The sequence below is a fragment of the Leptotrichia sp. oral taxon 221 genome, assembly GCF_018128245.1.
In the GTDB taxonomy this organism is placed as follows: domain Bacteria; phylum Fusobacteriota; class Fusobacteriia; order Fusobacteriales; family Leptotrichiaceae; genus JABCPH02.
Genome location: NZ_CP072378.1, coordinates 461,371 through 519,041, shown reverse-complemented (window position 1 = coordinate 519,041; position 57,671 = coordinate 461,371). Strand labels below are relative to the sequence as shown.

The 57,671-nt window shown below is 29.5% G+C and carries 52 protein-coding genes, 6 tRNA genes and 1 pseudogene (2 of these 59 only partly in view); 8 read left to right on the top strand and 51 right to left on the bottom strand.

The window, feature by feature from the left end; all coding sequences use genetic code 11:
- The 4 genes from J4863_RS02380 to sufC all read right to left on the bottom strand — a co-directional run.
- On the bottom strand, window positions 1-855 hold the 5' portion of the coding sequence (locus J4863_RS02380; RefSeq protein WP_211618880.1) for a SufS family cysteine desulfurase. Its footprint begins 363 nt before the window's first position; the window shows 855 of its 1,218 coding nt (coding positions 1-855); the start codon lies at window positions 853-855; its stop codon lies beyond the left edge, outside the window.
- A 317-nt stretch (window positions 856-1,172) separates the two neighbouring features.
- Complete coding sequence (sufD, locus tag J4863_RS02375; RefSeq protein WP_249111550.1) at window positions 1,173-2,339, bottom strand: Fe-S cluster assembly protein SufD; 1,167 nt, start codon at window positions 2,337-2,339, stop codon at window positions 1,173-1,175.
- On the bottom strand, window positions 2,332-3,744 hold the full coding sequence (sufB, locus tag J4863_RS02370) for a Fe-S cluster assembly protein SufB (protein WP_211618879.1): 1,413 nt from the start codon (window positions 3,742-3,744) through the stop codon (window positions 2,332-2,334). Before sufB ends, sufD begins: the two co-directional genes overlap by 8 nt.
- Before the next feature lie 32 nt (window positions 3,745-3,776).
- Complete coding sequence (sufC, locus tag J4863_RS02365) at window positions 3,777-4,523, bottom strand: Fe-S cluster assembly ATPase SufC (RefSeq protein WP_211618878.1); 747 nt, start codon at window positions 4,521-4,523, stop codon at window positions 3,777-3,779.
- Between the two features lie 459 nt (window positions 4,524-4,982).
- On the opposite strand from sufC, the gene metF reads away from it, so the two are divergent.
- Window positions 4,983-5,849: a methylenetetrahydrofolate reductase [NAD(P)H] gene (metF, locus tag J4863_RS02360; RefSeq protein WP_211618877.1), complete on the top strand. Its 867-nt coding sequence runs from the start codon at window positions 4,983-4,985 to the stop codon at window positions 5,847-5,849.
- Window positions 5,850-6,303: 454 nt separating this feature from the next.
- On the opposite strand, the gene J4863_RS02355 is transcribed toward metF, so the two are convergent.
- From J4863_RS02355 to J4863_RS02325, 7 genes are all read right to left on the bottom strand, one after another.
- Window positions 6,304-7,764, bottom strand: coding sequence for a UDP-N-acetylmuramoyl-L-alanyl-D-glutamate--2,6-diaminopimelate ligase (locus J4863_RS02355; protein ID WP_211618876.1), 1,461 nt, complete (start codon window positions 7,762-7,764; stop codon window positions 6,304-6,306).
- Window positions 7,765-7,936: 172 nt separating this feature from the next.
- Window positions 7,937-8,254: a thioredoxin family protein gene (locus tag J4863_RS02350; RefSeq protein ID WP_211618875.1), complete on the bottom strand. Its 318-nt coding sequence runs from the start codon at window positions 8,252-8,254 to the stop codon at window positions 7,937-7,939.
- Between the two features lie 137 nt (window positions 8,255-8,391).
- Window positions 8,392-8,467, bottom strand: a tRNA-Phe gene (locus tag J4863_RS02345).
- 4 nt (window positions 8,468-8,471) lie between these two features.
- Window positions 8,472-8,548, bottom strand: a tRNA-Asp gene (locus tag J4863_RS02340).
- A 7-nt stretch (window positions 8,549-8,555) separates the two neighbouring features.
- A tRNA-Val gene (locus J4863_RS02335) sits at window positions 8,556-8,631 on the bottom strand.
- Window positions 8,632-8,904: 273 nt separating this feature from the next.
- Entirely contained in the window at window positions 8,905-11,412 is a 2,508-nt protein-coding gene (locus J4863_RS02330) for a DegV family protein (protein WP_211618874.1), read from the bottom strand.
- A 23-nt stretch (window positions 11,413-11,435) separates the two neighbouring features.
- Window positions 11,436-11,930, bottom strand: coding sequence for an HAD family hydrolase (locus tag J4863_RS02325; protein ID WP_211618873.1), 495 nt, complete (start codon window positions 11,928-11,930; stop codon window positions 11,436-11,438).
- A gap of 288 nt (window positions 11,931-12,218) precedes the next feature.
- On the opposite strand from J4863_RS02325, the gene J4863_RS02320 reads away from it, so the two are divergent.
- Complete coding sequence (locus tag J4863_RS02320; protein ID WP_211618872.1) at window positions 12,219-13,442, top strand: S1C family serine protease; 1,224 nt, start codon at window positions 12,219-12,221, stop codon at window positions 13,440-13,442.
- Between the two features lie 236 nt (window positions 13,443-13,678).
- On the opposite strand, the gene tpx is transcribed toward J4863_RS02320, so the two are convergent.
- The 9 genes from tpx to pncB form a co-directional block, all read right to left on the bottom strand.
- Window positions 13,679-14,194, bottom strand: a complete 516-nt coding sequence (tpx, locus tag J4863_RS02315; protein ID WP_211618871.1) for a thiol peroxidase — start codon at window positions 14,192-14,194, stop codon at window positions 13,679-13,681.
- 111 nt (window positions 14,195-14,305) lie between these two features.
- Window positions 14,306-15,754, bottom strand: a complete 1,449-nt coding sequence (locus J4863_RS02310; RefSeq protein ID WP_211618870.1) for a TrkH family potassium uptake protein — start codon at window positions 15,752-15,754, stop codon at window positions 14,306-14,308.
- A 25-nt stretch (window positions 15,755-15,779) separates the two neighbouring features.
- Window positions 15,780-17,132 (bottom strand): Trk system potassium transporter TrkA, encoded by a 1,353-nt coding sequence (trkA, locus tag J4863_RS02305; RefSeq protein ID WP_211618869.1) that lies wholly within the window; start codon window positions 17,130-17,132, stop codon window positions 15,780-15,782.
- A 121-nt stretch (window positions 17,133-17,253) separates the two neighbouring features.
- The gene (locus tag J4863_RS02300; RefSeq protein WP_211618868.1) at window positions 17,254-18,147 is read right to left on the bottom strand and encodes a M48 family metallopeptidase; all 894 of its coding nucleotides are present in this window, start codon (window positions 18,145-18,147) and stop codon (window positions 17,254-17,256) included.
- 113 nt (window positions 18,148-18,260) lie between these two features.
- Window positions 18,261-19,235: a porphobilinogen synthase gene (gene hemB, locus J4863_RS02295; protein ID WP_211618867.1), complete on the bottom strand. Its 975-nt coding sequence runs from the start codon at window positions 19,233-19,235 to the stop codon at window positions 18,261-18,263.
- Window positions 19,236-19,258: 23 nt separating this feature from the next.
- Window positions 19,259-19,735 (bottom strand): bifunctional precorrin-2 dehydrogenase/sirohydrochlorin ferrochelatase, encoded by a 477-nt coding sequence (locus J4863_RS02290; RefSeq protein ID WP_211618866.1) that lies wholly within the window; start codon window positions 19,733-19,735, stop codon window positions 19,259-19,261.
- A gap of 68 nt (window positions 19,736-19,803) precedes the next feature.
- Window positions 19,804-20,433: a histidine phosphatase family protein gene (locus tag J4863_RS02285; protein WP_211618865.1), complete on the bottom strand. Its 630-nt coding sequence runs from the start codon at window positions 20,431-20,433 to the stop codon at window positions 19,804-19,806.
- A gap of 132 nt (window positions 20,434-20,565) precedes the next feature.
- On the bottom strand, window positions 20,566-21,324 hold the full coding sequence (cobS, locus tag J4863_RS02280) for an adenosylcobinamide-GDP ribazoletransferase (protein ID WP_211618864.1): 759 nt from the start codon (window positions 21,322-21,324) through the stop codon (window positions 20,566-20,568).
- A 23-nt stretch (window positions 21,325-21,347) separates the two neighbouring features.
- The gene (gene pncB / locus J4863_RS02275; RefSeq protein ID WP_211618863.1) at window positions 21,348-22,805 is read right to left on the bottom strand and encodes a nicotinate phosphoribosyltransferase; all 1,458 of its coding nucleotides are present in this window, start codon (window positions 22,803-22,805) and stop codon (window positions 21,348-21,350) included.
- A 270-nt stretch (window positions 22,806-23,075) separates the two neighbouring features.
- On the opposite strand from pncB, the gene J4863_RS02270 reads away from it, so the two are divergent.
- Window positions 23,076-23,564 (top strand): Dps family protein, encoded by a 489-nt coding sequence (locus J4863_RS02270; protein ID WP_211618862.1) that lies wholly within the window; start codon window positions 23,076-23,078, stop codon window positions 23,562-23,564.
- Between the two features lie 88 nt (window positions 23,565-23,652).
- Here J4863_RS02270 and fni read toward each other — a convergent pair whose 3' ends face one another.
- The 11 genes from fni to J4863_RS02215 form a co-directional block, all read right to left on the bottom strand.
- Window positions 23,653-24,669: a type 2 isopentenyl-diphosphate Delta-isomerase gene (gene fni, locus J4863_RS02265; protein WP_249111549.1), complete on the bottom strand. Its 1,017-nt coding sequence runs from the start codon at window positions 24,667-24,669 to the stop codon at window positions 23,653-23,655.
- A 34-nt stretch (window positions 24,670-24,703) separates the two neighbouring features.
- The gene (locus J4863_RS02260) at window positions 24,704-25,825 is read right to left on the bottom strand and encodes a phosphomevalonate kinase (protein WP_211618861.1); all 1,122 of its coding nucleotides are present in this window, start codon (window positions 25,823-25,825) and stop codon (window positions 24,704-24,706) included.
- 116 nt (window positions 25,826-25,941) lie between these two features.
- The gene (gene mvaD / locus J4863_RS02255; protein WP_249111548.1) at window positions 25,942-26,916 is read right to left on the bottom strand and encodes a diphosphomevalonate decarboxylase; all 975 of its coding nucleotides are present in this window, start codon (window positions 26,914-26,916) and stop codon (window positions 25,942-25,944) included.
- Window positions 26,898-27,797 carry a mevalonate kinase gene (mvk, locus tag J4863_RS02250; RefSeq protein WP_211618860.1) on the bottom strand — a complete coding sequence of 300 codons (900 nt, stop codon included), beginning with the start codon at window positions 27,795-27,797 and terminating at the stop codon, window positions 26,898-26,900. The genes mvaD and mvk overlap by 19 nt, the downstream gene beginning before the upstream one ends.
- Before the next feature lie 101 nt (window positions 27,798-27,898).
- Complete coding sequence (gene tyrS, locus J4863_RS02245) at window positions 27,899-29,122, bottom strand: tyrosine--tRNA ligase (RefSeq protein ID WP_010128246.1); 1,224 nt, start codon at window positions 29,120-29,122, stop codon at window positions 27,899-27,901.
- Between the two features lie 35 nt (window positions 29,123-29,157).
- Window positions 29,158-30,084: a phosphatidate cytidylyltransferase gene (locus J4863_RS02240; protein ID WP_211618859.1), complete on the bottom strand. Its 927-nt coding sequence runs from the start codon at window positions 30,082-30,084 to the stop codon at window positions 29,158-29,160.
- Entirely contained in the window at window positions 30,074-30,829 is a 756-nt protein-coding gene (uppS, locus tag J4863_RS02235; RefSeq protein WP_211618858.1) for a polyprenyl diphosphate synthase, read from the bottom strand. The genes J4863_RS02240 and uppS overlap by 11 nt, the downstream gene beginning before the upstream one ends.
- Before the next feature lie 48 nt (window positions 30,830-30,877).
- The gene (locus J4863_RS02230) at window positions 30,878-31,525 is read right to left on the bottom strand and encodes an aspartate/glutamate racemase family protein (protein ID WP_211618857.1); all 648 of its coding nucleotides are present in this window, start codon (window positions 31,523-31,525) and stop codon (window positions 30,878-30,880) included.
- Window positions 31,526-31,728: 203 nt separating this feature from the next.
- Window positions 31,729-31,890 (bottom strand): FeoB-associated Cys-rich membrane protein, encoded by a 162-nt coding sequence (locus J4863_RS02225; protein WP_211618856.1) that lies wholly within the window; start codon window positions 31,888-31,890, stop codon window positions 31,729-31,731.
- 44 nt (window positions 31,891-31,934) lie between these two features.
- Window positions 31,935-34,130, bottom strand: coding sequence for a ferrous iron transport protein B (gene feoB / locus J4863_RS02220; protein ID WP_211618855.1), 2,196 nt, complete (start codon window positions 34,128-34,130; stop codon window positions 31,935-31,937).
- Window positions 34,130-34,372 carry a FeoA family protein gene (locus tag J4863_RS02215; RefSeq protein ID WP_249111547.1) on the bottom strand — a complete coding sequence of 81 codons (243 nt, stop codon included), beginning with the start codon at window positions 34,370-34,372 and terminating at the stop codon, window positions 34,130-34,132. The genes feoB and J4863_RS02215 overlap by 1 nt, the downstream gene beginning before the upstream one ends.
- Window positions 34,373-34,901: 529 nt before the next feature.
- On the opposite strand from J4863_RS02215, the gene nadR reads away from it, so the two are divergent.
- The gene (gene nadR, locus J4863_RS02210) at window positions 34,902-35,996 is read left to right on the top strand and encodes a multifunctional transcriptional regulator/nicotinamide-nucleotide adenylyltransferase/ribosylnicotinamide kinase NadR (RefSeq protein WP_211618854.1); all 1,095 of its coding nucleotides are present in this window, start codon (window positions 34,902-34,904) and stop codon (window positions 35,994-35,996) included.
- Window positions 35,997-36,072: 76 nt separating this feature from the next.
- Here nadR and J4863_RS02205 read toward each other — a convergent pair whose 3' ends face one another.
- The 5 genes from J4863_RS02205 to J4863_RS02185 form a co-directional block, all read right to left on the bottom strand.
- Complete coding sequence (locus J4863_RS02205; protein ID WP_211618853.1) at window positions 36,073-36,510, bottom strand: hypothetical protein; 438 nt, start codon at window positions 36,508-36,510, stop codon at window positions 36,073-36,075.
- Window positions 36,511-36,718: 208 nt separating this feature from the next.
- Window positions 36,719-36,795: transfer RNA gene (locus J4863_RS02200), tRNA-Arg, on the bottom strand.
- Window positions 36,796-36,849: 54 nt separating this feature from the next.
- Window positions 36,850-36,943 (bottom strand) — tRNA-Ser (locus J4863_RS02195).
- Between the two features lie 19 nt (window positions 36,944-36,962).
- A tRNA-Ser gene (locus J4863_RS02190) sits at window positions 36,963-37,049 on the bottom strand.
- A 191-nt stretch (window positions 37,050-37,240) separates the two neighbouring features.
- Window positions 37,241-39,340: a glutamine synthetase III gene (locus J4863_RS02185; protein ID WP_211618852.1), complete on the bottom strand. Its 2,100-nt coding sequence runs from the start codon at window positions 39,338-39,340 to the stop codon at window positions 37,241-37,243.
- Window positions 39,341-39,631: 291 nt separating this feature from the next.
- Between J4863_RS02185 and gltB the strand changes: the two genes are divergently transcribed.
- From gltB to J4863_RS02170, 3 genes are all read left to right on the top strand, one after another.
- Window positions 39,632-44,140, top strand: a complete 4,509-nt coding sequence (gene gltB, locus J4863_RS02180) for a glutamate synthase large subunit (RefSeq protein WP_211618851.1) — start codon at window positions 39,632-39,634, stop codon at window positions 44,138-44,140.
- 2 nt (window positions 44,141-44,142) lie between these two features.
- Complete coding sequence (locus tag J4863_RS02175; protein ID WP_211618850.1) at window positions 44,143-45,594, top strand: glutamate synthase subunit beta; 1,452 nt, start codon at window positions 44,143-44,145, stop codon at window positions 45,592-45,594.
- 172 nt (window positions 45,595-45,766) lie between these two features.
- Window positions 45,767-46,042 (top strand): transposase, encoded by a 276-nt coding sequence (locus J4863_RS02170; protein ID WP_371815585.1) that lies wholly within the window; start codon window positions 45,767-45,769, stop codon window positions 46,040-46,042.
- Between the two features lie 82 nt (window positions 46,043-46,124).
- Here J4863_RS02170 and J4863_RS02165 read toward each other — a convergent pair whose 3' ends face one another.
- The 14 genes and pseudogenes from J4863_RS02165 to J4863_RS02100 all read right to left on the bottom strand — a co-directional run bounded on the left by J4863_RS02165 (window position 46,125) and on the right by J4863_RS02100 (window position 56,300).
- Window positions 46,125-46,562, bottom strand: coding sequence for a hypothetical protein (locus tag J4863_RS02165; RefSeq protein ID WP_211618848.1), 438 nt, complete (start codon window positions 46,560-46,562; stop codon window positions 46,125-46,127).
- Window positions 46,562-47,011, bottom strand: a complete 450-nt coding sequence (locus J4863_RS02160) for a hypothetical protein (RefSeq protein ID WP_211618847.1) — start codon at window positions 47,009-47,011, stop codon at window positions 46,562-46,564. The genes J4863_RS02165 and J4863_RS02160 overlap by 1 nt, the downstream gene beginning before the upstream one ends.
- 291 nt (window positions 47,012-47,302) lie before the next feature.
- A complete protein-coding gene (locus tag J4863_RS02155; RefSeq protein ID WP_211618846.1) occupies window positions 47,303-47,581 on the bottom strand; it encodes a hypothetical protein in 279 nt (92 codons plus the stop codon).
- Window positions 47,578-47,772: a hypothetical protein gene (locus J4863_RS02150; RefSeq protein WP_211618845.1), complete on the bottom strand. Its 195-nt coding sequence runs from the start codon at window positions 47,770-47,772 to the stop codon at window positions 47,578-47,580. Before J4863_RS02150 ends, J4863_RS02155 begins: the two co-directional genes overlap by 4 nt.
- A 73-nt stretch (window positions 47,773-47,845) precedes the next feature.
- Window positions 47,846-48,319, bottom strand: coding sequence for an IS3 family transposase (locus J4863_RS02145; protein WP_249111581.1), 474 nt, complete (start codon window positions 48,317-48,319; stop codon window positions 47,846-47,848).
- A 25-nt stretch (window positions 48,320-48,344) separates the two neighbouring features.
- Window positions 48,345-48,491 carry a transposase gene (locus tag J4863_RS02140; RefSeq protein WP_211618844.1) on the bottom strand — a complete coding sequence of 49 codons (147 nt, stop codon included), beginning with the start codon at window positions 48,489-48,491 and terminating at the stop codon, window positions 48,345-48,347.
- 110 nt (window positions 48,492-48,601) lie between these two features.
- Window positions 48,602-49,366 carry a DeoR/GlpR family DNA-binding transcription regulator gene (locus tag J4863_RS02135; RefSeq protein ID WP_211618843.1) on the bottom strand — a complete coding sequence of 255 codons (765 nt, stop codon included), beginning with the start codon at window positions 49,364-49,366 and terminating at the stop codon, window positions 48,602-48,604.
- Entirely contained in the window at window positions 49,344-50,159 is an 816-nt protein-coding gene (locus J4863_RS02130) for a transketolase (RefSeq protein ID WP_211618842.1), read from the bottom strand. The genes J4863_RS02135 and J4863_RS02130 overlap by 23 nt, the downstream gene beginning before the upstream one ends.
- 163 nt (window positions 50,160-50,322) lie before the next feature.
- A pseudogene (locus J4863_RS02125) lies at window positions 50,323-50,721 on the bottom strand (transaldolase family protein).
- 121 nt (window positions 50,722-50,842) lie between these two features.
- Complete coding sequence (gene deoC, locus J4863_RS02120) at window positions 50,843-51,556, bottom strand: deoxyribose-phosphate aldolase (RefSeq protein ID WP_249111545.1); 714 nt, start codon at window positions 51,554-51,556, stop codon at window positions 50,843-50,845.
- A gap of 266 nt (window positions 51,557-51,822) precedes the next feature.
- Complete coding sequence (locus J4863_RS02115) at window positions 51,823-52,680, bottom strand: YitT family protein (RefSeq protein WP_211618840.1); 858 nt, start codon at window positions 52,678-52,680, stop codon at window positions 51,823-51,825.
- 328 nt (window positions 52,681-53,008) lie between these two features.
- Window positions 53,009-54,322, bottom strand: a complete 1,314-nt coding sequence (gene miaB, locus J4863_RS02110) for a tRNA (N6-isopentenyl adenosine(37)-C2)-methylthiotransferase MiaB (RefSeq protein WP_211618839.1) — start codon at window positions 54,320-54,322, stop codon at window positions 53,009-53,011.
- A gap of 32 nt (window positions 54,323-54,354) precedes the next feature.
- Window positions 54,355-55,326, bottom strand: coding sequence for a Gfo/Idh/MocA family protein (locus J4863_RS02105; RefSeq protein ID WP_211618838.1), 972 nt, complete (start codon window positions 55,324-55,326; stop codon window positions 54,355-54,357).
- Window positions 55,327-55,655: 329 nt separating this feature from the next.
- Window positions 55,656-56,300 (bottom strand): OmpA family protein, encoded by a 645-nt coding sequence (locus tag J4863_RS02100; RefSeq protein WP_211618837.1) that lies wholly within the window; start codon window positions 56,298-56,300, stop codon window positions 55,656-55,658.
- Window positions 56,301-56,517: 217 nt separating this feature from the next.
- On the opposite strand from J4863_RS02100, the gene J4863_RS02095 reads away from it, so the two are divergent.
- The gene (locus tag J4863_RS02095) at window positions 56,518-57,453 is read left to right on the top strand and encodes a tRNA-dihydrouridine synthase (protein WP_211618836.1); all 936 of its coding nucleotides are present in this window, start codon (window positions 56,518-56,520) and stop codon (window positions 57,451-57,453) included.
- A 176-nt stretch (window positions 57,454-57,629) separates the two neighbouring features.
- Here J4863_RS02095 and J4863_RS02090 read toward each other — a convergent pair whose 3' ends face one another.
- On the bottom strand, window positions 57,630-57,671 hold the end of the coding sequence (locus J4863_RS02090; protein WP_211618835.1) for an autotransporter-associated N-terminal domain-containing protein. The gene runs 7,062 nt beyond the window's last position; 42 of the gene's 7,104 nt are visible here — the last part of the coding sequence; its start codon lies off the right edge, out of view — the gene reads right to left on this strand; its stop codon occupies window positions 57,630-57,632.

The window sequence follows — 57,671 nt, the reverse complement described above, 5'->3', positions numbered from 1 at the left end:
TTCTAAAAAATTAATCGCCTCTTGAAGTCCAACTGCTCCACCAACATTTTGCGTTCCACCCTCAAATTTATTAGGCAACTGTGCGAATGTCGAATCTTGCTCTGTCACAAATTCTATCATATCTCCACCATACAAAAATGGCGACATTTTATTCAAAATCTCCTCTTTTCCATACATCACTCCAATTCCCATCGGTGCAAAAATTTTATGCCCTGAAAACACAAGAAAATCAGCATCAAGCTCTTGAACATCATGTTTGAAATGAAGTACTGATTGAGCCGCATCAACTACAACCAAAGCATTCCACTTATGTGCAATCTCAATAATTTCTTTTATAGGCTGAATAACTCCTGTCACATTCACAACTGCTGAAACCGCAACAATCTTCGTTTTATCTGACATCTTATACTTAAAATCATTCAAATCAAATTGATCATTATCATCCAAATAAACATATTTCAATTTCGCCTTTTTCTTCTTCGCAATGAACTGCCAAGGTACAATATTCGCATGATGGTTTGAAATTCCAAGAATAATTTCATCACCTTCATTTATATAGTCTAATCCATATGAATAAGCAATCAAATTAATCGATTCAGTCGTACTTTTTGTAAAAATAATTTCTTCAGTCTTTTTCGCATTTATAAATTTTTGCACAGTTTTTCTCGCATCAGTCAAAAGCTCTTCCGCTTTTATTGATAACGCATGTGAACCTCTCCCAGGATTCCCATTATCATTCTCATAATATTCAACCACTTTATCAAGCACTACTTTTGGCTTTTGAGCAGTAGCAGCTGTATCTAAATAATGACTCTCAATATTACTAAATATTGGAAATTTCTTTTTATAGTCCATATTTCCTTCCTTTCTTAAAATTATTTCTCTTCTCTTTTAATTTTTGTAAAATTTTTTTCAATTGCATTTTTTTATTTATTGTTTATAGTAAAACTGCTTTAAAACTATGACTATTTTACTCAACTATTAAATTTACACAATTTTAAATAGTTTTGAATACTTTGATTGATAATATTTCTATTTAAAATATCATTGTAATTTTTAAATTTATATTTTTAAAGAAAACTTTTATTATAAATTTACCCACTTGTACCATACTATCATAGCACTAAGTGGGTATCGTTTGCAAATCTTTTTTTCTTAAATCTTACTAATGTCTATATTCTACTTTCCAATTCTTCTAAAAGATGATTTCTAATAGCTTCATCATTGATATTTTCAAAAATCGGTCTAAATGATGATTCTACAATTAATTTTTTAGCTCTACCTTCTGAAAGCCCTCTACTCATCAAATAAAATAATTGTGCTTCATCTACTTTTCCTATCGAAGCATAATGTTCTCCAATTACATCGTCTTCTTTACAGAATAAAGTTGGAATTGCATGAACTCTTACATTTTTATCAAGCAAAATCGCAAATTCTCCCTCTCTTCCTTCAGATTTTGATGCACCTCTTTCAAAGTACATATTTCCTCTAAATACTTTCATAGCAGTATCTTTTACCGCTCCTTTTCCATGAATTTCTCCGATTGTTCTTCTACCTTTAAACACAACAGAATATTCTAAATCCAATTTTCTATCAGCATCTGCCAAATATCCTGGTAAAATATAAGTTTCTGCCGAATCTTCCAATAAATATGTTTTATGGCTAATTCCATTTATTTTTGCACCCAACTCAATGCTCGAATAAGTCACTTTTCCTTGACCCAATGTTTCAATTTTTGATGATTCAAAATTTGAACTATTAGTATTCAATGTTTGAATTTTCACCAAATTTACTTCTGAGTTTTGACCTGCAAATACTCTAATAACTCCATTACGGTAAGCTGCTTCCTCATCTCCTGAAGTATAAGTTAAAATAATTGTCACTTTCGCAAAATCTTCAACTTCAATTACATTGTAATCTACTAAAAAATTATTTTCTTTATTAGTCGTATAAGTGATATAAACAGGCTCTTTTACATCAGTTTTTCTATTTACTTTTACAAATTTCCCTTCATTGTAAAAAGCAAAATTTTGTAATTTGAAAAATTCTCCTAAACCATATTCATTTTCACTCTCTAATCTTTTCAAATCTTCCAAAGAATTTTTTATATCTTTTACTTCTAACCCTTGTTGTTTATCATTTCTCAATGTAGTATTATTAAAATCCTTATATTCTGCTGGTTCTTCATATTTATAGTCCACTCTTTTCCAAGCTGGTTTCTCAAGTGCAGAATATTTTTTAAAAATTTCTAATCTATATTCACTATTCTCAAGATTTTTTAAACTTGTTTCGTTTAACATCTTTTTTTCTCCTTCATCGTCGTTATCTTTCTTATCCAATTGTTCCTTCTAATTCCAATTCAATCAATTTATTCAATTCTACTGCATACTCAAGCGGTAATTCTTTTGAAATTGGCTCAACAAATCCTCTTACAATCATCGCTTTAGCCTCATCCTCACTGATTCCTCTTGACATCAAATAAAATATCGCTTCATCACTAATTCTTCCAATTTTTGCTTCATGTCCTATATCTACGCTATCATTTTTAATATCAATTATTGGTATAGTGTCTGATCTCGATTGATTATCCAACATTAATGACTCACATTCAACTGTTGATTTACAATTGTGTGCATTTTTTTCAACTTTAAGAAGTCCTCTATAAAATGCAGTTCCTCCATTTTTAGAAATTGATTTTGAATGAACTGTTGACGTAGTATACGGTGCAGCATGAATAATTTTACATCCTGTATCCAAAAATTGACCTGAAGCTGCAAAAGTAACTCCTGTAAACTCACATCTTGCACGTTCCCCATTTAAAATTGTCATTGGATAAAGCATCGATACCTTCGATCCAAATGAACCTGATACCCATTCCATAACTCCGCCTTCTTCTACAAGTGCTCTTTTCGTATTCAAATTATACATATTTCTCGACCAGTTTTCAATTGTAGAATATCTAAGTCTAGCACCTTTTCTCACGAATAATTCAACCGCTCCAGCATGTAATGCATTTTTTTGATATTTTGGTGCTGAACAACCTTCAATAAAGTGTAAATCTGCTCCTTCATCAACAATTATCAACGTATGCTCAAATTGTCCAGCTTCTGGTGCATTCAATCTAAAATACGATTGCAATGGCATACTTACTTTAACACCTTTCGGCACATAAATAAATGATCCTCCTGACCAAACAGCTCCATGTAATGCTGCAAATTTATGATCATTAACAGTTATCAATGACATAAAATATTCTTTTAAAATATCTTCATGTTCTTTTATTGCTGTTTCGATATCAGTATAAATTACTCCTTGCTCAGTCAATTCCTTATGAATGCTATGATAAACCACTTCTGAATCATATTGCGCTCCAACTCCTGCAAGCGATTGTTTTTCAGCCTCAGGAATTCCCAATCTATCAAAAGTATCTCTAATATAACTTGGCACATCATCCCAATTTTCATTCATCGGTTCTGAATCCGGCTCCAAGTAATGAACTATATCATTAACATCCAAATCAGATAAATCAGGTCCCCAACTTGTCATCGGTTTAGAATTATACACTTCCAACGCTTTCAATCTAAACTCCAACATCCATTCAGGTTCATTTTTTCTCTCTGAAATCTTTCTAATAATTTCAGGTGTTACTCCTTTTTGTGTTTTAAATCTCGGTTGAACATCGTCTTTTATATCGTAAACTCCTCTTTCGATGTCCTCAACATATGTCTTTTTTCTATCTTCCATTTATGTAAACCACCTTTATTTTTTTATCAGGATTATAATCCTAATTCCTCTTTCATTTTTCCATATCCATTTTGTTCTATTTCTTCAACTAATTCTTTTCTACCAGTTTTAACAATTTTTCCATTCATTAAAATATGAACAAAATCTGGTTTCAAGTAATCCAACACTTTGTCATAGTGAGTAATAATTAATAATGCTGTATCGTCAGTTTTTAATTTTTGTACACCTTCAAATACGATTTTTGTCGCATCTATATCCAATCCAGAATCTGTTTCATCTAAAATTGCTAATTTTGGTTCTAAAACTGCCATTTGTAAAATTTCATTTTTCTTTTTTTCTCCACCAGAAAATCCAACATTTAAATGTCTGTCAGCATATTCAGGATTAATATGTAATTTTTCCATTTTTTCAACTAATTCATTATGAAATTGCATAATATATTGTTTTTCTCCAGTCACAGCCTCTTTTGCTGTTCTTAAAAAGTCTTCCACTGTCAATCCTGGAATTTCTTCTGGATATTGGAATGACAAGAAAATCCCTCTTTTTGCTCTTTCATCCACTCCCAAATCATTAATTTTTTCTCCATCAAATATAATGTCTCCACCAATCAATTCATGCTTAGGATGACCTACTAAAATACTTGCTAATGTCGATTTCCCTGCACCATTTGGTCCCATAATAACATGAACCTCACCTTTATTTATCGTTAAATCTAATCCTTTTAAAATTTCTTTTCCTTCTACTTCTGATTTAACTCCCTTTAAATCTAATAAACTCATTTTTTTACCTCCAAAATTATTCAAACACTATTAATTTAAAATTTTTATTTTTTACTATATCTACTATTGTACATAAAAATTGTAATAAAGTCAATTATGAAAATATTATATCTTAAAATTATTTTATTCTCTAACTATTTTTATTAACAAATATCTTCTTTTATTATAGCATATATATTTTATATATGTATATAAAATTAATGAATTTTTCAAAAAGCATTTTATATAGTATAATTTATTATAGTAAATTTTTATAATTAAAAATAAGAATAATTAATATATCTTTGGGGAATATATATTTTATATCATCGTAAAAATTTATTATTATATATTTTTTGTGCTGTTTATGTATGAAAGGATGACCTGGTTTTCTTAATACTAGGTCTTTTTTATGCCTTTTATATTTCCCAATTTTTTCAAATAACAAATAAATTAAAATGAAAAGGAGAGCTGATAAAAATGAAAATAAAAAATATTTTTGAACAAAAAGAACGTGTTGTTTCTTTTGAAATTTTTCCACCAAATAAAAATTTCTCGGAAGAAAAATTAAAAGCTGTAACAGCTGAATTAGTTAATCTAAACCCTGATTTTATTAGTGTTACTTACGGTGCTGGTGGTAAAACTAAAGGTGGTACAATTGAAATGGCTTCATATATAAAAAATATTTTGAATACTGAAGTTTTAGCTCATCTTACTTGTGTCGGAAGTAAAAAAAGCGAAATTGAAAATTTCATGAAAGAAGTTAAAGAAAATAATATTCAAAATATTTTAGCTTTAAGAGGTGATGTACCAAAAGGTGAAACTGAAGAAATCTATGATAGAGGTGATTTTAAATACGCTTCTGAATTGATTCAAGAATTAAAATCAAATTCTGATATTTCAATCGGAGCTGCATTTTATCCTGAAACTCATTACCAAAATAATGATTTAGTTGACTTGTTTCATTTAAAAAATAAAGTTGAAAAAGGTGCTGATTTCTTAGTTTCTCAACTATTTTTTGATAACGAAAGATTTTTCTCATTCAGAGAACAAGCTGAAAAATTAGATATAAACGTTCCTTTAGTGGCAGGAATTATGCCAATAACAAATGCTGCACAAATTAAAAGAATTGTAGAATTGTCAAAATGTTCTGTTCCTAAAAAATTAGAACGTATTCTTGAAAAATATGGAGATAATCCTGAATCTATGCAAAAAGCTGGTGTCCTTTACGCAACTGACCAAATTATCGAATTATTTGCAAATGATGTAAAAGGTATCCACTTATACACAATGAATAAAGTTGAAGCTGCAAGAGATATTATGAATAATATTTTTTTTGCTAGATAAATATACTCAAAACTATTTAAAATTAAACTATTTAAAATTATGTAAATTTAAAAATTGAGTCAAATAGTCATAGTTTTTGAGTTTAGTTTTAAAGTAGTTTTACTATAAAATAATAATATAAAACTGGAACTAATTTATAAATTGAAAATAATCTTACTAAATATGAGAATTATAATTTGTGTAAACTAAATAAAGTATCTAGAATTTTTTGTAAACTAATAGATAAATCTAGTAAATTCAGTACTTTTTATTCTATTTACAACAAAAATTTTACACTCTCAAACAGGATGATAAAATTACTATCCTGTACCATATATTATATTTTGAGTTTACACAAAATTCTGGACACACTCTCTCACAATTTTATTATTCAGTATTTTTATTTCCTTTATAAACTGTCCCAGTTTTTTATTTTTCTAATTCAAATCCAAACTATCACTATATCAATAAAATTCTATTTACAATACTTCCTAGCCATTTCCCTATCATCAAAATGTTTCTTTTCTTTCCCAATTATTTGATAAGTCTCATGACCTTTTCCAGCAATTAATAAACTATCACCTTTTGATAAAACATTTTCAATCGCATATTTTATAGCTTCTTCTCTATCTTCAATAATCATATATTTATCTTTTGAAAAATTAATTTCTTTTAATCCTTCCTTAATTTGATTCAAAATATCAGTCGGATTTTCAGTTCGTGGATTATCTGATGTTAAAATTATAAAATCACTAAATTTAACAGCAGCTTTTGCCATTTTAGGTCTCTTATCGTGATCTCTATCTCCACCTGCTCCAAATACTGTAATTACTCTATTTTCCGTAATATCCTTCAACGTTTCCCCAACATTTAACAACCCGTCATCAGTATGAGCAAAGTCAACTACAATTCTAGCACCCAAATTATTTTTTATCGTTTCAAATCTCCCAGGAACAGACGACATATGTTTCAATTTCTCAACAATAAATTCAACATTAATTCCCAACGAGACAATCGAAGCCACACATCCTAACACATTATACAAGTTATACTCTCCAACCAAATTAATATCTAAAACTTCCTCTATTCCTTTTGCAACAATTTTAATTTTCATTCCATCATTTGTATACTCGATAATTTCTCCATAAAAATTAGCATTCTTATCTTTAATACTCACTGACAGATACTTGCTATTATCTTCATCATAAATAATTTTTCCATGCTCATCATCAATATTAACAACACCCAAAGCATCTTTTCTCAACATTTTAAAAATTTTCTTCTTCGCTCTAAAATAATTTTCCATTGTTTTATGAAAATCCAAATGATCCTGTGTTAAATTTGTAAATATTGCCGAATCAAATTCCAACATATCTACACGCCCAATTTCCAAAGCATGTGAACTAACTTCCATTATAAAATATTCTGCTCCTTTTTTCACACTTTCATCAATCAATTTTATTAATTCCAATGATTCCGGTGTCGTATTTACAGTTGGAAACTCTTCATCCAAAATCCTATTTCCAGTTGTCCCTATTCTAGAAGTTTTCTCTAAAATATTTTCTAAAATATAACTTGATGTTGTCTTACCATTTGTCCCTGTAATTCCAATAATTTTTATCTTATTTTGCGGATAATCATAATAATTTGAAGCAATAACTCCTAATTTTTTCCTTACATTTTCCACAAAAATAAACGTAACATTTTCATAATCTTTGTAATCCTCAACATTTACTTTCTTTTCCACAATAACCATTTTGGCACCACTGTCAATCGCCTTCTGAATAAAATTATGTCCATCTACAACACTCCCCATCATTGCAACAAACACAAAATTTTCTTTAATTTTTCGAGAATCAAACTCAATCCCCTCTATCTCAAATGTTTTTCCTCTATGCAATTCTTCATACGCGATATTTTCAAATATTTTATACATTTTATAAATCCTTTCTCCTTCAATCCTAAGACTATCTTTAAATTATTTAATATTTATCGTTTCAAACTTTTATTTTAATTAATTATTATTGTAAGTTTTCAAATCAATTCTTACTACTATTGTCATTGTATCACATATGAATTTACATTTCAATTTAATAGAGTCTTTTCTCCTAATATTTTTCTGATATTTGTCCAATTCTATATTCTAATTCCTCAAAATCAATAATTTTCGCTTGTCTGTGAAACTCTTTCCCCTCATAAAATAATATAACAACTGGTACAGCAAATAAACTCAACTGTCCTACTGCTTCAAGAACTTCAGACGCTTCCAAATTACAACTAACAAAATTATTCTCTTCTGATATTTTCTCAATTTTAGGCATATCCACATGACAAACACTACAATTTTTCATTGAAACATATAACATAAATTGTTTTTCTTCTTTTATTATTTTTTGTAATTCATCATAACTTTTAATTTTTTTCATAATTTTTCTCCATTTCAAAAATTTAATAATTTTTCCTTATAAATAAAAAAACATATATTATTTATGAATAACTCATAAAATAACTATATGCTAATTTTAAAAATTATAATTACTTTTTTTGATGTTTTAATTTTAAATGGTGCCCAGACGCGGAATCGAACCACGGACACAGGGATTTTCAGTCCCTTGCTCTACCGACTGAGCTATCTGGGCATAATGGCGGAAGTGACGAGACTCGAACTCGCGACATCTTGCGTGACAGGCAAGCACTCTAACCAACTGAGCTACACCTCCAAAAAAATGGTGGTCACAACTGGGCTCGAACCAGTGACCCCCTGCTTGTAAGGCAGGTGCTCTCCCAACTGAGCTATGCGACCATTTAATTTCTTACTACCCAATTAGTATATCATATTTTAAAAAAATTTGCAACACTTTTTTTATTTTTTTTGTTAAATTTTACTATAAATCTATAAAATATCGATTTTAACTGTAATCTTGCTTCATAATTTTAAATATTTCATTTTCAAAAATTTATTTAAATAACTTCACTCTGTTAATTTTTTCCATTAAAACTTATAATTTTTCAAAAAAATAGCACAAAACATCTTGTAATGACACTCAAAATATTTTGTGCTAATATATTTAAAAATTTAATTCAATCTTGGGAACATAAAAATTCCATAAACAGGACCTGCATGAGATCCAATTACAGCACCAACTTGTCTGTTTAAGATCAATGGATTTATTTTTGAATTATTTTCTAATTCTGAATAAATCTTTACGATGCTATCCAATTCGCTTGGATTTCCTCCCCAACCAGTTGCTACTATTAAACTTTGTTTTTTAGCTTCTTTTTCAACATATTTTTCAATGTATTTTTGTGCATTTCTTTCACCTAAAACTTTTTTCTCAACTGCAATTTCTCCTTGATTAATTGTCAACACAGGTTTTAAGTGTATTGCTCCAGCAATTGCTGAACCAGCTTTTCCAATTCTTCCACCTTTTTCCAAGTATTTTAAATCAGGCACTATCATTAATAATTTACCTTTTGTTCTAAAATTATTGATCCAGTTTAAAATTTGTCCAAATCCTTCTTTTTTAACAGCTTTTTGTGCAGCTCCTAATACTAAAACTCCTTGAAGTAGCGAAATACCCATGCTATCAACTAATTCAATATCATCTTCTCTATTTGTCAATGATTTTCCTACTTTTGCAGCTTGAATAGTTCCACTTAATTTAGAAGATGGATGTATCGAAATTATTTTTTTGTAACCTTTTTCAAATAATTTATTGTACACATTTAAGAAATCTTGTGGTGATGGTTGAGATGTTTTTATAACTAAATCATCTTTTAACATTGTTTGCCAAAATTCATTTTTAGTGATTTCTACTCCATCTTTATATAATTCACCTTTCAAATCAATTCTCAATGGAACAATTTTTATAGGTAATCCTTCTAAATCTTCTTTTTCCAAATCAGCTGTAGAGTCAGTAACTATCGCAATTTCAGGCATATTTTCATCTTTATTTTCAAGATAAATATAGTAATAATAATTATCTTGATTTCCATTGATGAATGTTGTTTTTACTTGTGATAACGCATTTTTTATTGTTTCTTTCGCTTTTTCATCTTTATCTAAACCTTCAACAATAGTGGCTACAACCGTATTTTCAGTCACTAATTCTGCCAACATATTTTCAACTAAATTATTTAACGATGAATTTGAATATTTTATTTTTCCATTTACTAAACCGATGAAATCATCTTTTTTAATGCTCAACTCATCTATTTTTGTATCTCTTACAGCTTTTGTAATTTCGATAGAATAATTTCTTTTTGAAGAACTTAGAATTTCTTCTATACCTTCTTCTTTATTTTTTAACACAAAATATCCGTCTAACATAGTTCTTGTTTCTTGAACAATTACATTTTTACCAGTTATTTTTTCAGCTGCTAATTTTGCTGTTGTAATAACATTTTTATTATTTGGTAATACAAAAATATTTTTTTTAGTTGCTTTATCAATAGCGTTCATTATTTCTTGAACACTTGGATTTTTACTTTGTCCACCTAAAATTACTACATCTGCACCTTTTTTCAAAAATTCATCTTTCAAATTTTCTGTATCAGCTAAAATAACGTAAGCATTTTTAGTTTTATTAACTTTATCGTTCACAAAAATTTTAGCTTCATCTTTTTCACTGAAAATTTGTAAATTATCATGTTGCAATTTCATATTTTCAACTTTCATTTTTTCAAGCGGTCCATATTCAAGTGCTATTTCAAAAGCCTTTCCAGGATGGTTTGTATGAATATGTGTTTTGAATTTTTTTGAAGTTTGTGCAAAAACTGCCGAATCTCCTAATTCTAATACTCTTCTTTTATATTCATCTGTATCAAAATCTCCATTTAAAATTATAAATTCTGTACAATATTGGTAAGTTATTTTATCTGGATCGTGATCAATATTTGCTATTGTTTTGTCAAATTCATTTTCTTTTACTTGTGATTTTTGCAATTCAACCAATAAATTCAACTCTGTTGTCACTTTGTAAAATCCTTCAAATAGGAAAAATATTCCTTTTCCTCCAGCATCTACAACCCCAGCTTCTTTCAATTTTGGTAATAATTCTGGTGTTTCTTCTACTGCTTTTTCTCCAGCAGTAACAAGTTCTTTTAAGAAAGCTACCAAATCATCCATCTTTTCAGCACATTCTACAGCTTTTTCAGAAATTTTTCTAATTACTGTAAGAATTGTCCCTTCGATTGGTTCACTAACTGCATTATAAGCTGTTTCTTTTGCACTTACTAATGCTTTGGCAACATCAGCAGGTAGTAATTTTGTTTTTTCTCCAATTCCTCTTAAAAATCCTGTTACTATTTGTGATAAAATTGTCCCAGAATTTCCTCTAGCTCCCATTAATACAGCTTCTTCTACTACATCAATTAATTTTTCCATTGATATTTTTTCGTCTGCATGTTTTTCTAATTCTGTTATCATTGAATTCATTGTCATTGACATATTGCTTCCTGTATCCCCATCTGGAACCGGATATACATTCAAATCATTCAATAACTCCTCATGTTTTATAACCCATTTTCCTCCACCAATAAGCATTATTTTTAATCTCTTGGCGTCTAAATATTTTATTGCCATTTTTCCTCCTAGTAACAAATATATTATTTTATATTATCAAAAAATTTTTCTAATTTCCCATCTTTTTTCATTATAAATTCTACAAAATCTCTTACTGCACCTTCTCCACCATTTTTGGTTGAAACAAAATCTGCTATTTTTAACACTTCCTCTGCTGCATCTTTGGGAGCACCTGATAATCCGACATTTTTCATTATTTTCAAATCATTATAATCATCACCAATGTACGCAATTTCTTCTGCACTCAATTTTTCTTTCTGCATTATTTCATTTAAAATAATCACCTTATCATCCACATTTTGGTACAAATACTTAATTTTCAATTCCTCAGCTCGATTTTTTACCAATTGCGAAACTTTCCCAGTAATTATCCCAAATTCAATACCAACCTTCTGTGCATTAACAATTGTGTAGCCATCTTTAACATTGAATTTCTTTATATCTTCACCATTATTTCCACGATAAATCCCACCATCAGTTAATGTCCCATCAACATCTAGCAAAACTAATTTTATCATATTCTCTCCTTAAAACCAAAACTTTATTTGGATATTTTAGATTTTTGTATTATTTTAATATAATTATATCATAATATATAATGATTATTCAAATTTATTTTTGTAAATTTCACTACAAAATTTTACTCAAATTTTTTATTCATTATTTATAAAAAATATTGTATAATAAAAAATAGAATGAAATTATTTTTATTTTGTCACAGAAAAGACATTTTTTTGTTTTATTATATTATGAAATAAAATAAATTGAAAAATAATTATTATATATCTTAAATTTGGAGGGAAAATATGAAAATAAATAAAAAAATTATTGCTATGAGTGCTTTATTTACTTTGGCTGTAAGTTGTTCTAATCCAGCTAATGATAGTGCTAATGCATCAAAAAATAATGATAATCAAAAAATGCAAGTTGAAGCTTCGCCAAAAGAATTGAAAAAATATACGCAAAATGCTACTGACATTCAAGGTGCATTTGTTCAAGTTCATAAAAATACGAAGGATTCGATTGTAAATATTAGAACAAAAAAAACTGTGAAAGTGAATACGTATAATCCACTAGAAGAATTGTTGTTTGGAACTTCAGGAAATCGGCAAGAAACTAGAGAATCTGGTTCTTTGGGATCTGGATTTGTTGTATCTGAAAATGGATATGTTGTTACAAATAATCACGTTATTGATGGTGCTGATGAAATTTTTGTAAAATTTTCTGATGGAAGAGAGTATAAAACGAAACTTGTAGGGACATCGCCTGAAGTTGATATTGCTGTATTAAAAATTCAATCGAATGAAAAATTCAAACCACTTGAATTTGCTGATTCTGATAATGTACAAATTGGTCAATGGTCGATTGCATTTGGAAATCCGATGGGATTGAATGACTCGATGACTGTTGGGGTAGTTAGTGCTGCAGGAAGAAGTTCTTTAGGAATTGAGCAAATCGAAAACTTCATTCAAACAGATGCTGCGATAAATCAAGGAAATAGTGGTGGACCATTAATTGATATTAACGGTAAAGTTATCGGTGTTAATACTGCAATTTTATCTCAAAGTGGTGGAAGTGTTGGACTTGGATTCGCAATTCCTTCTAATTTAGTTGTAGCTGTTAAAGATTCTTTGATTTCTACTGGTAAATTTGAAAAACCTTACCTTGGAGCTTATTTAGGAAACTTGGACTCTGAAATTGTAAAAGCATTAAAATTAAAATCTTCAAATGGAGTTCTTATTGCAAAAGTTACGCCAAATGGCCCTGCTGCTCAAGCTGGATTACAAGCAAATGATGTTATTACAGCTGTTAATGGAAAATCAATCATTTCTGGCGGTTCTTTCATAGGAGAACTTGCTGCTAAAAAAGCTGGAGATAAAGTTCAATTGACTATTGTTAGAAATGGAAAAGAAATGAATGTAACTGCTACTTTAGGAAAAACACCACAACAACAAATAATTCAACAACAACAGTTGCAACAGCAACAGCAAGAACAACAGCAACAAATTTATCCTAATTTTGGAAGATAAAATATGTGATGTTGTGAAAACTACTTTTTAAAATATATAGTAAAACTGCTTTAAAGCTAAACTCAAAAACTATGACTATTTTACTCAACTCTTAAATTCACATAATTTTTAATAGTTTTGAGTATAATAAACTTATAGAATATTTGAAAATAATTGTGTAAATAAAAAATGTGAATCTAAGCCAAAAATGGTTTTAAATTCACATTTTTTTATACATTTCTCATTTGAATTTTATTTTATACTAATTTTTTAACAACTTCTAAAGCTGCATCATAATTAGGTTCTTGTCCTACTTCTGGAACATACTCTACATATCTGATAATTCCTTCTTTATCTACAATAATTGTTCCTCTAGTCAATAATCTTAATTCTTTAATTACAAATCCATATTTTAATCCAAAATCTAAATCTCTGTGATCTGACGCTGTCAAGGCATTTTTGATACCTTTATCCGCACAATATCTTCCCAATGCAAATGGTAAATCAACAGAAATTGTCAATAATTGAACATCGTCACTAAAATTCGCTGCTTCTTGATTGAATCTCGCAAGTTGTAATGCACAAACACCTGTATCAACTGAAGGGAATACTGTGATTACAACTACTTTCCCAGCATAATCACTTAATTTTACTTCTCTTAAATCACTTGCCAACACTGTAAAATCTCTTGCTTTTTCTCCAACTTTTACTTCTTCTCCAACAATTGTTACTGGATTCCCTTTAAAAGTCACTTTATCTTTTATTTCTCTCATTATTAATTCCTCCTATATTTTCATATACAAACATCCTTCACTATTATTTTATTACATTTTTGTAACAATGTCAATCTTTATATTGAAATTTAAAAAAGGAATTTAAAAAATTTATTTCAATTTCCAAGTAGCTGGTGCAAATAATATTAACATAGGGAATATTTCCAATCTTCCTGCCAACATTCCAAAACTCAATACAACTTTTGAAACATTATTTAAATCAGCAAAACTATATGCAGGACCAACTTTTCCTAATCCAGGCCCAATATTATTAAATGTTGCTGCAACTGCACTGAAAGCTGTCATAAAATCTCCTAATGAAAATGATACAATTAACAACATTGTTGTAAATAAAATCATGTAAACTACGAAATATACAGCTACGTTTTTTTGCATTTTTGCACTAAGTGGTTTGTCTTCATATTTTACTGTTATCACTCTATTTGGACTTATCATTTGTCTAATTTCTGCAACATACATTTTTACCATCATTATAACTCTTGAAATTTTTAATCCTCCAGCTGTCGAACCAGCACACGCTCCAAAGAACATTATTAATAGCAAAATCACTTGTGAGAACAATGGCCATTTCCCAAAATCTGCTGTCGAATATCCAGTTGTCGTTATTATTGATGAAACTGTAAATAACACATCTCTTATACATTGCCAAATTGATTGATATTTTGAAGCAATATTCATTACGATTAACGCAATACTTACGAACACTATTAACAAATAGTATTTTAATTCCTCATTTTTTATAACATCTTTCACTTTTCCAATTAAAATAAAATAATAAATATTAAAGTTTACTCCGAACACTAACATTCCGATTGCTAAAACCATTTCGATATAAGCGCTGTGATATGGCAAAATACTTCCATTTCTTACACCAAAACCACCTGTCCCAGCTGTCCCAAATGCCAATAACGAAGACTCAAATAAATCAAGACCTCCAAACATTAACAAAACAATTACCACAATTGTCATTACGATATAAATGTAATAAAGTACTCTTGCCGTAGACGATAATTTTGATACTAGCTTACCAAATGTAGGCCCTGGAACTTCGGCTTTCATAATATGAACCGAACTTGAAGAATATTTTGGAAAAACTGCTAATGCTAAAACTAGCACTCCCATTCCCCCTACAAAGTGAGTAAAACTATGCCAAAACAAATTAGAATGACTCAATACATTCAAATCAGGAATTATACTCGAACCTGTAGTCGTGAATCCACTTACAACCTCAAAAAAAGCATCTATAAACGACGGTATTTCTTTTGTAATAACAAACGGTAATGCTCCAAAAATAGACATCAAAATCCACGACAACGATACTATTACAAAACCTTCTCTCCCTCGAATAAAATTATCTTTTGGAAGCCTTATAGAAAGAACATTTCCTAATATTAATAATAACGCTATTACCCCAAAATACGCTCCTTTATGAAGAAAATTTTCTTTGTAAATAAAAGAGATTATTAGTGGTAAAATCATTAAATACGCCTCTAAAATCATTATTTTTCCTGTTATAAAGGCTATCATTTTTTTATTCATTTTTTTCTCCTACGTTTTTCTAATTTTATATAATATCATCAAATACTTCTGTTGCTTTTTTGGTCGTTACTACCATGACTCTATCATTTTCTAAAATGACATCATTTCCACCTGGATAAATAATTTCATTTCCTCTAGAAATACAAGCTATCAAGTAATTTGATTTTATATTTAAGTCTCTCAAAGGAATATTCAACGCCTTACTATTACCATTTATTTCAAAAATAATAACCTCTACTTTATTATCACTCATTCTATAAAGCGTGTTCATCTTTGATCCTCTTGTATTAGACTTAGAACGAACTACTCTAACAATTATATCTGTAATAATTTTTTTAGGAACAACTGTTGAAGTTAAATTCTGATTTTCTAAAATTGGTAATAACAAGGTATTATTCATTTTCGTAATAACCTTAGCATCTGTAACTGTATCTGCAAACATTGATATTATAATATTTTCTTCATCTTTATCAGTCAAAGTTACAACCGAATCATAATTTTTAATTCCTTCGCTTAATAAAAATTCTTGATCTGTTTCTTTTCCAAGAATAACTTCTGCTTTTGGATATTTCTCACTTAATTTAACAGTTCGTTTTTCACTTTTTTCAACAACTTTTACTTGTACATTATTTTTAATTAATTTTTCTACCAAATAGTGTGAAAGCATTCCACCACCGATAATCATTGAAGAATTTATATAACGATTTCTATATCCTAATCTATTATAAAATTTAGAAACAGCCTCTATAGTTCCAATTACCGAAATAGAATCTCCCAATTCTAATTTTATTTCTCCATTTGGAATGAAAATTTTACTTCCTCTCTGAATAATACAAATTAAAACTCTTTCTTCTTGTTTAAATTCTATATCTTTTATTTTCACACCTAAAAGTTTACTTCCTTCATTGATTTTCAAAGTTATGATATTCGCTTTTCCCATGAAAAACTCTTCAACTCCTAAAGCATTTGGAAACTTCAATTTATTTACAATACTTCTAGCGGCTTCTTGCTCAGGATTCAACATTCTTGAAATTCCTAATTCATCTCTAACAAATTTCATATCTGTACTGTATTCAGGATTTCTAACTCTTGCCATTGTATATTTCACACCTAATTTTCTTGCAATAATACAAGAAATAATGTTTATTTCATCAGCCTCTGTTACTGCAATAAAAATATCAGCATGATCTGTATTCGCTTCCAATAAATTTTCATACGAAGCACCATTTCCAACCAATCCTGTAATATCATGATTTTCAACCAATCTATTCAGAACTTCCTCATTTTGCTCAATCAGTACAATGTCATGTCCTTCTTCAGACAATTCCTTACAAATTGCTTCTCCCACGACACCAGCACCTACTACAACTATTTGCATTTTTACCTCTTTTCTATTTTATTTATTAATTTTTAATTAATTATTTTTATAAAATTTAAAATCTTTTATGTCAAAAGTCACAATTTATCCATTCTAACATAAAAGATTTTTACTTTTTTATTTATTTTCTTCTTTTTTTACTTGTTGTTTTTGTTTTCCCTGTTGTTGGTACAGGAAGTTGTAATTTTCTTAAATTACTTTCGTAAACTTGTTTATTTGTTTTAAATTCTTCATTAACCTTCTGTAACATTTCCAATATTTGACTATCATTTCCTGGGTTAATTTGTTTCATAAATTCTCTCTTGGCAACAAAAGTATCTATTGCTTTTTGAGTTTGTTTAGCATTTACAAGTGTAACAATTAACAACGCATATGTGTTATTCAAATACACATTTTTATTTTGAACATATTCTGGAATTCCATTCAAATTTCCAGTTTCATAAATTGATGCTAATTTTTCCAAATAAGGTACTGCTTGTACGTATTGTCCTCTTTCAATCAAAATATTAGCACCTAAACTATATCCGTCTGGATATTCAGGTAAATTATTCACCATTTTAGCTACAGTATTTGCATACCCTTGAGCATTATTAGCACCTCTATACGCTATTAATAAATTTTGGTAAATTGATGTATTTTGATTAAAATATTTCAATGATTCTTCCAAAATGTTAGCTGCTTCTTGAAATTTTTTTTGATTAATATATAAAACTCCTAAATCATTGTATGCATATATATTTTTTTCATCTTCTTTTATTGCTTTTTTATAAAGTTTCTCTTTTTCTACCTCTTGTTTAGAATTTGTAGCTTTCTCATAACTTGAAATTGAAGATTTTTTAATTCCAGCATTTTGCATTTGTTGTTTCAAAACATCCATATATTGTTGATTTTGATTGCTTTGTGCATTTACTGTTGTACTTGTTTTGCTTGCTTTGGCTGGTTTTTTCGGTTGTGCTGCATTAACCGCTAAAGTTGTAGCCAAAAATAAAAAAACTGATAATATCTTTTTTTTCATAAATTCTTTCGCATAAAACTTTAATATCCTATGCTCTCCTTTCAAATTTTTTCTAACTTCCTTGCTACATTTTACCATATTTTCAAAAAATTATGTATCTTTTTTTGGATTTTTTAGTCTGATTCATTCAAATATTTTGCCACATCTTTTGCATAATAAGTAATAATTGCATTTGCTCCAGCTCTTTTGAAGGCATACATTTGTTCCATAACAATTGCTTTTTCATCAATCCATCCTTTCAAGGCGGCAGCTTTTGTCATCGAATATTCTCCGGAAACGCTGTAAGCTATCACTGGTACATTAAAATTGTTACTCACTTTTTGCATAACATCTAAATAAGACAAGGCTGGTTTTACAATTATAAAATCTGCTCCTTGCTTCAAATCTTCTCTAACTTCATCAATCGCATCTTTTGAATATCTAAAATCCATTTGATAAGTTTTCCTATTCCCAAATTTTGGCGCAGAATCTGCTGCATCTCTAAAAGGCCCATAAAATGCTGATGAATATTTAACCGCATAAGACATTAATGCCACGTTGTGAAAACCATTTTTTTCAAGAACTTGAGAAATTTTTTGAATTCTTCCATCCATCATATCAGATGGTGCAATTACATCTACTCCTGCTCTTGCATATGATAACGCTATTTTTCCTAAAACTTCCAACGTTTCATCATTTTTCACATAACCATTTTCATCTAAAATTCCACAATGCCCATGACTCGTGTATTCACAACAACAAACATCTCCAATAATCAAAAAATTCGGATAATTTTTCTTAATATATCGAATTGCATTTTGAATGACTCCATCTTCTTTGTAGCTTTCAGTTGCACATTCATCCTTATGCTTAGGTATCCCAAATAACAAAATTGAATTTATTCCCAATTCCACCAATGCATCTAATTCTTCGTCAATTCTATCCAACGAATATCTAAAAATTCCAGGCATTGATTCAATTTCATTCTTAATATTTTCTCCCTCTTCCAAAAAAATTGGATAAATCAAATCTTCCTTTGACACATAAACATCTTTCACTAAATTTCGCATAACCGCACTAGTTCTCAATTTTCTATGTCTTTTATACATTCTAATCACCTTTTCCAAAAAAATTATTTTCCTAAGTTTTCTACTTCATCCAAAACCTTTTGAACTCTACTTTTCATCGCTCTTGATCTTCTACAATTAACACCATTCGTAGAAACCGCTATTTGAAATTCATCATTTTTCACAATTCCACCAAACATCGCATTCATCTTTGTTTTAGATGAAACATTATTTACCAAAATATTTTTTCTAATACAAATTTCTGCTATCAATTCATTTAAATCAACATTATCAGTCGCTGCAACTACAAGCGCATAATTTTCAACTAATTTTTCAATTTTTTCACTATCAGCTTCTACATTTTCTAAAATAATTTTCACATTTTCACATTTTGAAATTTCTTCATTCTTAACTTCCTTCGAATAAACCGTTATTTTTGGACCATATTCCACTAATTTTTTAATTTTTTTGTGAGCTACTTTCCCAGCTCCTATAACTAACACTTCTCTTCCTTCTAAATCAATAAACACTGGAAAAAACATTCCTACCTCCTAATTTTTTCAATCCTATTTTTACTATATCCAATCTATAATTTTTATAAAATTCAAAACTACATCAAAACACGATTCACATATTCAAAGTATGCAAATCCATCAGAAGTAATGTGCAATTTCGATATCGACCCATTATCAATTTTAAATTTCCAATATCCATCCAACGAGTCAAACAAATAGTAACTCAATAAACTTTGAATCACACCCGCATGAGCCACAACTAAAATTTTTTCTCCTTTATTTTCCTCAGCAATTTTAGATAATTTATCTGACACCCGAAAATATAAGTCTTCAACACTTTCTGAACCATCAAATCTCAATTTCTTCCAATTATTTTTCAAATTTTCAACAAATCCTGGAAATTCTTCTTTAGCCTCTTCAAAAGTCTTCCCTTCCAAAACACCAAAATTCATTTCCCGTAAATCTTCAGTCAAAATTTTCTCAACTTCTGCATCAATTTCCAGCAATTTCATACTTTCTACACATCTCTTCAAATCACTCGAATAGACTTTCGATATATTCTTCTCCAATTTATGCAAAAGTTTTTTTGTATTTTTTAATTGACTAATCCCTGTTTCATTTAATTTCGGATCCAAATGACCGAAATACAACCTTTGTTTATTAAAATCCGTCTGTCCATGTCTCACGAAAATAATTTCCGTGCTTTTTTCGTATATTTCACTCATTCTCTTCCCTTTCTTCAAATTTTGAAATTTCTTTATTCAGATTTTCACTCTAATTTATTCTCGAAAATACCTTTTACTTTCAATATGTTATCACTATTCACTTTCAAAGTCAAAGAAAAAATTCTCTCATTTTTATTTCAATATAACACCTGCCATTAATACGACTAAATTCACCAATTCAAGCGAAGCTCCCATTGTATCACCAGTTATCCCATCAATTTTCTTTCTAACATTTCTTCTAAAAAACAAAATAAATAAGATTGCAACTACTGTAATAATTATGCCCTTTACACCTTTTATAAGCACTACTAAAATTGTCGCTAAAATTATTGAAAAAATCGCTTCTTTTAGTCCATTTTCATCAATTATTCCATTACTCATTCCTGTTTTTCGAGCATACTCTCCCAATCCAGCATTCATCGAAGTTGACAATCTTGCCAAAATCGGATAAATTATCAAATATCTTCCATCAATCGCCAAAATTTCCGAAATCAACAATATTTTCGCAATAAAATACAAAATCAACACAACAGCACCATTTGTCCCAACTCGTGAATCCTTCATTATTTCAAGCATTTTATCCTTTGTTGCATAACTAAATAACGCATCAAAAGTATCCGCCAACCCATCCAAATGAATAATCCCAACAACAAAAATTTCTACAAGAATTATTAACAAAGCCACTATCTGTCGCTGTAACGGTTCCATACCGACTAACTTACAAAAAATAATACTCGCACCAAACAATATCAAACCAACAATTAATCCTAACAATGGAAAAAATTTTATTGATTTTCCTAATTTCTTATTGCTATACTCTGTCTTTATAAATACTGGTATCCGTGTCATAAACTGTATTAAAATCAAAAATTGTTCTATTATTTTCCACATATTTTCCTAACAATCTAAAATTATTAGCTCTCCTCTCTAATTTTTTCTAAAATACTATTTTTAACATCCTCTAACTTCTCTGAAAATCTCACTATTTCCTGCTTTTTTCCACATATTTTCTCAGAGAAATATTCTCCTCTATTTTCCAACATATCCAAATATTTCAAATTGCTTTCATAATATTTTTTCGCCTCTTCCAACTCTAACAACTTGTAATTTCCCTCATTTTTGACTCCTTTTTCTATAAAATCTACTGTTATTCTATTTTTCTTAACTCCCTCAATCTCCGTATCTTCAAACAATTCCCTCTCTTCCTCCAAAATTACCAAATCTTCAAATTCTTTTTTATCTTTCTCTTTTTCAACTTTTTCCAACCGATAGATTTCCTTATCGCCAGGATACGACATTTTCTCCCTATCTCCAGAAATTTTCATAACATTTTCATCATTTATTTTCGACATTTTATACACTGTTGTTAACATTTTAGGTGGCATTGCAAAAATATCTCCCACTCCAAAACTATCGACCTCAGCACCATTTTCAAACAATTTCTCGATTTTCTTATCATCCAATCCACTTGTCAAAATAATATGTGCCTTTTCAAAACCATTTTCCTTCAAAATTTTTCTACACGCCTTCGAAGTTTCCGCTAAATCACCAGAATCAATTCTTATCCCATAAATTCCACCATAATTATCATCAATTCCATTATTCTTAAACGCTTTCACCGCATTTTTTATTCCAATTTTCAACGTATCATACGTATCAATTAACATAATCAACGATCGTTTTTTTTCTTTGTGAACTTTTATAAACGATTCAAATGCCTCGTATTCAGAATTTCTAGTCACTCCAAAACTCTGAATGTACGAATGTGTCATTGTTCCAATGCTTTTTAAATTGTAATAATATTCTCCCATTAAATTTGAATGAACTACATTTCCAGTAACATACGTTGCTTTCACAGCCGACATTGCCGCCTCAAATCCTTGTATTCTCCGTGTTCCAAAAAATACAACTCCTCGACCTCTCGCAACCCGAACAACTCGTGAAGAAATACTTGCAATCTGCATCTGATAATTTAATATATTTAAAATTGGCGTTTCTAAAATTTTTGTTTGAATAATTGGAGCTGTTATTGTTAAAATCGGTTCATTTGAAAAAACAATCTCTCCATCTCTTAATCCTTTTATACTTCCAGTAAATTTCATATTCGCCAAGTATTCTATCAATCCTTCATTCTCTAACAACTTTTTCAAATACCCTTTTTTCGTATCATAATCCGTTCCATTCAAAATATCAATTAATTCCAACACTTCTTTTATCCCATAAACCACAACATAATCGTTTTTTTTCTCAGTCCGTACAAACACATCAAATGTTGCAACTTGATTTTCAAATCCATTTTCAAAATAAATTTCAGCTTCCGTATACTGATATCTATCTGAATTCAAAAACTTATAAAATTTATCTTTTCTCATATTCTTCCCTTTCTACCTTTTCCTATTTTTGCTATCTTTTTTAATTACTTTATTTAAAATTATCAATCTCAAAATCTTACTCTAAACAATCTTTACTGCTCTATAATTATAACTCATAATTTCTTCAAAAAAAAATTTTATTTATTCCTTGACATTTTTTTCAAAAAGTAGTATAATAATTTTGTAATGGTTACAAAAATAAAATAATTATAATAATTTTGTAACAGTTACAATTTAAAATAAATATAAAATTGAAAGAGGATGATAATTATGAGTAAAAATAGAACAAAAAGTATTGAAGCATTAAATCTTTATTTAGCAAATTTAAACGTACTTTATAGAAAGGTTCAAAACTACCACTGGAATTTAATTGGAAAAGATTTCTTTGAAATTCACGTTAAATTAGAAGAATATTACACAGAAATTAATACACAAATCGATGATGTTGCTGAAAACATTTTAGCAATTGGTGGAAGACCTTTAGGAACTATGAAAGATTACTTAAATGTTGCTTCAATTAAAGAAGCTAAAAATGAAGATATTACTTCTACTGAAGCATTAACTGAAGTAAGAAATGGATTTGAAACTATGTTAGACTTAGCTGTTGCATTCAAAGAAGCTGCAGATTCTGAAGATAACTACGGTACTTCTGCATTAGCTGATGAATACATTTCAAGTTTCGAAAAACATTTATGGATGTTAAATTCTTTCTTAGCAACTGAATCAGTTTCAGCAAAAGCTAAAAAAGAAGCTAAATAATTGTATAATATTTAATATTAAAAAAGCTACAATAGTGTTTGCAAAAGGCTATCTTATCAAAAATAAGATAGCCTTTTTCTTAATCAATTTAATTCCTAATATTTTCTAAAAATTGCTTCGTTTTCCCATACAAAACATATTTAACATTCTTTAATTCGCTAATTTTTTTCGTATTCAAAGCACACATTATCATTTTGCATTCCATTTTCCAACTATTTACAATTTCAATTGCTTCTTCAATCGAATAATTTTCAATAATTTCTAACATCGTTCCAGAAATTCCTACTCCTTTTGCTCCTAAAATTAATGCTTTGATGATATCTAAAGGATTCCTAACACCGCCACTTGCGATAATTTCTACTTTTTCAGTAAACTTTTGAATATCCAAAAGACTCGCCAATGTCGTTTGTCCCCAATCGTTCAAATAGGTAAAACGATTCCCATTCCGGCGATTTTCAATGTACGCAAAACTCGTGCCACCTCGACCACTAATATCAAAAGTCTTTATCCCTAATTCTATACCTTTTTTTATTGTATCAGAAGTCATTCCAAATCCAACTTCCTTCAAAACAAGTGGTGTGTTCTTTATATTTTTTACAAATTCTTTCAAATTATTTTCCCACTCATTAAAATTTCGACTTCCTTCTGGCATCAACAATTCCTGCATCAAATTCACATGTATCTGCAAAAATAATGGATTTAAATCTTCAATTGCCTTCTGACCAGCCGTGTAATTTTTATCAATTCCAATATTTGTAGCCAATTTAATATGCTCATTTTCCTCTTTTATTATTTTGTAAGAATTATCATCTGGATTTTTCAAAGCTGCACTATACGAACCTGTAACAAACAGAAGACCACATTTATCAGCTATCTTTGCCAATTTTTGATTAATTGATTTTGCCCTCTCACTCCCACCTGTCATCGCATTAATAAAAAATGGAACTTCAAAATAATTATTCGCAAAACTTGTAGAAATATCAATTTCATCTAAATTGTACTTCGGTATCGACTGATGAATTAGCTCCATATCATCAAAACTATTTTCACTTTTTTCTTGCTCTAACGCATAATTTATATGGTCATCTTTTCTATTCTGTATCATAAATTTCCACCTTTTATCTTCTATATTTACCTTCTCATAACTCACTTTTATACAATAATTCTATCCCAACTGATTTCCATCTTTCTACCAAAATCTCGCTATCTTTCTTTGAAAAAGAAATCGCAATCCCACAATCGCCTCCACCAGAGCCACTACTTTTTGCACAAACATCAAGATTTTCTGTCGCTTCAACTAATTCAACTAATTCCTCACTATAAATTTCTTCCTTTAATTTTTTTAATTCATTCCCATTTTCCAAAATATTTCTCTTTATTTCCATTTTATTGCCATTTTTCATAGCCAATTTCAAATTTTGAACAATTTTTTCTACTTTTTTTAAAAAATCTTGAGTTATTGAACTTTTCACTAAATTTATCATATCCTTCGAAATAGACGGTTTTTTAGTCCAACCAACCAAAAATTCATAATTACCAGAACATCTTAACTCTTCAATCTCATATCCCCAATCTAACTTCAAAACCTTCTCCAAATTTTTTTCTCGAATTTCCTTCTGGATTTTCTCCCTATCAAACGATTTATACGCAACCAAATTCCCATAAGTAATACAAGCAATATCCCCCATAGAGCCATTATCCCCTCGTTTTAGTAAAACATAAGACGACAACTTAAACATCGTATCCTTTGATGATAAATATTCAAGCAACTCACTTCTTTGCCCTTTAAATTCCACTTCTGAAACCAATTTTCTAGAATACAACTCAAACATCGCTTTTACAACCAAAACAGTCACGCTTCCACTCGAACCAATCCCGTATTTTTTACCATTTTTTTCCATTTTCCCAGTAATTCTCAATTTAAATGGCTGTGTATCAATCCCTTTATTCTCCAAATATTCATTTACAACAACCACCGTTTCCTGAATCAACGAATAATTTTTATCATACTCCAACGAAACTGAATAATCAAACATATCAGAAAAAATTTCATATTTTTTAAAATCATTTTTCTCTTTACTTTTATCTGCCTTTTCTATTTTTTCATCATTTCTATCTTCATTTTCTCCAAGAAAACTTATCTCTGCATTCATAAAAATATCAATATTTTTAATTATCGCACTTTGTCCAGGCGTCAAAACCGAATATTCTCCAGCAATATATAGCTTTCCACCAGTTTTTACATTTATTTTTTCTCGCATTTTTCCTCACTATTTCTCTTCCAAAACTTCTATCTCAAAAAATCAATTTATAAAATAAAAAAAATCTCTCATAATCAAATATTTTCTTAATTTTTTACACTTTCAAAAAATCTCAATTATCCAAGTTCTACAACTCTAGAAGCTATCACTCTATATTTTTTTTCAAAAATTTCCTTCAATCTATCCAAATCCTTTTCCAAACACAAAACTTTCACATTAGGCCCTGCATCCATTGTAAAATAACATTTTTCACCATTTTTTCGCAATTTTCTCACAAAATTCATTGCTTCATGCGATTTGTCAGACAAATATGAAAATGAAGGTGTCGCTGTAAGTGGTATTTCATGCATTCTCAAGGCATTCTCTTCTGTTAATTTCCCAACTTTCTCAAAGTCATTTTCTGCCAAATATTTTTTCATCTCAACAAAATCAATTTCTGACTGTTTTACCCAATTTTCAAAAGTTTTTGACGTTTTTGTACAAATTTCCATCCCTTTTCTGCTTGAAATTACCTTTTTTGCATCATTTAAAACTAGCATTATCATTCCAAATTTCAAGTTTGTTTTCACTTTGTAAACTTCTCCAGTATCTTTATCCCACGCAGTTACTGGTCCAAAAAAACTTCTACAAGAAGACCCCGAAGCAAATTTAGAAATTTGTGCCAATTCATTTCGACTTAAATTCTTTTCAAATAGTTCATTACATGCCATTATTGCTGCAGAAAGTCCGCTTGAGCTAGAAGATAATCCCGCTTCAGTCGGCATACTATTCGTAGTATCAACTTTCACTCTCTCACTTCTATCTCCTCTAAATAAATCAATAACTTTCCCAATTTTCTGTCTTTGTTCCCTATCTTGCAACTCTCCATTAATATAAATCAAATCCGTCACTTCGCCAGTTTTCTCAATCGCCTCTTCATCCGAAATAAAACTAATTTCAGTTTCAGTATACATATCTTTCAAAGTCAATGAAATACTACTTGTTGCAGGAATCATCTTCTCTGCATCTTTTTTACCCCAATATTTTATAATCGCAATATTCGCATACGATTTCACTTTTTTTATATTTTTCTCTAAATTCTTTCTATCCATATATTCGCAGCTCCTTTTGAACTTAATTTTTCCCCAATTATTCTTGCTTTTTCCTCATTTTCCACCAAAGCAATTATACAACCGCCTAATCCTCCACCAGATATTTTAGCACCCAAAGCACTATTTTTTAAAGCTTCCTCCACTAAAATATCCGATTTTTCTATCGTCAAATTTAATTTTTTCAATTCCAAATTAGCCTGATTCATAATTTCTCCAATTTTTTCCAATGATTTTTCTCGGATAGCAATTTCCATTTTTTCAGTCAATTCACCCAAATTTTTTAACATTGGTTGAGCTTTATCCCCCATTTCTCTTACATTTTCCACAGCTTCTCGTGTATTTCCATGAACTCCAGTATCTGCTACAACCAAATATGCCCCCAAATTCAAATCAATATAGCTAAATCCTTTATTTTTTATAAATTTCAAGGCTTTATCACTCAAACAAGTCTTCGCATCTAATCCACTTGGATTCATATGAGCCACTGTTTCTGCCTCTTGCACCATTTTTTCCAGAATTTTATCATCTAGATTTTTACCAAAATAATCAAAAACTGCCCTTATCGCCGCAATACTAACAGCTGCCGAAGATCCCATTCCCCTTTTTGTTGGAATTTCAGATTCTATCAAATATTTTATTTTAGCATTCTCTTTTTTTAAATATTTCAAAGCTGTATAAATCGCAGTCGAAAGCGTATCTTCAGGATTATAGAAATATTTACTCTTTGCTTCCATTATCCGACATTTTACCAAAATATCTTTCAAAGGTATCGCAATAGCTGGATAGCCATAAACAACCGAATGCTCTCCTATCAAAATAATCTTACTATGAGCCTCTCCGCTTCCTATTTTTCCTTTTCTCACTAACTTCTTCTCATTCATTTTTTCACAACCTTATATTTTCAAAAAAAACTGCCTTACAAGTACATCTAATTTATATAAATCAAAATTTTAACTTATAAGACAGCTCCTTTATATTAAATTTATTTTACTTTAACAATTTTTTTCTTCCCAGCTCTCACAATCATTCCACTTTCAAGAACAACTGTAGCTTTCACATCTTTTATTGGCTCATCGTTTATTTTGAATCCACCTTGTTGAATTAATCTTCTAGCTTCACTTGTTGTTTTCATTAATCCTGTTTCTTTTACTAATAAATCAATGATTCCAACTTCTTTATATTCCAATTCAACTTCAGGCAAGTCAACATTTAAGTTTCTCTTACTGAATACATTTTCAAACCAATCTCTCGCTTCTTTAGCAGCTTCTTCACCGTAGTAAATTTTTACAACTTCTGCTCCCAATTGTTTTTTAGCTTCCATCGGATGTAAACTTCCATCTGCGATTTGTGCTTTAATTTCTTCAATTTTTTCAAAAGGAACATCAGTTATCATTGTGTAATAGTTTTCCATCAATTCATCTGAAATTGACATAACTTTACCAAACATATCGTTTGGCGTATCTTTTACACCAATGTAGTTTCCTAATGATTTCGACATTTTTTCCACTCCATCAAGTCCAACCAAAATCGGCATTATCATACAAATTTGTTGCTCTTGACCAAAGTTTTTCTGTAAATCTCTTCCTCTTAACAAATTGAATTTTTGTTCAGTCGCACCTAATTCCACATCAGCGTGTAATTCTACTGAATCATAACCTTGTAAAATTGGATACATAAACTCAATCAATGAAACTGGTTTATTTTCAGATAATCTTTTTGAAAAATCTTCTCTCGAAATCATTTGTGAAACTGTAAATTGTGACAACAAATTCAACGCATCTGATAACGATAATTTTTCTAGCCAGTCAGCATTGTAAACAACATTAATTTTATCTAAATCCAAAATTAATTTTACTTGATCCAAATATGTTTTAATATTTTCCATAACTTGTTCTTCTGACAACATTTTTCTAGTTTCAGATTTTCCAGTTGGATCTCCAATTCTTCCAGTGAAAGTCCCAATCAAGAAAAACACATCATGTCCCAAATCTTGAAACTGTTTCAATTTTCTCAAAGGTACCGCATGTCCCAAGTGCAAATCAGACCCAGTCGGATCAATCCCCAATTTTACTCTTAATGGAGTATTTGTTGAAATTGATTTTTCCAACTTTTTCTTAAATTCATTTTCATTAATTATTTCATCGCACCCACGACTTAAAATATTAAATTGTCTTTCTACTTCTTGTTTAATTTCTAATTCTGTCATTTTTTTATTTTTTCTCCTTCTTCTTTTTTATTTTATTAATGAGCTACATATTTCATAAAGAAATAAACTATCGGTAACACGAACAATGCACTATCGAATCTATCTAAAAATCCTCCGTGTCCAAGCAATAAATTTCCTGAATCCTTTATTCCAAATTCTCTTTTTATCTTAGATTCCACTAAATCTCCCAATTCAGCAAAAACACCTATCGCCAAAGCCAATAAAAATGCTTCCCACGCCTTTAATCCAATTGATTGATACGTTTCAGGACTACAAGCCTTTGAAATTATCGAAAATTTACATATAACATTTGCTATTGCTAAATATAATTTATCAAAAATCAAAATCACTCCAAAAACTCCTAAAACACCAAAAATCGCACCTTCTATAGACTTATTCGGACTTATTTTTGGAGCCAATCTTCTTTTGAAAATTTTACCTCCAAGTGTTTTTCCACCAATAAACGCCGCACTATCACAAGTCCAAATTAATATAAATGTCATCGTTACAAGCACTCTTCCATTAGGAAATTCATACTTCAACAATAATATGTATGAAAATAAATATGCAACATATATTATTCCAAACATCGTATACGAAATTTCTGCCATTGCATTTTCTATCTTCACCTTAAATATTTGACGAAGTGAAAGCAAAATTATTGCAAAAACAATAAATCCACCCATATCAAAATTTATTTGTTTAAAAAATTCAAATTTAAAATATGAAAATATATTTTTTGAATTTTGTTGAAAATATATCGCCAAAGGTAGAAATAATCCTAATCCGAGTCCTATCCGACTGGCAACCTCAAATCCCTTATCTTTTAGCATTTTATAAAACTCATGCAATGATACACCAATTATCGCAAGAGTAAATACTAAAAACATCACATTCCCTTTTAAAAATATCCACAATAAAAAAGGGACAAATAGAACAATAATAAATAGTCTACTTAGCATTCAGTCCTCCATATCTTCTATCTCTTTTATTAAAAGATAATATTGCTTTTTCTAGTTCTTTTTCATCAAAATCAGGCCAATACGTATCTGTTATATAAAATTCTGAATACGCAATTTCCCACAATAAAAAATTACTAATTCTAAATTCACCACTTGTTCGTATTACAAGCTCTGGATCTGGAATTTCTGGTCGATACATATATTTCGAAAATTCTTCTTCTGTAATTTTAAAATTCTCAGCTTTTTCTTCTACAAAACCACCATTTTCAGCAACTTGATTTTGCTCCAAAAATTTTTTCTCCAAAACTTTATTCACAGCGTCTACTATCTCTCTTCTACCCCCATAATTAAACGCTATATTAAACACTATATTCTCACAATCCGACAAATAATTCTCTGTTTCTTCTATTTTTTTCAACAATTTTTCAGAAATATTTTCTTTAGCACCAGTTACTAGTAGCTTCACACCTTGTTTTTTTAACTCTTTTTTCTTATTATCCAAATATCGTGAAAATAAGTTCATCAATCCTTCTACTTCCATTTTTGGTCGCTTCCAATTTTCAGTAGAAAACGCATAAACAGTCAAATATTTAACACCTATTTTCCCACAACATTCCAATATATTTTCCAAAGCATTTGCACCAGCTCTATGCCCTTCCAATCGAATCTTGCCTTTTTCCTTAGCCCAACGGCCATTACCATCCATTATTATTGCAATATGTTTTGGTATCACAATATTTTCCATATTTTTCCCCTTTACAAAAAGTCTTAGTTCATTATACCAGTCTAATTGCTATTTTTCAAGTATTTTTGATACCATTTTATCCGCAGGATTAATTATTTTAATATTTGTTCTCTTTCGAATTTCATCAATGATATACGGAAAATGTGTACACCCTAAAACAATCGCCTCTACATTCAATGTTTCCAAATATTTTACCAATCCATCAAAATTGAATTTCTGTGATATTTTCTCTGGCAAAATTCCCTTTTCAATCTCCTTCACAACCTCTAAAAATGTCAATCCCACAACATTAATTTCTGGATTACTTTTAAAAAATACATTTTCTATCCCAGATAATCCCTGTGCATTTGCTGAAATTACAGCTATTTTCCTATATTCTTTAGCCAGCTCAAAATAAATTTGCAATGGCGTAATAATTTTTACACCTCTCTCTCGAGAAATTTTCTCAAAATCCACTACCCCACTTAAAGAATTACAATAAACAAACAAAATGTCAGAATCATTTTTTTTCATAAAATCTATTTTTTCATTAATTACTTTTTCTTTAAAATCATTTGTCGACGTCTGAAAAATTGTCTGTTCAATCGGATTTTCAGAAATTGGAAAAGAAATTAAATCTAAAAATTCATTTTCCTTCAACATATCTTCTCCCATTTCTGTATCTATCGGCGTCCCAGCCATCACTGCTATTTTCAAAATTTTTTCCTCCTTATAAAACAAAAAAACAAGTCTCATTTTCATAATGACTTGAATTTTTGCCTCTTGTTATTCAATTATTTTTCAAAATTTCAATTTTAATCTTAAAATTTCATATTTATTGATTTCTTATTCCTACTGAATTTCTCACAACTAAAGTCACGAGGGTATTCTAGTATAATTAACAAAACCAATATTTACAATTATTTATTTTCATCTTTTGGAATATGACAAGTAGTTTTTGTACCACAACTACAACAATCTGTTCCACAAAAATTTTTATTTTTTTTGTAATCTTTATAAATTTTTCTGAAAACTAAATACACAATCAATGCTGCAATCAATCCTACAACTATTGTTTTCATCTAAATCACCTTCTAGTTCATTTTTTATTTTACAATTTATTTATCTACATAAAAAGCCTTGCTACATTAAAGAATATTGTAGAAACTACATATGGTAAAATTGATAACATAGCCACTTGCATTCCTAACATTTTCCATCCAAATTCTTGTTTCAAAGCTCCCATCGCAACTGCACATGGAATTACTAAAAGCACATACAACATAAATGAATATGCTCTAATTGGTCCATATTTATCGTTCCACAAAGCTCTTATCGATGGAATGATATTTCCACCTGCATCACTATCCAATGTTTCTTCATCTGACATTGTCAATGTATCAATCTTAAATTTCGCAATATTTCCAACTGATTTAAACGATTTTACCATAGCATCTTTTAATCCTACTGCTTGATCTTTTAAATCACTACCAATATTGTATTCAACTTTTTCATCTTCATCTGCTTTTGTCAACAATATTTGTCCTAAGAATCCAACTACTGTTTCTTTTGCAATTATACTTGGAACTATTGAAGCTACAGGTTCCCATCTATCTCCAAATCCAGTTGGTTTAAATACAGGCTGAACAATTTTCGCAGCTTGTCCCAAATATGATGTTTCAGGATTATTATTATTTGGAAAATATGTAAAGAACCAAATAATTAACAATATTCCCAATACAATTGTTGTTGCTCTTTTAATATAAGCCATTGTTTTATTTTTCATACTATTCCATACAACTTTAAGACTCGGCATTCTGTAAGGCGGCAATTCTATCAACAATTCTGTATTATTTCCTTTGAAATAATCAAATCTTTTTAAAATAAATGCCATTAATAGTGCCATAAACACACCAATTACATAAATAGAAACAACTACAAGTGCTGCATTTTTACTAAAAAACGCTACCGCTAATAACGAATACACTGGCAATCTAGCTCCACAAGACATAAACGTCGCAATAATCCCTGTCAATCTTCTAGTTTTTTCATCTTCCAATGTTCTTGTTGCATAAATCGCAGGAACTGTACATCCAAATCCAACTAACATAGGAATAAATGCTTTTCCAGAAAGACCAACTTTTGTCATCATTTTATTCAAAATAAATGCAACTCTCGCCATATATCCACTTTCTTCCAAAATTGCCATGAAAAAGTAGATAAAAAACATTAATGGAACGAATGTCAACACAGAACCTACTCCAGCTAAAACACCATCAAGCACGAAACTACGTAACCAATCAGGCACCCCTTCAATCGCATGTCCCACATATTTTATTACAAAATCACTAAAAAATCCGTCAATCCAATCTATATAAGGCGAACTTCCATCAAATATTATAACAAACATCGCATAAACTATACATAAAAATACAATTCCACCACCGAATTTATTCAATAAAACTTTATCGATTTTATCTGTTAAAGCAAATTTATTTTTTGAACTTCTTTTTAAATTCATTGATGTTATACCTTTTACAGTCGCATATCTAGCTTGAGAAATCACATCTGCTGAATCTATCCCGTATCTTTTTTTTAGATTTTCTCGCTCTTCTTTCGCTAAATCACTAATATCTACACCATATTTTGTTTTCAAATTAGCAAATAAATTCATATCATTTTCCAAACTTTTTATTGCTAACCAATCCAAAGAATATTTTTTCAAAATTTCTTTATTTTTAAGTTTTGATAATTTTTCTTTCACACTATCTATTTCTTTTTCAATATTGTTATCAAAACTTAATTTATAAGAAATTTGTTTTTGTGTCTGATTTCTTTTAAATGCTTCGACAGCTTCCTTCATCAATTCATCAATTCCAGCACCATTTCTACCACTCGTAAAAATTGTTTTCATTCCTAATTGCTTTTCAAGAGTTTCTAAATTCAATTTATAATCTAATTTTTTAAATTCATCCTCGAAATTCAACGCCATTACCATAGGTTTTCCCATTTCTTTCAATAAAGCCGTTAAATATAAATTTCTTTCTAAAGAAGTTGAATCTACAACGTTTATAATAACATCTACATCTTCTTCTAATATGAAATTTCTTGAAATTCTTTCTTCTGGCGTTCCAATAGACAAATTATATATTCCCGGCAAATCGATTAATTTAACATCTTCATTGCCAACCTTAAAAAAAACTTCTTTTTTCTCAATCGTAACTCCAGGCCAGTTCCCCATCTTCAAACTAGCATTAGAAATCTTGTTTATCAAAGCTGTCTTCCCGACATTTGGATTTCCAACAAATGCGATATTTATCATTATCCAATCACCTCAATATTAAGTTTTTGTGCTAAATTATGACTAAGAACAATTTTAGTTTCCAATGTTTTCAACAAAAAATTTCCATTTGCAACATTTTCAAGTATAAATTCATCACCGTTACATAATCCCAAACTCAACAATCTAATCGCTAAAGTTTTTCCATCTATACTCTTTAACAAAAATCTTCTTCCTTTTCTTCCTTCTGTCAATCTCATAAATTCCACCTTCTTTTTTTTCATTTTTTATTTCATTCTCAAAATATTTAATCCCAACGATAATAATGTTTTAATATCAAAGCAATTTTACTCCTATTTTCAAAATAAATCAAGTCTTTTTTAAAATTTTTTTTATTTTTTTAAATTATTTTCAAAATTTCAATTTATAATCTTTACATTTTTAAAATAATTACTTTTAAGAAACCAATAAAACTAATGTTCTTTTACAAAATTTTTCTATAAGTTTTTATCTTTATAAAAATAAAATTACTAAATATATGTTTTTGTTTTATCTATTTTTCACTAATCTAAAAATCTCATTTTGTATTATAAAAAAGAATTTTTTTCTAAAAATAGTTGAAAAGGTTCATTTTTTATGATACATTTTACTTAGTATTCTGTAATTTATATTGACTAAAAATGTCTCATTCTTTTAGACTATTAATAATATTTATTTTTAAAACGAATTTATATTATTTTTATTGAATTCTATATAAAATAACATATATATAGTTCATACATGAGACTAGTACTAATATTGAAAGGAGTTTTTATGAAAATCGGAATTGTAGTTGGGCGTTTTTTGCCTTTGCATTTGGGACACGTTAATTTAATTCAGAGAGCGAGCGGAATTGTTGATAAACTTTATGTTGTAGTATCTTATTCAGACGATAAAGATTTGGAGACTTTTTCAAATTCTCGTTTTATCAAAGAAATCACACCAAAAGATAGACTTAGATTTATAAAGCAAACTTTTAAAAATCAAAAAAATATTCATTCATTTTTATTTGATGAAAGTAGTTGCCCTCCATTCCCAGAAGGTTGGGAACAATGGTCTTCTCTTTTAAAAAAAGAAATTGAAGTGAGAGAACCTGATGTAATTTGGGAGGATGAAATACTTTTTATTAGTAACAGACACGAAGATAAAGACTATAACTTAAAATATTTTGGTTCACAGACAAAATCAATTGACCCAGAATATCTTGAATACAATGTTAATTCAATTGAAATCCGTAAGAATCCAAGTAAATACTGGAATTTTTTACCACGTGAAGTGAGAGAGCATTTAATCCCACTAATCACAATTTGTGGTGGAGAAAGTAGCGGAAAAAGTGTTATGGTCGATAAACTGGCTAATGTATTTAATACATCATCTGCTTGGGAATACGGTCGTGAATACGTTTTTGAAAAATTAGGAGGCGACGAAGATTCTCTACAATATTCTGATTATGAAAAAATTGTTTTCGGACATCAAACAAACGTACTTTACGCCGCTAGAAATGCGAATAAATTTGCATTAATCGACACAGACTATATTGCCACACTAGCATTTTGCTTAACATACGAAAAACGTGACAACCCAATCGTTAGAGAATTTGTAAACAATTATCGTTTTGACTTAACAATTCTCCTAGAAAATAATGTAAAATGGGTAAGTGATGGACTAAGATCTATTGGACAAGAAGAAAGACGTATGAATTTCCAGAATTTATTAAAAAAATTATATGCTGAATACAATATTCCATACATAACTGTCGCATCAAATAACTATGAAAAACGATATTTAGCATGTAAAGCTATTATCAAAGCATATTTGGATGGTGCTGACAATTCTGAATTACAAAAAATTTCAGACAGTTTTAACTAAATTATTTCATTTATAAAAATAAAAAGTCTTCTTTGAATTTTATCTAAGAAGACTTTTTTATAAAATACGTATATTTTTATTCTGTTACATCATATTCAAATTGATGTTCAGAAAAGATTCTTTCCATTTCATTTTTAAATGATGGTGACCCTACCATGTTATATTCTTTATCAGTAAATCTCTTACAAACAGCTGCATAATATAATTCATGAACTTTTGTATTCCCTTGATTCACATCTTTTAAACCTTGACCTGCAAGAGCTAAACTTATGTCTCTTTGTCTCTTTTTATTTTCAGCCAATGTTTCTCCCATTTTTTTACCATCTTTTATATAACCTTCTTCCATTTTTAACGAACCAATTATAGCACATAACGGAATATCATTTCCAGGCTGATTGTAAAAATTCATCCACTCCTCTTCACTCATAAGTAAAACTCCTCTCGAGTCTTTAGAAGCCATAGCCATGCTTAATGTAGATAACATCAACACAACTAATAAAACAATTTTTTTCATACTTACTCCTTACTTCACAATACCCATTCTAAATTACATCTTTTGCAATAATGAAATTTCAAAATTTATTGTGATTTATTTATATTAAGTTAATTTAGAAACAGGTATATTTATTTCCTTCTCTTAACTCACATGAATTATAACGTTATTCTTTTAAATAGTCAATATCATAAAATAAAAAAACCAAAAATATTTTATTATAAAAAAATGGCGCACCTAGCAGGAGTCGAACCCACAACCTTCTGATCCGTAGTCAGACGCTCTATCCAGTTGAGCTATAGATGCACACAAATTATTTACTTCTTTATTAAATTAAAAAAACTTACTTGTAAAAAAAAATGGCGGAGAAGGAGGGATTTGAACCCTCGATCCAAGTTTTAGCTCGGATACTCCCTTAGCAGGGGAGCGCATTCGGCCTCTCTGCCACTTCTCCAAAATATATCAATTTTCAATGGCGGGTGAACTGGGATTCGAACCCAGACATCTTGCGATTTCGCCGGTTTTCAAGACCGGTCCCTTAGCCGTTCGGACATCCACCCATCACTTGATTATTATACTATTTTTTTTTATATCTGTCAAGATTTTTTTTAAATAATTTTACTATATTTTGAATATTTTTAAATTTATTTAAAGACAAACCCACTCTAATATTGATAAAGAGCGGGTTTAATAGTCTTTTATTATGTTTTTTATTCAAAAATTTTTAAAATCTTGAACTTATTTCAATTAATTATAATTTAAATAATAAATCTTTATATGTTGGTAATGGCCAAATTGATGAGTCCACTACTTTTTCTAAATTATCACAAGGAACTCTTAATTTTTCAAGTCCTGTATTTAATTCTTCTCGAGCTAAATCAGTTTGTTTTGTAACATCTTCTTCATTTTTTACAAGTTCAACTTTTTCAGCTAATGATTTTGTTTCTTTTCTAATTTCAGAAATATTAGATAATACATCTTTTAATAATTCTTCTTGTTCTTTTACGAATTCTTCACCATATTTAGCATTTTTTTCAATATGAGTAGCTAATAAGTCTGCATATTTAATTCCTGCTGGTAAAATTAATTTGTTTACCATGTCAATTAAAGTTTTTGCTTCGATTGACAATTGAGTTATGTATCTTTCAGCGTAAGCATTGTAACGAGCTGCTAATTCTATTTTAGAATACATTCCAATTTCTTCAGCTAATTCTAAAATTTCTGGATCTAACATTTTTCTCAATGCAATATTTGATGAAGTATCGTTTGATAATCCTCTTCTTTTAGCTTCTTCAATCCATTCTTCACTGTATCCATTACCATTGAAAATAATTCTTGAGTGATTTTTATAAGCATTTGTAATGATTTCTTGTACAGTTTCATCTATATTTGTTGAATTTTCTAATTTATCTGCATATTCAGATAATACTTTTCCAACCATTGCGTTAATTGCTGCTGCTGAACTTGCTGGTGTTGAACTTGATCCAGGCATTCTGAATTCAAATTTATTTCCAGTAAATGCAAATGGTGATGTTCTGTTTCTATCTCCTGCATCCATGCTTAATGTTGGTAAAACGTCAACTGATAAATTCAATTGTGATGCTTCAGCAACTGGAGAATTTTTACCTAATGCAATATTTTCTAAGATTGTAGTCAATTCATCTCCTAAGAAGATTGAAATTATTGCTGGAGGTGCTTCGTGTCCACCTAATCTGTGATCGTTTGTAGCTGTAGCTGTAGCTGTTCTTAACATTGGATAATATCTGTCTACTGCTTCGATTACTGCTGAAACGAAAACTAAAAATTGTGTGTTTGTTTTAGGATCTTTTCCTGGACTAAATAAGTTTATTCCATCATCTGTTCCTAATGACCAGTTGTTATGTTTTCCTGATCCGTTTACTCCTGCAAATGGTTTTTCATGTAATAATGCTACTAAACCATGTTTTAAAGCAATTTTTTCGATTGTTTCCATTATAATTTGGTTTTGATCTGATGCCAAGTTTGCAATTGAGAATAATGGAGCTACTTCAAATTGGTTAGGTGCTACTTCATTATGTCTTGTTTTTGAAGGAATTCCTAATTTCCATAATTCTACATCTACATCACTCATAAAGTTAATTACTTTATCTTTAATTTTACCAAAATAGTGATCGCTTAATTCTTGACCTTTTGGTGCAGGTGCTCCTACTAATGTTCTTCCTGTTAATAATAAGTCGTCTCTTTTTTCAAACATTTCTTTGCTTACTAAGAAGTATTCTTGTTCTACTCCTAAAGTATTGAAAACGTGTTTAGAAGTTGTATTTCCTAAACCTTTTAACACTCTTAATGCTTGTTGATGTACATATTTCATCGTTCTTAACAAAGGTACTTTTTTATCTAAAGCTAATCCAGTGAACGAAATAAATGCTGTTGGAATATATAATGTTACTCCATTTTTATTTTCTCTTATAAAAGGATATGAACTTGTATCCCAAATTGTGTAACCTCTTGCTTCAAATGTACTTCTAACTCCACCATTTGGGAATGATGATGCATCTGGTTCACCTTTAATTAAGCTACTTCCAGAAAATTTGTAAATAATATCTTTATCTCCTGTTGGTTCCAAGAATGAATCATGTTTTTCAGCTGTTAGGTCTGTTAACGGTTGAAACCAGTGACAGTAGTGAGTTGCTCCTCTTTTTGTTGCCCAGTCTTTTATTGCATTTGCAATAACTTCAGCTGATGCTTTTGATAATTCAGTTTGTCCTAATTGAGATGCTTGAAATTCTTTAAAAACCTCTTTTGGAACTCTTTTTTTTAAGTTACTTTCCGTGAATACGTTTTCTCCAAAAACTTTCATCGCGTTTTCCATAAAAATACCTCTTTCTTATTTTTAAATTCTAATTTTAGATTTGTTTTTTATTTTCAAATCAAAATTTCTACCAATGACTTATTATATAATGAAGTAAATTCAATGTCAAATTTATTTTTATTATGACTTGTCTTATGTAAAATTCCCAAAACGTCGATTTTTAAAGGATTAGTTTTATATATCTAAAAAAATACTTTGATAAACAAAATTAATTTTTATTTGCAAATTTTTTTACATATATGTATAATGCTAGGTATATAAGTATCGAAATAAGAAATTGGAGGTAAAAACGTGGAAAAACTTCATAATGTTAAAGACGCAAAACGTGAATTAAACCAAAATTCACTGTATGAACCCTACTTTGAAAAAGATAACTGTGGTATGGGATTCATTGCAAACATTGAAAATAAAAAATCAAACAAAATTATAAAAGATGGAATTAAAATTTTAGCCGGATTAGAACACAGAGGAGCCGAAGGTTATGACTCAGAAACAGGTGATGGTGCTGGATTATTATTTGAAATTCCTCATGCATTCTTTAAAGATATAATTTCTGACTTACCTGAAGCTGGAGATTATGGTGTTGCAAATGTTTTCTTGCCAACTATTGAAAGTGAGTTAAACGAAATAAAATCTATTGTTGAAAATACTGTTAAAAATTCTAAAGATGAGTTTTTAACTTGGAGAGAAGTTCCTATTAAAGCTGATGCGGTAGGAGTTCAAGCACAATCTACTCTTCCAAATATTTTTCAATTTTTTGTAAAAAGAGTAAATTCTAGTAAAGAAGACTTTGAAAAAAATCTTTACATTTTAAGAAGAAAAATTGAAAAAGCTGTTGCTGCAGCAAACACTGATAGCCAAGATAAATTTTATATTACAAAATTATCTTCTAAATCAATCGTTTACAAAGGACTTGTAAAACCTGATCAAATAGAAAAATTCTATATTGATTTACAATCTGATAAATTAGTAAGTTCGTATTGTTTAGTACACCAAAGATTCAGTACTAACACTTTTCCTGCTTGGAAATTGGCACATCCTTTCAGATTTTTAGCACATAATGGTGAAATTAATACTGTTAAAGGGAATGTAAACTGGATGAAAGCTAGAGAAATTGCATTAGCGTCTCCGAATTACGAAGATATTAAAGAATTATTCCCAATAAATGATGAAGATTGGTCAGATTCAGCTAATCTTGATGCAGTGATTGAATTGCTTGTATTTTCTGGAAAAACTTTGATGGAAGCGATTTCAATTTTAGTTCCTGCGGCTTGGGAGAAGGATCATACTAAATCTGAAGATCTAAAAGCATTTTATGACTATTATTCAGGATTAATGGAAGCTTGGGATGGACCTGCGGCTATGATTATGACTGATTCCAGATATTTGGTTGCAAAACTTGATAGAAACGGGCTTAGACCGCTTAGATATATTTTGACTGATGACAATCAAATGCTTGTCGGTTCTGAAGTTGGAACTTTACCAATAAAACCTGAAAATATTGTTCAAAGTGGAAGAGTTAAACCTGGAAAAGTTTTTGTAATTGATCTAGAAAAGAAAAAATTGTATAGCGATGATGAAGTTACTGAAAAAGTCTTGAACGGAACAGACTTCAAAAAATTAATTAAAGATAAGAAAAATGTAAATGATTTAATGAAAGAAGCTAATTTTGATTACAATAGAACTAGCGATTTAGATGACATTTACAACAAATTAAAATTATTTAGCTATTCAAGGGAAGATTTGCACATCTTGATTTCAAGAATGGCTATAACTGGACAAGAACCACTTGGTTCAATGGGAAATGACGCAGCACTTGCTATTTTTGCCGAAAAGCCAAAATTGCTTTACAGCTACTTTAAACAATTGTTTGCGCAAGTAACAAATCCTCCAATTGACCCAATTAGAGAAAATTTTGTTATGTCGCTTAGAACACAGCTTTACAGAAAAGCAAATATTTTAGAAGAAATTCCTGAAGCTGGAGAAACTGTAGTTTTGGATTCTCCAATTATGGACAACAAAACTATGGAATTTTTGAAAAATTATGAAAGAAATGGGAAAAAACCTGCTATTTTAGATATAACTTTCAAACCAACTGAAAACTTAGAAGAAAGACTGGATAAAATATTTAAACTTGCTGAAGATGCAATTGATAATGGAGTAAAATCTATTATTTTATCTGATAGAAATGCTGATACTGAAAATGTGGCAATTCCAGCTTTACTTGCTGTTGCTGGACTTCATCACTACTTAATTAGAAATAAAAAAAGAAATGAAATTGATATTTTAGTGGAAACTGGGGAAGCTAGAGAAATTATGCATTTTGCATTGCTGATCGGATACGGTGCAACTGCAATAAACCCTTATTTGGCACTTGATTCAATTGAATATATGGTAAAAAATAAACTTTACTTGAATGCTGATGAATCTGAAATAAAAGATTTGCAATACAACTATTTGAAAGCTCAGAAAAAATCAATTTTGAAAACTATGTCAAAAATGGGAATTTCAACTGTTGACAGTTATAGAGGAGCACAAATTTTTGAAGCTGTTGGATTATCAACTGAATTAGTTAAAAAATATTTCACAGGAACTGTTTCTAGAATCGAAGGACTTACAATTAAAACATTGGAAGATGAAGTTCTAAATAACTTTGATGATGCAATTGATTCAATTAATCTTGGTGCTGAAACACTTTATGTGGATGGAGAATATTCTTGGATGAAGGAGGGAACAAATAGAATCTTGACTCCTGATGCGATTGCAAAAATTCAAGATGCAGCAAATAGAGATGATTATAACACTTATAAGGAATTTGCAAAAATTGTAAACGACCAAAGTCAGCATTTGCTTACAATAAGAGGAATGCTAAAATTCCATTCTGACAGAAAACCTATTTCAATTGATGAAGTTGAACCTGTTGAAGCAATTATGAAAAGATTTGTTACTGGAGCTATGTCATTTGGTTCAATTTCAAAAGAAGCTCACGAAGCGATTGCAAGAGCATTAAATACGATTGGTGGTCGTTCTAATTCTGGAGAAGGAGGAGAAAATCCTGAAAGATTTTTAGACAACAGAAGAAGTGCTACAAAACAAATTGCATCTGGAAGATTTGGAGTTACAACCGATTACTTGGTAAATGCCGATGAGTTACAAATTAAGATGGCTCAAGGGGCAAAACCTGGAGAAGGTGGACAATTACCTGGATTTAAAGTAAATAAAGAAATTGGTGCTACTCGTCATACAACACCTGGAATTAGCTTGATTTCACCACCACCACACCACGATATTTATTCAATCGAAGATTTGGCACAATTAATTTTTGACTTGAAAAATGTAAATGAAAAAGCTAGAATTAGTGTTAAATTGGTGTCTGAAGCTGGAGTTGGAGTCGTTGCTTCTGGAGTTGCTAAAGCAAAATCTGAAATGATCTTAATTTCTGGACATGACGGAGGAACTGGAGCATCACCACTATCTTCAATTAAACATGCTGGATTACCTTGGGAATTAGGACTTTCTGAAGCTCACCAAATTTTAAAGGAACATAAATTGAGAAGTAGAGTTACTCTTCAAGTTGATGGAAAATTAAAAACAGGTAGAGATTTAGTAATTGGAGCGATTTTAGGAGCTGAAGAATTTGGATTTGCAACAATGCCGCTTGTAATTTTAGGATGTATTATGATGAGAAAATGTCATACAAATATGTGTCCAGTTGGAGTTGCAACTCAATCTGAAGAACTTCGTAAGAAATTTACTGGACAATATGAAAATATTATTAGATACTTTAGATTTATCTCACAAGAAGCAAGAGAAATTATGGCTGAACTTGGAGTTACAAAACTTGATGAATTAATTGGAAAAGCTGATGAATTCTTGGAAGTTTCTAAAACTTCAAAATTAGAAAAAGTTAAAAATGTAGACTTAGGAAAAATTCTTTACACTAACAAGAATATCGACAGTCCAAATGTAAAAACTCAAAATCAAGACTTCAAAATGGAAAATATCATCGATAGAAAATTAATTAAACTTGCTAAAGCTACTTTTGAAAGCGATAAAAATAATGTTCAAAAAACTGTAATTAATGAAAAAATTGAAAACTTTGATAGAAGTTTTGGAGCGATGTTAAGTGGAGAAGTTGCTAGAACATTTGGTGGATATAAACTTGAAGATGATACAATTACACTAAACTTGGAAGGAATCGGTGGACAAAGTTTTGGTGTGTTTGGAGCAAAAGGAATTACATATAATTTGACTGGACAATCAAACGATTATATTGGAAAAGGATTATTCGGTGCAAAAATTATTATTAAAAAACCTGAAGTTTCTAAATACGAAGCAGATGAAAATATAATTGGAGGAAATGCCATTTTATACGGTGCAATCAGAGGAGAAGCTTATTTAAACGGAGTTGTTGGAGAAAGATTCTGTGTTAGAAACTCTGGAGCGGTTGCTGTTGTAGAAGGTGTTGGAGATCACGGGTGTGAATACATGACTGGTGGACGTGCTGTTATTTTAGGAGAAACTGGTAAAAACTTTGCTGCTGGTATGAGTGGTGGAATTGCTTATGTTTATGATAAAAACAATACTTTTGAGCAAAACTTGAATAAAGAAATGGTTGAATTTGATGAACTTAACGAAGTTTATGAAAATGAAATAAAAACTTATGTGGAAAAACACTTTAATTATACAGGAAGTGTTGTTGCAAAAGAAATTTTAAACAATTGGGAAACTGAAAAACAAAACTTTAAAGTTATTATTGCACCTGAATTTAAAAAATTATTCGAAAGAGGTGAGGCTTAGAAATGGGAAAACTAGGTGGATTTTTAGAAATTGAAAGAGAAGAAAAAAAAATTAGGGAAATTTCTGACAGAATTAAAGATTTTAATGAAATTGATGTCCCTTTAAACGATGAATATATAAAAACACAAGCGGCTAGATGTATGGACTGCGGAGTACCTTTTTGCCACTGGGCCTGTCCTGTCGACAACCACTGTCCTGAATGGCAAGATTTAGTTTATAACGGTGAATGGAAAAAGGCTTTGGACTTGCTTTTGTCAACAAATCCATTTCCTGAATTTACTGGGCGAATTTGTCCAGCACTTTGTGAAGGAAGCTGTACTTTAGGAAAAAATGATAAACCTGTAACTACTAAAAATATTGAACTTGCTCTTATTGAAAAAGGTTGGGAAAATGGATGGGTAAAACCAAAAACTCCTAAAAAAAGATTTGATAAAAAAATTGCAGTAATTGGAAGTGGACCATCTGGACTTGCTGCTGCTCAAACTTTAAATAGATACGGTTATAATGTAACAGTTTATGAAAGAGATGAAAAACCAGGTGGACTTCTTGCTTTAGGAATTCCTGATTTCAAATTGGATAAAAAAATCATCGATAGAAGAGTTAAATTAATGGAAGATGAAGGTGTTAAATTTATTTACAATGTTGAAGCTGGAAAAGATATTTCTACTGAAGAATTAGAAAGCAAATATGATATTATTGTTATGGCTTGTGGTTCTAAACAAGGTAGAGATTTAAAAATAAAAGGAAGAGAAGCTAAAGGTGTTCATTTGGCTATGGAATTCTTAACTCAACAAAATAGAAAAGTTAGCAATGTTCCTTTATATGACGAAGAAATCAATGTAAAAGGTAAACATGTGCTTGTAATTGGTGGTGGAGATACTGGTTCTGACTGTGTTGGGACTTCTGTAAGACAAGGTGCTGCGAGTGTTAAGCAAATTGAAATTATGGACAGACCATCTGAAATAAGAACAAAAAAGAATCCTTGGCCGCAATATCCATTTATTTTAAAAACTTCTACTTCTCACAAGGAAGCAACTAGCATTTATGGTGAAGACCCAAGAGAATGGAATATTACTACAAAAGAATTTATTAAAGATGAAAATGGTAAATTAACAGGTGTAAAAATTGCTAAAGTTGAAAGTTTTAAAGATGAAAATGGTAGATTAGGATTTAAAGAAATCGAAGGTTCTGAAGAAATTATAAAAGTTGATTTTGTATTTTTAGCAATCGGATTCTTGCATCCTTACTTTGAAGGATTAATTGAAAATTCAAAAGTTCAAATTGATGGAAGAGGAAATGTTAGTGCAAATGTAATCGACCACCATACTTCTCAAGAAAAATATTTCGCTGCAGGAGATGTAAGACGAGGGCAATCATTAGTAGTTTGGGCTATTAGTGAAGGTAGAAATGCTGCTAAAGCTATTCATGAATATTTAAGAAAACAAACTGTTTAAAAGAAAAGCTAGGGTGTGTAAAAATTTTTGTGTAAACCTCTAAATAATATATGGTAAAATAACTATATAATATTTGGAGGTTTTTGTACGGTAAAAAAGAAATCTGTCTGTTTAAAATATAGTTATAGAAATATTTAATAATCTGAACAGAAAAAGTGAGAGTTGCTTATAAATAGAGGTTTTAAGTAAGGTGTGGAAAGAGTTGACAACATACTTTAAATATGATACAAAGATAAGAAAGCTGATATATACGACAAACCCGATAGAAAGCTTAAACAGACAATTAAGAAAGTATACAAAGACAAAATCACTTTATCCTACAGATGAAGCATTAATGAAATCGGTATACCTAAGCTTAAAGGAAGCAACAAAGAAATGGACTGGAAGGATACCAGGCTGGGGAGAAATATATTCTCAGTTAAGTATTTATTTTGAAGGAAGAATTTAAAAACAGGATGATAAAACTACCATCCTGTACCATATATTATATTTTGAGTTTACACAAAATTCTGGACTATCCCTTATTTTACTTATATTTTTTCAAACTTATTTTCATCTTCATAATATCTACTTGTACTTTTTCTTTTATCATTTTCAACATTAAGAAAATAGTAAATTCTTTTATCCTTATCATGCCAACAAATTTTTTTAACAGTTGCTTTTTTTTCAGGATATTTAATTAATTTAACTTTGTCACCTATATTAAATCGTGGACATTTTATTATTTCATAAAATTCCTTTCTTATTCTAATTACTTCTTGATTTTTACTTCCAAGCATTTTTATACCTACATAATCTATTTCTTCAGTTTTACATTCTAATATCGTTCCCCATAAAACTGACATTGGATAACCAAAATTTTTATTAAAATTTTCATATTTAAAAATATCATCAGAATGTATAATCTTGTCTGGAGAGGGAGAGTTATTTTTTAATACTCCACATGTTCCTATATAACTTTTATTCATTATTGACCTTCCTCATTGTATAATTTAAATCCTTCAAATCTTCTGTCATAATATTTATCTGGTATTTTTTCTAGAAATAATTTTTCAACTTTTTTTAATGAACTTGGATCTGGTCTAAAGTGTCCACTAGCATTATCAATTTTAATTATTTTACCTCCTCGTATATTAATTATTCCTGCACCTTGTACCTTAGGATCAATCCCCCCTATTAGTGTTGGATGCGGTAATCCACCATTAATAATTTGTCCCGTAGCTCTATTCCCAATTATAATATTATCATTAATATCCACAACATACATATATTGTCCATTCAAGGCTCCTTTCTTTCCACATGTTCCTAAATAATTTGTATTGTTTATATAATTTGTTATATTTTGTGCGGTTGGATTCTTCACATATCCATTTTCAAATGACTTAAATGTTTCTCTTTTTATGTCTAATTCATGCATTTCAGGAACAACACTGTATAATCTAGATGAACTAGAAGATATGAGTTCTTTCCTTTTATTTCCAGTTCCAATATAAGGAGTCTTATACTTATCAAAAAATCAATTTTTGGTAATAAAACTATGTCTTAAACGAAAATTTTGGCTTGTAGGGAATATATGGGCGAATCTGGTATAATTAAAATTTTTTTATATTAATTATTTGAAAGGTATAAAAATGAGGAAAAAATAACCGCTGTTTTTTATAACAACGATTATTTTAAAATTACATAATTTAAGTATTTTATAGGATCATTAAAAAATGAAAAATAATCTATAAAATATAATTTTAGTTATTATAAAAACAACAATAATATAATAATAACTCCATCCGGTTTTTAATTGTTTTTTTCTTAAATAATAAATAATTTTTCTTATAAAATATATTTCAATTAATAGTAAGAAAAAAATAGATAAAATTAAATAATTTTTATTTTTAGTAACGAGATAATCTACTCGAAAAATTTCTGAAATATTATATAAAATAAATAGCCAAACTACACTTTTAATGCCATTTTTATCATCCTTTGTCATTTTTTTTTACCACTTTCCCATAAATTTTTCATTTCAGGTAATAATTCAACTCTTCTTGGTTTAACATAATAATCTGGATTTCCGGTTTTTTGATAATTAAATAACTTCCATAATCTAGTTTTTATCTGTTGCATACTATAATTACTATGTTTAACTTTATTATATTCATTTAATTCTGTTTGCGTAGACAACTTACCTCTTGAATAATTATAATAAAACGGATAGAGACTATTATTGGAGTGTCCCCCAAAATTTAGACTATTTTTAAGCAATTTCTTTGTTTCCTTTCTTCATGCTTTCTTCGTATTCATTCGGACTTGTAAATCCTATTTTACTGTGTATTCTGCTATTATTATACCATATTTCTATATACTCGTACATTCCAGTTCTTAAACTTTCTAGATTTTCAAAGTTTTCATTATGTACATATTCTTTTTTCAATGTTGCATGGAATGATTCTATACATGCATTATCATAAGGATTTCCTTTTCTGCTGTAAGATACGCTTATGCCTTTTTTTGCACAAAATTTACGATATTCTTTACTCATATACTGGCTTCCTCTATCTGTATGTATTATCAGATCAGTTATATCCCCTCTTTTATATATCGCCATTTTTAAGGTATCGATAACTAATTTTATATCCATAAATTTTCCAACCTTATGTGATATTATTCTTCTGCTGTGCAAATCCATTATACTTGATAAGTAGCACCACCCGTCCTTTCTTGTCCAAATATATGTTATATCACTTACCCATTTTTCATTTAAATTCTTTTTCCCATTTTCTGATTGTTGCCGTTGCTACCCCATATTCAGTTTCTAATGATTTTTTTGTTCTTCCTTCTTCCAGCAATTCTAAAATTAACATTTTAAATTCATCTGTGTACCTTTTACTTCTCTTGTTCATAATCAAATTTCTCTCCTTAACTATATTTTAACAAATAGGAAACTAGTTTTCAAATTATTTGTCCAAGATTTTGGGTACACTCCAAGTTTTGTATACTTTTAAATTAAATTCTATTTATTAATCGCAATAAAATTTTCCGGCAATTCTTCCTTTTTCAAATTTTCCGAATCGTTACAAATTACCGCATCAAATCTTGAACTTTCCACAAATGTGTAAAAACCTCTTACGGATAATTTGGAATCGTCTATTAATAAATATTTTTTTACAGCTAGTTCCATTGCTTTTTGTTTTATTAACATTGTTTCCATTTCCGTTGTATAAACAAGTTTACGCTCCAAATCCAATCCTGCACAACTAAAAAAAGCGTAATCAAAATTAAAATTTTCCAGATTGCTTACCGCAATAGGACCTACCGACATATCATATTCAGCGATGTATTTTCCGCCGACCAAAAATAATTCTGAGCTATTATCGTGAAAAGCATTCGCAACAAGCATACTGTTTGTAACAATTTTTACACTTTTGTCTTTCAAATATTTAACAATGGGAGCAATCGTCGTGCCACCGTCCAAAAATATACAATCGCCTTTTTTTATAAAAGATGCCGCTTTTTTACATACTTCATCTTTTTTTTCGTAATTTTCCACTCTTTCTTTCATCTCTTTTTCATCAAGGTTGGACATAATCGCTTTTTGGTCCACACTTTTTACTCCGCCGTGAACTTTTATTATTTTCCCTTGTCGTTCCAGTTCTTCTGCATCTCTCCGAATGGTAGTCTGCGTTACTCCCAGAGTTTCAGCTAATTCCTTTACATTCACAATCCCTCGTTTATTTACCATTTCAATAATTTTCTCAAATCTTTGACTTGCAATCATAAATACCTCTCCGTTTTTTATTTTTCATTATTATATTATCACAACTTTGAAAAAAAAACAAACAAAAAAGAACAGAAATTAAAGTTTTTAAAATAATCGCAATCGGTTTTTCTTTTATGTTTTCAGCTTCTTTAAATGCTTTTTCTATTTGTTCAAAATCATTTCCGTCGGTAACATTTATTACATAAAAATTAAATGCTTCAAATTTTTTGTCTATTGGATAAGGAGAACATATATCATCAATTTTTCCGTCAATTTGCAGTCCATTATTATCTATTATAAATGTAAGATTATCCAACTTTCTTGAACCTGCAAACATTGCCGCTTCCCAAACTTGTCCTTCCTGAATTTCTCCATCACCCAAAAGACAATATGTTTTATATTCTTTTTTTCTCAATTTTGCAGAAAGTGCTATTCCTACCGCCGCAGAACATCCTTGTCCCAAAGAACTGCTTGACATATCCACACCCGGAATTTTTTTCCAATTGAGATGACCTTGCAAATAAGAGCCTGTGTGCCGAAATGTCAACAAATCTTCTATCGGAAAAAAGCCTTTTTGTGCCAAAACTGAATAATATGCAGGGGTTGCGTGTCCTTTAGATAATACAAATCTATCTCTTTCTTCCATTTTAGGATTTTTAGAATTTACGTTCATTTTTGAAAAATATAAATAAGTTAAAATTTCTGTTGCAGATAATGAACCTCCAGGATGTCCGGATTTTGCTGAATGTGTACTTTTAATGATATTTTTGCGTACTTCATTTGCATAATATTTTAATTTTAATAAATCCATTTTGAACCTTCCTTTATTAAAAGTGTAACAACTTTGAAAATTGTACAGTAAAAACATATTTGACGAAATTTTATTTTTATCAAAATAGAAAGAGAAAAAAGTTTTTTTTGTACAAAATCAAAGCTGCACTCTATAATTTATATTTTAATATTTTAAATGCTGTTTATTTTCCGAAAACTTTGTGATAATCTTCTTGGAATTTTTTTATACCTACATCGGTCAACGGATGTTTTGTCATTTGTTCCAAAACTTTGTACGGAACTGTCGCTATATCCGGCACAATCAATTATATGAATCGGTGTACGAACACTTGCACATAATTCGGATGAATAGCTGCAATTTCTCTTCCTTCTTTAATCATTCCCTGTGCATCAACAGTTGTCGCTTTTACTTCTCCGCTAATTGGTCCGTCAACAATACCTGTAATTTCTTTTATAACTTCTTCAAAATTTCGTCCTTCTTTTGCAATTAAAGACGGATTTGTAGTTACTCCGAATATTACTCCCATTTCATTCGCTTTTTTAATATCTTCAACATTCGCTGTATCAACAAAAAATTTCATAATTTTTCCTCCATTTTTTAAATTACTTTAAAATCAAACTAATAACTTGAATAATTTTACTTAAAATTTTAGATTTTTGAAAAATTAATTCATTAAATTTCAAATATCTGATTTAAATAAATTATTTATCCAAATTCAATACAACCGGAACTGATTTATAACCTACACCCATTCTGTCAATTCCCATATCGATTAATTTAAGAAAATGTTCTCTTGTACGGATTCCTCCGCTTCCTTTTACTTTACATTTATCTCCGACTTCTTCCAACATTATTTTCACAATTTCAGGTGTCGCTCCGACTGTATTATATCCTGTCAAAAATCCTGTACTTGTTTTTACGAAATCTGCTCCCGCTTCAATACAGCATTTACAAGTTTTTCTAATTTGTTCTTCATTCAAAGCATCTGTTTCAAAAATAATTTTTATTTCTTTTCCGTTTTTGTGTGCTGCTTCAACGCAAGCTTTTATATCTTTTGTTACTTCATCATATTTTCCGCTTATAATTAATCCGAAATTAGCGACAATGTCTATTTCTCTCACCGAGTCATATTTTGCAACATCTTCAATTTGTTCAACTCTCGATTTTGTAGAGCTTGTTCCAAAAGGAAAATCCGTTACCGGACATAAAGTTGTTTTGCTTCCTTTTACATAGGGTTCACATAATTCGATATATCCCGGATTGATACAAATAGTCGCACATTCCAATTTTACACCGTCTTTTGTCAAAGCGATAATTTCTTCTTGAGTAAATTCAGGTTTCAATACTGAATAATCAATATATGCAGCTAATTCTTTTGTTGTCATTTCATTTGCTTTTTTAATCAATTTTTTCATAATTCTATCCGATAACACTGCTCAATTTTGTTTCTTTTTGTGTGTTATCTTTCCTCCTGAATATAACATACTACAAAAAAATAATTTTTCAACATATTTTTGTTTGTTTTTGTTCTTTTTTTAAAATTAAAATAAAAAAGCCACAATTTTTATATTTCAAAAAAAAAATTCACTATAAAAACTTGGCTTGCTGTTATTTTCTTTTTTGTTACAACTCAAACAATTATAAACAAAAATATAATATTAAAGATAAAATTCCTAATTTTTTAATGTAATTCATCAAATCCTTCTCCAAAAACTTTTGTCGTATCGGTAACCGTTACAAAAGCAGTCGGGTCATTAGCTTTTAAAAATTTTCTCAAACGAATGAATTGTCTTCTTTCGATAACCGTCATCAGCACATCTCTTTCACTTCCGGAATATCCTCCTGTCGCCTTAAAAACTGTACATCCTCTGTCAAAATCTTTCAAAATGTAATTAAGTACAACATCTTTTTTGGACGTGATAATTAAAATTTGTTTACGTGAATTAAATCCGTCAATAAACTTATCCGTAATAAATCCTGTTACATAAACACTTAACAATCCCACAAGACCAAGTTCAACTCCAAAAGCAAAAATTGCCAAAATAGTAACAATCGCATCAGCAATAAAACACGACATTCCGTATCCGATATGAAAATATTCATTAATCATCTTTCCAACGATAGAAGTTCCGCCGGTAGACGCTTCATAAAAATATATTATAGTAATTCCCAAAGCACATATTACACTTCCAAAAATCGTTGCCAAAATTAAATCGTGCGTAAGTGCATAATTCGGATAAAATTTTTCAAGAAACGAAAGAAAAACAGACAACAGTATAGTTGCATAAATACTTTTTATTCCAAATTGGCTGCCTATAACAACAAAAGCCAAAACAAATAAAATCAAATTGCCAACAGCTACAAAAAGTCCGGTAGGAATACCAAACATATAATTTACAACAAGTGCCAATCCAGTAACTCCCCCACTGGCAATTTTATTAGGAAAAAAGAAAAATTGAAGTCCGATTGCCAAAATAAAAGTTCCTAAACCAACCATAAAATATTCTTTAATTAATGTAAAAATTTTTTTCTTATTCATAAAACACTCCTTAAATTATATTTGCGTATTAATTTTACTACATCTTTTTTTTATTTTCAATTATTTTATTTTTTAATTAAAGTAATCACAAGAAAATGTCTATACAATATGCGTTATCAAATTTATATTCATCATTGCGACTTATAATTTGAATTTTACAAAATAAAAAATAACCCCGAAGGGTTGAGGAGTAGAGGTAAAAATACTCAAAAACACGTTATTTTGTTATTCTGTATATAAAATAGCAGAAAACTAACAAATAAACAATGTCTTTTTTTCTCTTATTTTAATTGAAATATGGACACTCTCATTTATTAACAATGTCCGTCTACTCTACTACATCTCCATACAATGTCCAAGTCTTACACTCTTTAATCTTAACATTCACAAAGTTTCCACGCAATAATCTTTCATCACCTTCAAACAACACGACTTTATTGCTCGAAGTTCTTCCCATTAAAACATCTTTATTCTTTTTGCTCGGTCCTTCTACTAAAACTCTTTCAATTCGACCTAAATATTTTTCACTTTCGTGAAGTGCACATTTATCTTGTAATCTATTCAATCTTAATAATCTTTCTTTTTTCACATCTTCAGGCACTTGATTCGCCATTTTTTCTGCAATAGTTCCTGTTCTTATAGAATACATGAACATGTACGCATTCTCAAACCCAACTTTTTCGACAACATCCATTGTATCTTGGAAATCTTCCTCTGTTTCTCCTGGGAATCCCACAATAATATCTGTTGTCAATACAGCATTTGGTATTCTAGTTTTAATCTTTTCAGCCAATTCTAAAAATTTTTCTTTTGTGTATCCTCTCAACATTTTTTTCAAAATTTCTGTCGATCCTGATTGAAGCGGCATATGAATACATCTCGCAATTTTATCATTTTTCGCAATAACATCAATTACATCATCAGTAAAATCTCTCGGATGAGGCGAAGTAAATCTTAAAATAAAGTCTCCATCAATCTTACAAATTTCATCTAAAAGTTTTGCAAAAGTGTCGCCATTTCTAAATTTCTTACCGTATGCATTTACATTTTGTCCCAATAATACAATTTCTTTTGCACCTTTTTTCAAGTAAAATCTAACATCATTCAAGATATCTTCCATTGGAACTGATCTCTCTTTTCCACGAACATACGGAACAATACAGAAACTACACTGTTTATCACAACCATAACTTATTGAAATAGACGCAGTTTTATCACTTCCAAAATCGGCATCTAATCTAGGTGGCAATTCATCTTCATTATCTATATAAACTTCATGTTTACTTTCATTATTTAAAATTTTATCCACTGCATCAGGAATTCTTCCAATATTTTGGTTCCCCATAACGATATCAACTACTGGGAATTTCTTAATCAGAGCAGCTCCTTGCTCCTGAGCAAAACATCCAACAATTCCAATCAATGTCCCTCTTTCCTTTTTCAATTCCATCAACTCACCCAATTTTCCAAAAATTTGAGTAGCTGCACCTTCTCTAACTGTACAAGTATTCAAAAATACAATGTCACATCCATCAAGTTCATCTTGAACTTCATATCCCATATTTTGAAATATTTTTTTTATTTTCGCGCTTTCATTAACATTCATTTGACAACCATATGTTATTATAGCTGCTTTTTTCATAAAATTTTTCCCTCCTAATTTCTCTTATCTTACTAAAATTCCAATCCTGCTTGTTTTCTAGCCTCTTCCAATATTTTCATCACAATCAAACTTTTTTCATTCGCTTCATAAAACTTATCAAAATCTTCATTTTTGTAATATTCAGCAAATTTTACTAATTCATGATAAAGTCTCTCTTTTCCACCATTTAATTCAAATACTTTTTCTGTCCCATCATTTTTAGCAAAAGTAAATTTATTATACATATTAGCTGCATCGCTACTATTGATATAACCTTTATCACCTTGAATATTCATCGACAACGGCGCTTTACAATCCTTCGCTCCAACTGCCACACATTTAAACGAACCATAATCTAACACTAAAACTCCTGAAGTATCAATATTTCTTTCAATATTCGCTGTATAAAGTATTTTTTGTGGACTTCCAAACAATCCTACTATATAGTAAATATTATATACATTCAAATCCATCAAAGCTCCACCTGATTTTTTTGGATCAAAAGCTGGTGCAATATCACCATTTTTAAATCTGTCATATCTACTCGAATATTGAGAATAATTCAACTGCACAATTTTGATATCTCCTAATTCAGAAATTAACTCTTTTGTCTTTTTATAATTCGGCAAATACTGATTAGATATAGCTTCAAACAACATTATTCCATATTCCTGAGCCAATTCAACCAATTCTTCAGCTTCCCTATAAGTCGTCGTAAACGGTTTCTCCAAAATAATATGCTTATTTCTCTCAATCGCCTTTTTCGCAAATTCATAATGCAAACTATTTGGAATCGCAATATACACAACATCAATATCATCATTCAACAAATCTTCATAATTTGTATAAATATTTTTTATTCCATATTTTTCCGAAAGTTTTTTCATTCTTTCTCTACCATTTTCTGTAGCCGAAATACTTACGATTTCAAAATCTTCTATATTTTTACTCGCTTCCAAAAAATCTGGAACTATATTTCCAGCTCCAACTATTCCTATTTTCACAATTTTTCCCTACCTTATTTTTACAGATTGATAAAATTATATCATAATTTTTAAATTTATCCTAACTCATTTTTCCTAAAAAATTATTTATAGTAAAACTTCTTTAAAACTAAACTCAAAAACTATGACTATTTTATTCAACTCTTAAATTTACACAATTTTTAATAATTTTGAGTATAAGATTATAGAACTTCGTTTTTAAAATAAAATTTTTTCTATAAAAAAACAGCTCTAAAATTTATAGAACTGTTTTTCTTTTATTCAATTTTATTTAATTTTTCACAATTTTCACAATTAAAATCTCAAAATTTATTTTAAATTCCTAATTATTAATTAGCTTCAATTCTAATTTCTACTCTTCTGTTTTGAGCTCTTCCTCCTGCAGTACTATTTGAAGCGATTGGTTGAGTACTTCCGTATCCTGCTGAAGTCATTCTTGAGCTAGAAATTCCTTTACCTGCTAAATAGCTTTCTACTGCTGCTGCTCTGTTTTCAGATAATGGATTGTTGATTGCATCGTTTCCTGTATTATCTGTGTGACCAGAAATAACAATGTGTGTATCTGAATATTCTTTTAATACAGCTGCTACTGAATCTAAAGTTTTTCTAAATTGAGGTTTTACTACATAGCTATTAGTGTCAAATGTAATATTTTCAGGTGCTGTCAATTTAATTTCACCTTCACCTGTTCTCTTAACTTCTACTCCAGTTCCTGCTAATTTTTCTTTCAATGCTTTTTCTTGTCTATCAAAAATATTTCCAATTGCGGCTCCAACTGCTGTACCTGCTGCTGTACCAATAACTGTACCTTTTGTATCTTTTCCAATTATTTGTCCAATTGCGGCACCTGCTGCGGCTCCAATTCCTGCTCCAATTCCAGTTTTACTTGCTTTTCTTGTTCCATCTGCTGCTGTTGTACATGAAACAGCTGCTAACATTAATAACATCACTGACGCGAATACTTTTTTTCCCATATTAAATTCCTCCTAAAGTTATCCTTTTAATAATTATATCTTATCTTATTGTTTTTTCTGTGTTTTTTTACTTTGTTTATCATGTGTTTTCTTGGCTTATATTTTCTGATTCTATTTTTTATGATATAATAAAAAGATTCAATTTTTAGTAAAGAAGAAACACTTAAAAATTAACACGAATAAATTTGAATCCAAAAAATATATAAATGGAGTGATTATGAAAATATATATAGCACCAATGGCTGGAATAACTGATTATTCCTTTAGAAAAATTACTGAAAAATTTTATCCCGATTTTATGTTTACCGAAATGGTTAATGCCCACTTACTAAAAAATGACGATGAAACCACTAGAACTGAACTTTTAAAAGTCGATAATACTAACATCACTGGAACTCAAATTTTTGGGAGTGATAAACAAGAATTGATAAATGGATTTTTAAAATTAGAAAGTTTAGGCTTTAAAAAAATAAATTTAAATATGGGATGTCCTCAACCAAAAATTATCAAAAATGGTGCCGGTTCTGCTCTTTTAGAAAATTACAAATTTATCGAAAATTTATTCGAAGAATTGATGAGCAAAATAAAAAAAACTACTCAATTATCAATAAAAATTCGTACTGGCTACAAAAATTTTAATAATCCTGAACTTTATCTTCAATTAGCAAATAAATTCAATCTCGATTTTATTTGTGTTCATGGTCGTACTCAACAGCAGATTTACGGTGGAAAGGCTGACTGGAAAATTGTCAAAAAATTGAGTAATCTCAATAGAAACATTAACTTTTTTGGAAATGGAGATTTATTTGAAGCTCATGATATTGTAAAGAAAATCAAAAACTGCAATCTTGATGGAATAATGCTCTCTCGTGGTGTAATTGGAAATCCTTGGCTTATTCCTCAAGTACGAGAAATTCTACAAACTGGGAAAATCTCAACAACACCTTCCTTCGAAGACATAAAAAATACACTTTTAGAACATCTTGAATTAATTCACGAAAATAAAGGCGAAATCAAGGCTTCATTAGAAATAAATAAATTTATTAGACCTTATTTTAAAGATTATCAAACAGATTCTCAAAAGGAAAAATATACTAAAATCATCACTGAAAAAAATCTTTCTTCAAAAATTCAAAAAATTAAAGAATTGTAATCTAATACTTTAAAAAAATCTATTTCATAAAATCGACTTTTTCCTAAAATCCAAAATCAAAATTACAATATTTCAATTATAAGTTCTTATTACAAAAAAACAGTCCCTACTAAATAGAGACTGTTCTTTTATTTATATAATTATGATTAAATAATTAAACCATATTCATTCTAGAATTAGTAAATCGCTCTAAATCCGATTCCACCTCTGATGTTTTC

Excerpts from the sequence above, each read along its gene's own strand:
- sufB (WP_211618879.1), bottom strand. The coding sequence starts at position 3,744 with ATGGAAGATAGAAAAAAGACATATGTTGAGGACATCGAAAGAGGAGTT.
- sufC (WP_211618878.1), bottom strand. The coding sequence starts at position 4,523 with ATGAGTTTATTAGATTTAAAGGGAGTTAAATCAGAAGTAGAAGGAAAA.
- metF (WP_211618877.1), top strand. The coding sequence starts at position 4,983 with ATGAAAATAAAAAATATTTTTGAACAAAAAGAACGTGTTGTTTCTTTT.
- J4863_RS02355 (WP_211618876.1), bottom strand. The coding sequence starts at position 7,764 with ATGTATAAAATATTTGAAAATATCGCGTATGAAGAATTGCATAGAGGA.
- J4863_RS02350 (WP_211618875.1), bottom strand. The coding sequence starts at position 8,254 with ATGAAAAAAATTAAAAGTTATGATGAATTACAAAAAATAATAAAAGAA.
- J4863_RS02330 (WP_211618874.1), bottom strand. The coding sequence starts at position 11,412 with ATGGCAATAAAATATTTAGACGCCAAGAGATTAAAAATAATGCTTATT.
- J4863_RS02325 (WP_211618873.1), bottom strand. The coding sequence starts at position 11,930 with ATGATAAAATTAGTTTTGCTAGATGTTGATGGGACATTAACTGATGGT.
- J4863_RS02320 (WP_211618872.1), top strand. The coding sequence starts at position 12,219 with ATGAAAATAAATAAAAAAATTATTGCTATGAGTGCTTTATTTACTTTG.
- tpx (WP_211618871.1), bottom strand. The coding sequence starts at position 14,194 with ATGAGAGAAATAAAAGATAAAGTGACTTTTAAAGGGAATCCAGTAACA.
- J4863_RS02310 (WP_211618870.1), bottom strand. The coding sequence starts at position 15,754 with ATGAATAAAAAAATGATAGCCTTTATAACAGGAAAAATAATGATTTTA.
- trkA (WP_211618869.1), bottom strand. The coding sequence starts at position 17,132 with ATGCAAATAGTTGTAGTAGGTGCTGGTGTCGTGGGAGAAGCAATTTGT.
- J4863_RS02300 (WP_211618868.1), bottom strand. The coding sequence starts at position 18,147 with ATGAAAAAAAAGATATTATCAGTTTTTTTATTTTTGGCTACAACTTTA.
- hemB (WP_211618867.1), bottom strand. The coding sequence starts at position 19,235 with ATGTATAAAAGACATAGAAAATTGAGAACTAGTGCGGTTATGCGAAAT.
- J4863_RS02290 (WP_211618866.1), bottom strand. The coding sequence starts at position 19,735 with ATGTTTTTTCCAGTGTTTATTGATTTAGAAGGAAGAGAAGTGTTAGTT.
- J4863_RS02285 (WP_211618865.1), bottom strand. The coding sequence starts at position 20,433 with ATGAGTGAAATATACGAAAAAAGCACGGAAATTATTTTCGTGAGACAT.
- cobS (WP_211618864.1), bottom strand. The coding sequence starts at position 21,324 with ATGTGGAAAATAATAGAACAATTTTTGATTTTAATACAGTTTATGACA.
- pncB (WP_211618863.1), bottom strand. The coding sequence starts at position 22,805 with ATGAGAAAAGATAAATTTTATAAGTTTTTGAATTCAGATAGATATCAG.
- J4863_RS02270 (WP_211618862.1), top strand. The coding sequence starts at position 23,076 with ATGAGTAAAAATAGAACAAAAAGTATTGAAGCATTAAATCTTTATTTA.
- fni (WP_249111549.1), bottom strand. The coding sequence starts at position 24,669 with ATGATACAGAATAGAAAAGATGACCATATAAATTATGCGTTAGAGCAA.
- J4863_RS02260 (WP_211618861.1), bottom strand. The coding sequence starts at position 25,825 with ATGCGAGAAAAAATAAATGTAAAAACTGGTGGAAAGCTATATATTGCT.
- mvaD (WP_249111548.1), bottom strand. The coding sequence starts at position 26,916 with ATGGATAGAAAGAATTTAGAGAAAAATATAAAAAAAGTGAAATCGTAT.
- mvk (WP_211618860.1), bottom strand. The coding sequence starts at position 27,797 with ATGAATGAGAAGAAGTTAGTGAGAAAAGGAAAAATAGGAAGCGGAGAG.
- tyrS (WP_010128246.1), bottom strand. The coding sequence starts at position 29,122 with ATGACAGAATTAGAAATTAAACAAGAAGTAGAAAGACAATTTAATATT.
- J4863_RS02240 (WP_211618859.1), bottom strand. The coding sequence starts at position 30,084 with ATGCTAAGTAGACTATTTATTATTGTTCTATTTGTCCCTTTTTTATTG.
- uppS (WP_211618858.1), bottom strand. The coding sequence starts at position 30,829 with ATGGAAAATATTGTGATACCAAAACATATTGCAATAATAATGGATGGT.
- J4863_RS02225 (WP_211618856.1), bottom strand. The coding sequence starts at position 31,890 with ATGAAAACAATAGTTGTAGGATTGATTGCAGCATTGATTGTGTATTTA.
- feoB (WP_211618855.1), bottom strand. The coding sequence starts at position 34,130 with ATGATAAATATCGCATTTGTTGGAAATCCAAATGTCGGGAAGACAGCT.
- J4863_RS02215 (WP_249111547.1), bottom strand. The coding sequence starts at position 34,372 with ATGAAAAAAAAGAAGGTGGAATTTATGAGATTGACAGAAGGAAGAAAA.
- nadR (WP_211618854.1), top strand. The coding sequence starts at position 34,902 with ATGAAAATCGGAATTGTAGTTGGGCGTTTTTTGCCTTTGCATTTGGGA.
- J4863_RS02205 (WP_211618853.1), bottom strand. The coding sequence starts at position 36,510 with ATGAAAAAAATTGTTTTATTAGTTGTGTTGATGTTATCTACATTAAGC.
- J4863_RS02185 (WP_211618852.1), bottom strand. The coding sequence starts at position 39,340 with ATGGAAAACGCGATGAAAGTTTTTGGAGAAAACGTATTCACGGAAAGT.
- J4863_RS02175 (WP_211618850.1), top strand. The coding sequence starts at position 44,143 with ATGGGAAAACTAGGTGGATTTTTAGAAATTGAAAGAGAAGAAAAAAAA.
- J4863_RS02165 (WP_211618848.1), bottom strand. The coding sequence starts at position 46,562 with ATGAATAAAAGTTATATAGGAACATGTGGAGTATTAAAAAATAACTCT.
- J4863_RS02160 (WP_211618847.1), bottom strand. The coding sequence starts at position 47,011 with ATGCATGAATTAGACATAAAAAGAGAAACATTTAAGTCATTTGAAAAT.
- J4863_RS02155 (WP_211618846.1), bottom strand. The coding sequence starts at position 47,581 with ATGACAAAGGATGATAAAAATGGCATTAAAAGTGTAGTTTGGCTATTT.
- J4863_RS02140 (WP_211618844.1), bottom strand. The coding sequence starts at position 48,491 with ATGAACAAGAGAAGTAAAAGGTACACAGATGAATTTAAAATGTTAATT.
- J4863_RS02135 (WP_211618843.1), bottom strand. The coding sequence starts at position 49,366 with ATGATTGCAAGTCAAAGATTTGAGAAAATTATTGAAATGGTAAATAAA.
- J4863_RS02130 (WP_211618842.1), bottom strand. The coding sequence starts at position 50,159 with ATGGATTTATTAAAATTAAAATATTATGCAAATGAAGTACGCAAAAAT.
- deoC (WP_249111545.1), bottom strand. The coding sequence starts at position 51,556 with ATGAAAAAATTGATTAAAAAAGCAAATGAAATGACAACAAAAGAATTA.
- J4863_RS02115 (WP_211618840.1), bottom strand. The coding sequence starts at position 52,680 with ATGAATAAGAAAAAAATTTTTACATTAATTAAAGAATATTTTATGGTT.
- miaB (WP_211618839.1), bottom strand. The coding sequence starts at position 54,322 with ATGAAAAAAGCAGCTATAATAACATATGGTTGTCAAATGAATGTTAAT.
- J4863_RS02100 (WP_211618837.1), bottom strand. The coding sequence starts at position 56,300 with ATGGGAAAAAAAGTATTCGCGTCAGTGATGTTATTAATGTTAGCAGCT.
- J4863_RS02095 (WP_211618836.1), top strand. The coding sequence starts at position 56,518 with ATGAAAATATATATAGCACCAATGGCTGGAATAACTGATTATTCCTTT.